At 57.6% G+C, this 56,985-nt stretch carries 53 protein-coding genes and 1 pseudogene (1 of these 54 only partly in view); 21 read left to right on the top strand and 33 right to left on the bottom strand.

All coding sequences use genetic code 11. The features are described 5' to 3' along the window. Positions 1-458: the 5' portion of a branched-chain amino acid ABC transporter permease gene (locus tag FHW77_RS22365; RefSeq protein WP_044459010.1), read on the bottom strand. Its footprint begins 415 nt before the window's first position; 458 of the gene's 873 nt are visible here — the first part of the coding sequence; it begins with the start codon at positions 456-458; its stop codon lies beyond the left edge, outside the window. Positions 459-528: 70 nt separating this feature from the next. Beyond that, the gene (locus FHW77_RS22360; RefSeq protein WP_112416831.1) at positions 529-1,743 is read right to left on the bottom strand and encodes an amino acid ABC transporter substrate-binding protein; all 1,215 of its coding nucleotides are present in this window, start codon (positions 1,741-1,743) and stop codon (positions 529-531) included. A gap of 132 nt (positions 1,744-1,875) precedes the next feature. Here FHW77_RS22360 and FHW77_RS22355 point away from each other — a divergent pair, with 132 nt between their 5' ends. Then, positions 1,876-2,748, top strand: coding sequence for a helix-turn-helix transcriptional regulator (locus FHW77_RS22355; RefSeq protein WP_112416830.1), 873 nt, complete (start codon positions 1,876-1,878; stop codon positions 2,746-2,748). A 19-nt stretch (positions 2,749-2,767) separates the two neighbouring features. On the opposite strand, the gene FHW77_RS22350 is transcribed toward FHW77_RS22355, so the two are convergent. The 6 genes from FHW77_RS22350 to FHW77_RS22325 form a co-directional block, all read right to left on the bottom strand. Beyond that, positions 2,768-3,067: a HigA family addiction module antitoxin gene (locus tag FHW77_RS22350; protein ID WP_004444714.1), complete on the bottom strand. Its 300-nt coding sequence runs from the start codon at positions 3,065-3,067 to the stop codon at positions 2,768-2,770. Between the two features lie 55 nt (positions 3,068-3,122). Beyond that, on the bottom strand, positions 3,123-3,404 hold the full coding sequence (locus FHW77_RS22345; RefSeq protein ID WP_004444715.1) for a type II toxin-antitoxin system RelE/ParE family toxin: 282 nt from the start codon (positions 3,402-3,404) through the stop codon (positions 3,123-3,125). 77 nt (positions 3,405-3,481) lie between these two features. Further along, positions 3,482-4,288, bottom strand: coding sequence for an ABC transporter ATP-binding protein (locus FHW77_RS22340; protein WP_112416829.1), 807 nt, complete (start codon positions 4,286-4,288; stop codon positions 3,482-3,484). Continuing rightward, on the bottom strand, positions 4,285-5,319 hold the full coding sequence (locus FHW77_RS22335; protein ID WP_112416828.1) for a FecCD family ABC transporter permease: 1,035 nt from the start codon (positions 5,317-5,319) through the stop codon (positions 4,285-4,287). The genes FHW77_RS22340 and FHW77_RS22335 overlap by 4 nt, the downstream gene beginning before the upstream one ends. Before the next feature lie 2 nt (positions 5,320-5,321). Further along, positions 5,322-6,359, bottom strand: a complete 1,038-nt coding sequence (locus tag FHW77_RS22330; RefSeq protein WP_210274074.1) for a FecCD family ABC transporter permease — start codon at positions 6,357-6,359, stop codon at positions 5,322-5,324. A gap of 2 nt (positions 6,360-6,361) precedes the next feature. After that, positions 6,362-7,369 (bottom strand): iron-siderophore ABC transporter substrate-binding protein, encoded by a 1,008-nt coding sequence (locus FHW77_RS22325; protein ID WP_100911487.1) that lies wholly within the window; start codon positions 7,367-7,369, stop codon positions 6,362-6,364. 221 nt (positions 7,370-7,590) lie between these two features. Here FHW77_RS22325 and FHW77_RS22320 point away from each other — a divergent pair, with 221 nt between their 5' ends. Further along, positions 7,591-9,711, top strand: a complete 2,121-nt coding sequence (locus FHW77_RS22320) for a TonB-dependent siderophore receptor (RefSeq protein ID WP_182590714.1) — start codon at positions 7,591-7,593, stop codon at positions 9,709-9,711. A 133-nt stretch (positions 9,712-9,844) separates the two neighbouring features. Here the strand turns inward: FHW77_RS22320 and FHW77_RS22315 are convergent, their stop codons facing one another. Beyond that, positions 9,845-10,738, bottom strand: a complete 894-nt coding sequence (locus FHW77_RS22315) for a helix-turn-helix domain-containing protein (protein WP_200892985.1) — start codon at positions 10,736-10,738, stop codon at positions 9,845-9,847. 224 nt (positions 10,739-10,962) lie between these two features. On the opposite strand from FHW77_RS22315, the gene FHW77_RS22310 reads away from it, so the two are divergent. Further along, entirely contained in the window at positions 10,963-11,139 is a 177-nt protein-coding gene (locus FHW77_RS22310; protein WP_004444725.1) for a hypothetical protein, read from the top strand. A 126-nt stretch (positions 11,140-11,265) separates the two neighbouring features. Here FHW77_RS22310 and katG read toward each other — a convergent pair whose 3' ends face one another. Further along, complete coding sequence (gene katG, locus FHW77_RS22305; protein ID WP_182590713.1) at positions 11,266-13,437, bottom strand: catalase/peroxidase HPI; 2,172 nt, start codon at positions 13,435-13,437, stop codon at positions 11,266-11,268. 205 nt (positions 13,438-13,642) lie between these two features. Between katG and FHW77_RS22300 the strand changes: the two genes are divergently transcribed. Further along, positions 13,643-14,551: a hydrogen peroxide-inducible genes activator gene (locus tag FHW77_RS22300; RefSeq protein ID WP_182590712.1), complete on the top strand. Its 909-nt coding sequence runs from the start codon at positions 13,643-13,645 to the stop codon at positions 14,549-14,551. Positions 14,552-14,588: 37 nt separating this feature from the next. On the opposite strand, the gene FHW77_RS22295 is transcribed toward FHW77_RS22300, so the two are convergent. Then, the gene (locus FHW77_RS22295; RefSeq protein ID WP_100911482.1) at positions 14,589-15,131 is read right to left on the bottom strand and encodes an NUDIX hydrolase; all 543 of its coding nucleotides are present in this window, start codon (positions 15,129-15,131) and stop codon (positions 14,589-14,591) included. Between the two features lie 113 nt (positions 15,132-15,244). Here FHW77_RS22295 and FHW77_RS22290 point away from each other — a divergent pair, with 113 nt between their 5' ends. The 3 genes from FHW77_RS22290 to ku (FHW77_RS22280) all read left to right on the top strand — a co-directional run bounded on the left by FHW77_RS22290 (position 15,245) and on the right by ku (FHW77_RS22280) (position 17,771). Next, positions 15,245-15,889 carry a DUF47 domain-containing protein gene (locus FHW77_RS22290; protein ID WP_182590711.1) on the top strand — a complete coding sequence of 215 codons (645 nt, stop codon included), beginning with the start codon at positions 15,245-15,247 and terminating at the stop codon, positions 15,887-15,889. Continuing rightward, positions 15,889-16,893 carry an inorganic phosphate transporter gene (locus tag FHW77_RS22285; protein ID WP_004444749.1) on the top strand — a complete coding sequence of 335 codons (1,005 nt, stop codon included), beginning with the start codon at positions 15,889-15,891 and terminating at the stop codon, positions 16,891-16,893. The genes FHW77_RS22290 and FHW77_RS22285 overlap by 1 nt, the downstream gene beginning before the upstream one ends. Positions 16,894-16,979: 86 nt before the next feature. Continuing rightward, complete coding sequence (gene ku / locus FHW77_RS22280) at positions 16,980-17,771, top strand: non-homologous end joining protein Ku (RefSeq protein WP_182590710.1); 792 nt, start codon at positions 16,980-16,982, stop codon at positions 17,769-17,771. Between the two features lie 18 nt (positions 17,772-17,789). On the opposite strand, the pseudogene ligD reads toward ku (FHW77_RS22280), so the two are convergent. From ligD to FHW77_RS22235, 9 genes and pseudogenes are all read right to left on the bottom strand, one after another. After that, positions 17,790-18,725: pseudogene (gene ligD, locus FHW77_RS22275) on the bottom strand (non-homologous end-joining DNA ligase); the annotation flags it as partial. A gap of 58 nt (positions 18,726-18,783) precedes the next feature. Continuing rightward, the gene (gene ku, locus FHW77_RS22270) at positions 18,784-19,611 is read right to left on the bottom strand and encodes a non-homologous end joining protein Ku (protein WP_111814137.1); all 828 of its coding nucleotides are present in this window, start codon (positions 19,609-19,611) and stop codon (positions 18,784-18,786) included. Then, positions 19,608-19,895 (bottom strand): hypothetical protein, encoded by a 288-nt coding sequence (locus FHW77_RS22265; protein ID WP_004444758.1) that lies wholly within the window; start codon positions 19,893-19,895, stop codon positions 19,608-19,610. Before FHW77_RS22265 ends, ku (FHW77_RS22270) begins: the two co-directional genes overlap by 4 nt. A gap of 41 nt (positions 19,896-19,936) precedes the next feature. Continuing rightward, the gene (locus FHW77_RS22260; RefSeq protein WP_112416249.1) at positions 19,937-20,830 is read right to left on the bottom strand and encodes an SDR family oxidoreductase; all 894 of its coding nucleotides are present in this window, start codon (positions 20,828-20,830) and stop codon (positions 19,937-19,939) included. A 244-nt stretch (positions 20,831-21,074) separates the two neighbouring features. Then, complete coding sequence (locus FHW77_RS22255; protein ID WP_100911476.1) at positions 21,075-23,414, bottom strand: bifunctional diguanylate cyclase/phosphodiesterase; 2,340 nt, start codon at positions 23,412-23,414, stop codon at positions 21,075-21,077. Between the two features lie 185 nt (positions 23,415-23,599). Next, complete coding sequence (locus FHW77_RS22250) at positions 23,600-24,703, bottom strand: hypothetical protein (RefSeq protein WP_112416247.1); 1,104 nt, start codon at positions 24,701-24,703, stop codon at positions 23,600-23,602. Between the two features lie 262 nt (positions 24,704-24,965). Next, positions 24,966-26,504 carry an ABC transporter substrate-binding protein gene (locus FHW77_RS22245; RefSeq protein ID WP_223216048.1) on the bottom strand — a complete coding sequence of 513 codons (1,539 nt, stop codon included), beginning with the start codon at positions 26,502-26,504 and terminating at the stop codon, positions 24,966-24,968. Between the two features lie 124 nt (positions 26,505-26,628). Further along, positions 26,629-27,609, bottom strand: coding sequence for a mannonate dehydratase (locus FHW77_RS22240; RefSeq protein WP_112416246.1), 981 nt, complete (start codon positions 27,607-27,609; stop codon positions 26,629-26,631). Between the two features lie 67 nt (positions 27,610-27,676). Then, a complete protein-coding gene (locus FHW77_RS22235; protein WP_004444769.1) occupies positions 27,677-28,390 on the bottom strand; it encodes a FadR/GntR family transcriptional regulator in 714 nt (237 codons plus the stop codon). A 206-nt stretch (positions 28,391-28,596) separates the two neighbouring features. Here FHW77_RS22235 and FHW77_RS22230 point away from each other — a divergent pair, with 206 nt between their 5' ends. From FHW77_RS22230 to FHW77_RS22215, 4 genes are read left to right on the top strand one after another with little or no spacing between them, the layout of a single operon-like run. Further along, positions 28,597-29,625 (top strand): ABC transporter permease, encoded by a 1,029-nt coding sequence (locus tag FHW77_RS22230; RefSeq protein WP_022563795.1) that lies wholly within the window; start codon positions 28,597-28,599, stop codon positions 29,623-29,625. Continuing rightward, entirely contained in the window at positions 29,622-30,521 is a 900-nt protein-coding gene (locus tag FHW77_RS22225) for an ABC transporter permease (protein ID WP_034497999.1), read from the top strand. The genes FHW77_RS22230 and FHW77_RS22225 overlap by 4 nt, the downstream gene beginning before the upstream one ends. Further along, entirely contained in the window at positions 30,508-31,353 is an 846-nt protein-coding gene (locus FHW77_RS22220) for an ABC transporter ATP-binding protein (RefSeq protein ID WP_044458967.1), read from the top strand. Before FHW77_RS22225 ends, FHW77_RS22220 begins: the two co-directional genes overlap by 14 nt. Continuing rightward, entirely contained in the window at positions 31,350-32,087 is a 738-nt protein-coding gene (locus tag FHW77_RS22215; RefSeq protein ID WP_034498002.1) for an ABC transporter ATP-binding protein, read from the top strand. Before FHW77_RS22220 ends, FHW77_RS22215 begins: the two co-directional genes overlap by 4 nt. 60 nt (positions 32,088-32,147) lie before the next feature. Here FHW77_RS22215 and FHW77_RS22210 read toward each other — a convergent pair whose 3' ends face one another. The 7 genes from FHW77_RS22210 to FHW77_RS22180 all read right to left on the bottom strand — a co-directional run bounded on the left by FHW77_RS22210 (position 32,148) and on the right by FHW77_RS22180 (position 39,827). After that, positions 32,148-33,200 (bottom strand): ABC transporter ATP-binding protein, encoded by a 1,053-nt coding sequence (locus FHW77_RS22210; RefSeq protein WP_182590709.1) that lies wholly within the window; start codon positions 33,198-33,200, stop codon positions 32,148-32,150. A gap of 17 nt (positions 33,201-33,217) precedes the next feature. Next, positions 33,218-34,060 carry a carbohydrate ABC transporter permease gene (locus FHW77_RS22205; protein WP_064264113.1) on the bottom strand — a complete coding sequence of 281 codons (843 nt, stop codon included), beginning with the start codon at positions 34,058-34,060 and terminating at the stop codon, positions 33,218-33,220. Continuing rightward, positions 34,050-34,982: a carbohydrate ABC transporter permease gene (locus FHW77_RS22200; protein ID WP_080823170.1), complete on the bottom strand. Its 933-nt coding sequence runs from the start codon at positions 34,980-34,982 to the stop codon at positions 34,050-34,052. Before FHW77_RS22200 ends, FHW77_RS22205 begins: the two co-directional genes overlap by 11 nt. A 10-nt stretch (positions 34,983-34,992) precedes the next feature. Next, complete coding sequence (locus tag FHW77_RS22195; protein WP_112557097.1) at positions 34,993-36,264, bottom strand: ABC transporter substrate-binding protein; 1,272 nt, start codon at positions 36,262-36,264, stop codon at positions 34,993-34,995. Positions 36,265-36,313: 49 nt separating this feature from the next. Continuing rightward, on the bottom strand, positions 36,314-37,915 hold the full coding sequence (locus tag FHW77_RS22190) for an FAD-dependent oxidoreductase (RefSeq protein ID WP_182590760.1): 1,602 nt from the start codon (positions 37,913-37,915) through the stop codon (positions 36,314-36,316). Between the two features lie 5 nt (positions 37,916-37,920). After that, positions 37,921-38,991 (bottom strand): LacI family DNA-binding transcriptional regulator, encoded by a 1,071-nt coding sequence (locus tag FHW77_RS22185; protein ID WP_182590708.1) that lies wholly within the window; start codon positions 38,989-38,991, stop codon positions 37,921-37,923. 419 nt (positions 38,992-39,410) lie between these two features. Continuing rightward, complete coding sequence (locus tag FHW77_RS22180) at positions 39,411-39,827, bottom strand: hypothetical protein (RefSeq protein WP_182590707.1); 417 nt, start codon at positions 39,825-39,827, stop codon at positions 39,411-39,413. A 47-nt stretch (positions 39,828-39,874) separates the two neighbouring features. On the opposite strand from FHW77_RS22180, the gene FHW77_RS22175 reads away from it, so the two are divergent. Beyond that, positions 39,875-40,396, top strand: coding sequence for a hypothetical protein (locus FHW77_RS22175; RefSeq protein WP_182590706.1), 522 nt, complete (start codon positions 39,875-39,877; stop codon positions 40,394-40,396). Between the two features lie 107 nt (positions 40,397-40,503). Here FHW77_RS22175 and FHW77_RS22170 read toward each other — a convergent pair whose 3' ends face one another. After that, positions 40,504-41,232 carry a hypothetical protein gene (locus FHW77_RS22170; RefSeq protein ID WP_182590705.1) on the bottom strand — a complete coding sequence of 243 codons (729 nt, stop codon included), beginning with the start codon at positions 41,230-41,232 and terminating at the stop codon, positions 40,504-40,506. A gap of 241 nt (positions 41,233-41,473) precedes the next feature. Between FHW77_RS22170 and FHW77_RS22165 the strand changes: the two genes are divergently transcribed. Next, entirely contained in the window at positions 41,474-41,758 is a 285-nt protein-coding gene (locus FHW77_RS22165) for a hypothetical protein (protein WP_286086117.1), read from the top strand. 575 nt (positions 41,759-42,333) lie between these two features. On the opposite strand, the gene FHW77_RS22160 is transcribed toward FHW77_RS22165, so the two are convergent. From FHW77_RS22160 to FHW77_RS22145, 4 genes are all read right to left on the bottom strand, one after another. After that, the gene (locus tag FHW77_RS22160; RefSeq protein WP_182590704.1) at positions 42,334-42,561 is read right to left on the bottom strand and encodes a hypothetical protein; all 228 of its coding nucleotides are present in this window, start codon (positions 42,559-42,561) and stop codon (positions 42,334-42,336) included. Positions 42,562-42,606: 45 nt separating this feature from the next. Next, positions 42,607-42,966 carry a DUF6693 family protein gene (locus tag FHW77_RS22155; RefSeq protein ID WP_210277051.1) on the bottom strand — a complete coding sequence of 120 codons (360 nt, stop codon included), beginning with the start codon at positions 42,964-42,966 and terminating at the stop codon, positions 42,607-42,609. Beyond that, positions 42,963-43,340, bottom strand: coding sequence for a hypothetical protein (locus FHW77_RS22150; protein WP_182590703.1), 378 nt, complete (start codon positions 43,338-43,340; stop codon positions 42,963-42,965). Before FHW77_RS22150 ends, FHW77_RS22155 begins: the two co-directional genes overlap by 4 nt. Before the next feature lie 486 nt (positions 43,341-43,826). Then, positions 43,827-44,564: a carboxylesterase family protein gene (locus tag FHW77_RS22145; protein ID WP_182590702.1), complete on the bottom strand. Its 738-nt coding sequence runs from the start codon at positions 44,562-44,564 to the stop codon at positions 43,827-43,829. A gap of 413 nt (positions 44,565-44,977) precedes the next feature. Here FHW77_RS22145 and FHW77_RS22140 point away from each other — a divergent pair, with 413 nt between their 5' ends. The 7 genes from FHW77_RS22140 to FHW77_RS22110 all read left to right on the top strand — a co-directional run bounded on the left by FHW77_RS22140 (position 44,978) and on the right by FHW77_RS22110 (position 54,176). Next, positions 44,978-47,044 (top strand): ATP-dependent helicase, encoded by a 2,067-nt coding sequence (locus tag FHW77_RS22140; RefSeq protein ID WP_182590701.1) that lies wholly within the window; start codon positions 44,978-44,980, stop codon positions 47,042-47,044. Positions 47,045-47,317: 273 nt separating this feature from the next. Beyond that, the gene (gene rfbC, locus FHW77_RS22135) at positions 47,318-47,887 is read left to right on the top strand and encodes a dTDP-4-dehydrorhamnose 3,5-epimerase (protein ID WP_182590700.1); all 570 of its coding nucleotides are present in this window, start codon (positions 47,318-47,320) and stop codon (positions 47,885-47,887) included. A 2-nt stretch (positions 47,888-47,889) separates the two neighbouring features. After that, positions 47,890-48,945 (top strand): dTDP-glucose 4,6-dehydratase, encoded by a 1,056-nt coding sequence (gene rfbB, locus FHW77_RS22130; protein WP_182590699.1) that lies wholly within the window; start codon positions 47,890-47,892, stop codon positions 48,943-48,945. Between the two features lie 4 nt (positions 48,946-48,949). Beyond that, positions 48,950-49,843, top strand: a complete 894-nt coding sequence (gene rfbD, locus FHW77_RS22125; protein ID WP_182590698.1) for a dTDP-4-dehydrorhamnose reductase — start codon at positions 48,950-48,952, stop codon at positions 49,841-49,843. After that, positions 49,840-50,706 carry a glucose-1-phosphate thymidylyltransferase RfbA gene (rfbA, locus tag FHW77_RS22120; protein ID WP_182590697.1) on the top strand — a complete coding sequence of 289 codons (867 nt, stop codon included), beginning with the start codon at positions 49,840-49,842 and terminating at the stop codon, positions 50,704-50,706. Before rfbD ends, rfbA begins: the two co-directional genes overlap by 4 nt. A gap of 84 nt (positions 50,707-50,790) precedes the next feature. Further along, entirely contained in the window at positions 50,791-51,672 is an 882-nt protein-coding gene (locus tag FHW77_RS22115; RefSeq protein WP_182590696.1) for a glycosyltransferase family 2 protein, read from the top strand. 155 nt (positions 51,673-51,827) lie between these two features. Further along, positions 51,828-54,176 (top strand): glycosyltransferase, encoded by a 2,349-nt coding sequence (locus tag FHW77_RS22110; RefSeq protein WP_182590695.1) that lies wholly within the window; start codon positions 51,828-51,830, stop codon positions 54,174-54,176. Positions 54,177-54,422: 246 nt separating this feature from the next. Here FHW77_RS22110 and FHW77_RS22105 read toward each other — a convergent pair whose 3' ends face one another. Then, positions 54,423-55,304, bottom strand: coding sequence for an FkbM family methyltransferase (locus FHW77_RS22105; protein WP_182590694.1), 882 nt, complete (start codon positions 55,302-55,304; stop codon positions 54,423-54,425). A 120-nt stretch (positions 55,305-55,424) separates the two neighbouring features. Here FHW77_RS22105 and FHW77_RS22100 point away from each other — a divergent pair, with 120 nt between their 5' ends. Beyond that, entirely contained in the window at positions 55,425-56,894 is a 1,470-nt protein-coding gene (locus FHW77_RS22100) for a GT99 family glycosyltransferase N-terminal domain-containing protein (protein ID WP_182590693.1), read from the top strand. The last annotated feature ends 91 nt before the right edge of the window (positions 56,895-56,985 follow it).

The following is a 56,985-nucleotide window of genomic DNA, read 5'->3' as shown; positions in this document are numbered from 1 at the left end:
ATCAGGACGGACAAGCCGAAAGACAGAAGCCGGTTCATTGCCACCGTCGTGCCGAAGATATCGACTCCATCGGCGAGATAGGAATAGGAATGGTAGTTGCCGCCGAACGCCACGAGCATGATGCCCTGGATAACGAAAAGCAGTCCGAAGGTTGCCAGAATGGAATCGACTTCCAGACGGCCGGAGCCGCCCGAACGGCGCACCAGCGGCCGCATCATGACGCGGTAGATCGCGAAAGAAAGGCCGTAACCGAGCGGTACGATGATGAAAAGCGACCAGAGCGGCGAAAGCCCGTAGCCGGAAAACAGAACGAAGGTGATGAAGGCAGCCGCGATCAGCACTTCGCCATAAGCGAGGTTCATGATGCGGGCGATGCCATATTGCAGCGAAAGTCCAAGCGCGATCAGCGCATAGGTCCCTCCCAGCATCAAGCCGAAGATGAGGGTGGATAAGAACAAGGAAATGTCTCCAGTCTGGAACATGGCCGAAGCCTTCCGGCCGGGTTCACAGGTCCCGGCCGGAAAGGGCTTACCATTGCGGCTTCGGGACAAGTGGCTTGGCCGCACCGGGACGTTCCGCGGGCGCAATCGCGACGAAACGCTCGCCCTGCCATTGCCCCGCCCACCACAGCTGACGAAGCTGGTTGTCTTCAAGTTTGACCGGGCCGATAACGGTGTCGAAGCTTCCAGTCGAAAGCTCACCTGCCACCGCCGCCTTGTCGAGACCGACGCGCTGGATTGACTGGGCCAGCATTTCGAGGCTCGCATAGGTGATGGCGCTTGCCCAGCTGTCCGGCTTGGTGCCGATGAAGGCTTCGTGACGCTTGAAATAATCCTCGATCCTGTCGCTGCTTCCATCGACGCCGCCGATGCTGATGACACCTTCCTGCTTGCCATCGGAAACCTTCGGGAAAATCGGGAAAGCACCGCCGACACCGACGTAGAACACCTTCGGATTATATCGTGCAGTCTGCGCCTGCTTCGTTACCGCGAAACTGTCCGGCGGGTAGGAGAAGGCGATGAAACTGTCCGCACCGCTTGCCGCGGCCTCGTTCACAAGCGCGGCAAAATCGGAGGTGCCGACCGGATAGGTCTTGTCATAAGCAAGCGTAAAACCTGCTTCCTTCAGCGCGGGTCGCGCAGCCTTGATGAGATCGATGCCGAAACCGTCCGCGACAGATATCACAGCCACCTTGTCATTGATCTGGCCTGCTTCGCGGGCGGCTTTCAAAACATCGGCCAGTGCATTGACATAGTCGTGCCCCCCGCCCAGCATCCAGAAGCTCTTCTTCCAGCGCGCGGCGAAATCGGGCGCCTTGTCGGTGACGCCGGTGACCGCGAGCTGCGGATAACCGAAACGGTCATAGAGCGGCGCAACCGCCAGATTAAATCCCGTGCCCCAGGGCGGCAGGATGAAATCCACCTTGTCCTGGCTGGCCAGCCGCTCGGTGAACCGTACCGCGTCCTCGGCCGAGGAACGGTCGTCATATTCGACCACGTCAACTGGCAAGCGCTTACCATCGGGCAGCGTGAGGCCGCCGGCATCGTTGACCTCCTTCACCCATAATTTGTAGTTCGGAATGGTCGTGATACCCGCGCCGGTGGCATTGGCGCCGCTTTTTGACACAGCATAGCCAATCTTTACGGAAGTGCGGTCCTGCGCAGTGGCATGACTGAAAGACACTGCAGACAGGGCAGCACCGGAGAGCAGGCAGAACAGCGTTCTGCGCTTCAAATTGTTCATGATGTTCCTCCCAAAGCGCTCGATCGGGCAGCCCTTCTCCTCAAGACTCCCCACGCGCTGATCGAAGTTTAGCAATGACAGTTGCATATAAAATGCACTAGTGTAGTGCATTATTGCACTTTTGGAGGTTGAATGCCGCTGCACAGCCAGTTTGCCGCCAATCGCGTGGAGATTACGGCACGTACCTTCGCCTCCTCGCTGCGCGTATCCGAATTCCGGCTGGAAGCAGACAGCGCCCACCTGCTTTTGCTTTCTGTCGGGGAAGCGGAGATCACGCAGGGCGATAAGAGGCTGGATGTCCCTTCGCCGGGGCTCATCTGGCTGCCCATAGGCCCGGCAGGCCGCGTGAGACTGAGCGCCGGAAGCCGCGGATCGCTGTTGACGACCACCGAAATCGGACTGGCTCACGCGATGCCGACGGGCACGAGCGCAAACGCCGTACGCGCGATACTGCAGCGTATTCTGGTACAGTCGCCCGAAGAGCAGGACCAAAAGGAACTGGAGGCTTATCTCCAGACAATCGCGAGCGAAAATGTCCGCGCAGCGACCGGTTCCGACACGATCATCGCCAGCCTGCTCTGCGTCACCCTTGTCCGGGTCTGTCAGCACGCCATCGCCGATGTTGCTGCCGCCGTCTCCACCCCGGGCGGCCTCACCGAACGTTTCGTCCTTCTGGTGAGCCAGCACAAGCACGATCAATGGGCCGTCGAAGATTATGCACACCATCTCGGCGTTACCCGCGAGCGACTGGGATTCGCGGTCCGCAAGGCCACGGGGCTTTCGCCACAGGCCTATATCCACCGGGAACTCCTGTCAGAGGCGCGCGACCTTCTCCTGAACTCTTCGCTGCAAGTCGCTGAAATCGCGTTTCGACTGGGGTTTCAGGACCCCGGCTACTTCAATCGCTTCTTCACCCGCAACGAGGGGACCTCTCCTGGCCGTTTCAGAAGAACGGCAAGGCAGAAGCAGAACATGCCGCCGCCATCCTATGCGGCTTGGCCGTGATGGGACAGGAGGCTGACAACTACGCGGCTTCCAGTTCCTTGATATTCGCAAGGTCCGTTTCCAGCCTCGCTGCAGCCGCCTTAATGTCAAAAGCGTTCTGCAAGTTCAGCCAATATTCCGGGGTGGTCTTGAAAAACTTTGCCAGACGCAAGGCGGTGTCCGCGGTGATACCAAGTTTCTCTCCCGCAATCCGTTCTATGCGGGTGCGCGGAACATTGAGGTGCCTTGCGAGCGCGTATGCCGACATCCCCAGCGGCTCAAGATAGAGTTCCCGCAGGATTTCGCCCGGATGGATCGGAGGCGATTTACTGATTGTCATGCTCGCTGGCCCTCCTTGGCCGATTTGTCATGAGCCTCTCCACGAGAATAACCGACTAGTGATAGTCGGTTATTTCCACGCTTTCCGGCCCTGCTTGCGTCCAGACGAAACAGATGCGCCACTGCTTGTTGATCCGGATCGAATATTGGCCCTCACGGTCGCCGGAAAGCTTTTCCAAACGATTACCGGGCGGTGACCGAAGGTCTTCAACCGTGTTTGCCGCATCCAAGATTGTGAGCAGTTGCTGGGCGCGGCGTAGCATATCGGAGGGAAATCCCTTCTTCACAGATCCGTCGTCAATCGAAGCAGTCAGCTTGTTTTTGAAAGAACGGATCATTGCCTGCCTCTTGATGTTCGTATCATAAACAGATACGCGCAGAAGTCAACAGAACCGTATCTTAAAGAGATACGTTATTATTTCCCCTGGACGGTCCGATGCCGCCCGATCGGCAGCATCATCGGCTTGCCCGATGTCGGATCCGTGATGACACGGCTTTCAATACCAAAAACGTGGCGGACATTCTCTTCCGTCAAAACGCCTTCCGGCGTGCCGAAGACATGCAGCTTTCCGTCCCTCATGGCGACGAGATGATCGGCATAACGGGCTGCGAGATTAAGATCGTGCAAGACCATGACGATGGTGGTCTCACGCGACTGGTTGAGGTCTGTGAGAAGGTCCAGCACCTCGACCTGATGGCTGATATCGAGGAAGGTGGTCGGCTCATCCAAGAGCAATATGTCGGTCTGCTGGGCAAGCGCCATGGCGATCCACACGCGTTGCCGCTGACCGCCCGATAATTCATCCACCGGCCGTTCGGCAAGCTCGACCGTGTCGGTGGCGACGAGTGCTGCGGCAACCGCTTCGTCATCCTCACGTGTCCAGCGTGCGAACAGGCCGTGATGCGGATGTCGCCCACGGCTGACGAGATCCGCAACCACGATACCTTCAGGCGCTATCGGCGATTGCGGCAGGAGACCCATCCGCTGAGCCAGTTCCCGGGAAGGCAGACGATGGATCGACTTGCCGTCAAGCAGGACCTGACCGGCGCGCGGTGTGATGAGCCGCGACATGCTGCGTAGCAGAGTGGACTTGCCGCAGGCATTCGCGCCGACGATAACCGTGATCTTCCCGCGCGGGACGGTGAGGTCCAGCTCTTCTATGATGAGGCTGTCGCCATAGCCGGCCGAGAGGCCGCTTAGGGAAAGAGAGTGGCCGGTCATAACGAGCCTCCGCTGCGGTTGACCCGCACGATCAGATAAATCAGATAGGGCGCACCGAGCGCACCGGTGACGACGCCGACCGGGTAACGGCCGGGCAGCAGGAACTGGCCGCAATAGTCACCCGCCAGCACCAGCACCGCCCCGACCAGTGCGGCGGGAAGGAGCAGCGATCCATTGCTGCCGACGATACGCGCTGCAATTGGTCCGGACAGGAACGCAACGAAGGCGATCGGCCCCGAGACGGCCGTAGCAAAGGCGATCATGCCAACGGCTGCGACGATGACGACGATGCGTGTTGCCCCGACCCGAACGCCGAGTGCCGCGGCGGCATCATCACCGAGCCTGAGCGTCTCGAGATCCCGTGCACGGCTGAGAAGCAGGCCGCCGAAGAAAACCAGCGCGATGGCAAGCGGCAGTGTCTGGGCAAGTTTGGCGCCATTGACGCTGCCGGTCAGCCAGCGCATCGCCTCCTGCAGTGTCCAGGCCGGCGCGACGGAGAGAATATAGGCGATGATGCTTTCCAGCATGGCGGAAACGCCGATGCCGACAAGGATCAGACGCGTTCCGGCCACGCCGTTGCGGAAGGAGAGGAGATAGACCAGTAGGGCGATGCCAAGGCCGGCGACGACGGCGACAACCGAAACCAGCGGTCCGTTCATCTGCAATACGACGATGGCAAAGACGGCGGCGGCGCTGGCGCCGGAGCTGATGCCGATAATGTCGGGGCTGGCGAGCGGGTTGCGTAGCATGATCTGAAAGGCGACGCCGCCAAGGCCGAAGCTCAGCCCCACCAGCACCGACAGCAGCGCGCGTGGCAGGCGCAATTGTCCGACGGTGAAGCTGACGCCGGCGATGTCCTCGCCAAGCAGCACGCGGATCACCTGACCGGGCGGGGTGAATGATTGGCCGAGCGTCAGCGTGAGCCCAAAAGCTGCGATGAGAAGCGTCAGCAGGCAAAAGATGACGAGACGGCGCCGGCCCTGCCGAAGATGGCGGTTGAAACCCAGCGTTTCGACGACTGACGGAAACATGCTCACAGCTCACGCACCCTCTGCCGTCTGACGATCCAGATGAAAAAGGGCGCGCCGACCAGCGCCGTGACGATACCGACATCGAGTTCGGAGGGCCGCGCGACGATGCGGCCGACAATATCGGCGGCCAGCAGCAGGCAGGCGCCTCCAAGTGCAGAAAACGGGAGGAGCCAGCGATTGTCCACCCCGACCAGCGAGCGGCAGAGGTGAGGCACCACCAGACCGACAAAACCGAGCGGGCCGCAAATGGCGGTGGCAGCGCCGCACAGAAGAATGGCACCGAAGGATGCCATGGCTCTGGCGAGGGCAACGTTTTCTCCAAGGCCGGCGGCCAGCTCGTCGCCAAGCGCCAGTGAATTCAACTTCCGCGCCGAAAGCAGGCTTACGACGAAACCGGCAGCCAGAAAGGGCAATACGGTCTCGATACGTTCGAAGGTCGCCCCGCCGACACCACCGATCTGCCAGGCGCGGACGCCGCCGGCGATATCGCTGCGCGGCAACACCACGGCGATGACGAGCGACGAGAAGGCGACGGAGGTGGCGGCACCCGCAAGTGCGAGTTTCAGCGGCGTGGCCCCGCCTCGCCCGAGCGAACCGACAACATAAACGAAGATCGCGGATGCCCCCGCCCCGGCAATTGCCGTGACGATGAAGGCCTGAGCCGAGGCGATGCCGAACCAGACGATGCCGATGACAACGGCAAGCGACGCCCCCATGTTCACGCCGAGAATACCGGGATCAGCAAGCGGATTGCGTGTGACCCCCTGCATGATCGCGCCGGCCAGCCCCAGCGCGGCACCCGCTATAAGCGCAAGCACGGTGCGCGGCAGGCGCACAGCAACTGCCGCTTCTGCAACCGTTTCGACACGGCCACTCACCCCACCAAGAATATCCGCAAATGAGACCTCACGCGTGCCGATGGCAACCGACAACGCACATAGCAGCCCGAGAAGCGCCAGCACCGCGCCAAGCCACGCCATCCGCACGCGGTTCGAGCGCCCGGCCAAAAGCACGGCAGCCGCTTTGCCGGATCCGGACATTGTCACTGTGATTTCCCGGACTTACCGGCGGCCCTTGCCAGAAGATCGGCATAGTCCTTCAACACCCATGAAATCGACAGAGGCGTTGGATTAGAAGCCGTGCCGAGCGGATCGCGCCCCAGCATAACGACAGCATCGTTTGAGACGGCAGGCATCCGGGCGAGAAGCGGATCAGCGCGCATGGCATTCAGCAGCGGCTCGCTACCATAGGTCACGATGATATCGACATCGTCGAAGGCATCGACGCGCTCGGCGCTGATACCGGCAGCGAATTGCCCAGGCCTCGTTGCCTCCGCGACGCTTTTGGGGGACGCAAGGCCAAGATCTTTGAAGAACTTCACTCTGGTATCATTGGCCGTATAGAAATTGACGACGCTGAGATTTGTGGCGTCGAGATGGGTGACAAACATGGCCGACTTGCCCTTCAGTTGCGGGTGGCCGGCAACGACCTCGGCTATTTCACCCTCGATGCGCTTGATGAGCGCCTCCCCTTCTGCGGCCATTCCAAGACCGGCGCTATTCAGCCGGATCATGTCGCGCCAGTCCGTCGCCCATGGCGAGACAGGATAAGCGACCACCGGCGCGATCTGGCTGAGCGTGTCGTAGTCGGACTGGCTGAGGCCGGAATAGGCCGCGAGGATGACATCCGGCTGCGTTGCCGCCACAGCCTCGAAATCGATGCCGTCACCCTCGTCGAACAGCACAGGCTTTGGCGCGTCGAGCTCGGATAGCCGCTTCGCCACCCAGGGCAGCAGCCCGTCACCGTCATCATCGCCGAAGTTGGCGGCGGCAAAGCCGACGGGCACGATGCCGAGCGCCAGCGGCACCTCATGGTTGGCCCAGGCGACAGTGGCGACCCGCTCGGGCTTCTTCGCAATCGTCGTCGTACCGAAAGCATGTTTGATGGTGACGGGATAGGGTGCCGTCTCCTCCGCCACAGCTGTATTCTGTGCGATCACGGACAGAAAAAACACGAAGACCGGTAGAAGACCACAAAACAGGCGGGGCATGAGCGAGGCTTTCAAAGTTCAAAAGTGGACTTGAATTCTCAGCTTCAATTGCCCCCGTCAAGTCCGGTGAGGAAATGCTTCCGCAACAGCGGTGAAATTTCCGGGGTTTTGTACAAAACCGCAAAAATCTACAATACCGGACAAACTTTCTCAAGTTATTGGGCGCATCGAGAGTGGTCCGTGAAAACGGCGATCGGGGCATTAATTTCTGGAACCTACCAATGAATATCGAAATCCAAGGCAGAAACCGCAAAACCGCGCGACGTCTCCACGGGAAAGCGGCCCTGCTGGCCTGCACGGCGCTTGCCGTATCCATGCCCGGCCTTCTCGTGGCGCAGGAGGCTGCCAACACGGGCGGCAGCACGGTTCTGGAGACCATCACCATCGACAGCGGTGACAATGATCAGAAATCGATCGTCGCCACCCGCACGACGAGCGGCAGCAAGATGGCGACCGATATTCTCGACACACCTGCCTCTGTCTCTGTCATCACCGCCAAGGAAATGCAGCAGCGCGGCGTGCAGACGGTGGAAGAAGCACTGCAATATACCGCCGGCGTCACCACGGATTTTTACGGCTCCGACGACCGTTTCGACTATTTCAAGATTCGCGGTTTCGACGCTTACATGTACCGCGATGGCTTGACGCTCGGCCGCCCCTTCGGCGCGCTGCGCGAAGAAACCTATGCCTATGAGCGCGTCGAAGTCATAAAGGGCGGCAATTCTACCACCTTCGGCGTTTCGGACCCCGGCGGTTCGGTAAATTACGCCACGAAAGTGCCGAAACATGCGCGCTTCGGCGAAGCCTATGTGACCGGCGGTTCTTATGGCCGCGCCGAGACCGGCTTCGATTTCGGCGACAACGTCACCGGCGACGACACTCTGTCCTATCGTCTGACCGGCAAGCTTCGCAACACCGATGCGGAATATGACTATTCCCGCGACGACGAGAAATTCTTCATGGGCGGTCTTACCTGGCGTCCAACCGACGCCACCAGCCTCACTGTCGTTTACGACCATCTTAACAAGGATGGCGTTCCCGGTGGCGGCGGCCACCCCGTCGGCTCGCATTTCGACCGGAGCCGCTTCTTCGGAGAACCCGACTACAACTATCGCGGCACGAACCGCAACTCGCTGAGCGTGATGTTCGATCACGATTTTGGATCCGGCCTGACCCTGAGTTCCAACGCCCGCTACAGCAAGGCGAATACGGACTTCGGTTATGCCTATATATCGTCGACGCCGACCAACGGTTCGACCATCGCCAATCGTTCTTATTTCGGCAACGACACCGAGACCGAAAACTTCCTGATCGACACGCGCCTGCAATATGACACGCGGTTCGACAACGTCGAAAGCCGCAGCCTGGTCGGTGTTTTCTACAATGACTACACCTCCGGCAGCAAAAGCTACTTTGGCGCTGCACCGAGCATCAACTGGATGAACCCGATCTATACCGGCGCGCCCTCTTCCGTGCCGCTCTATGCGGACTCCCTGACGGACCAGAAGACAAGAGCGCTCTATCTGCAGCAGGACCTGACCTTCTTCGACAGGCTCACCATCAGCGCCGGCCTTAGAAACGACTGGATCGACACCGACCAGACAAACCGGCTGAACCGCACGACGGCGAGCGGCGACATCAGCGAACTCACGAAGCGCATTGGCGTGTCCTACAAGATAACCAACGAGATCGCGCCTTATATCAGCTATGCTGAATCGGTAGTGCCCGCGTCCGGTCTCACCGTCGAGCCGGAGCGCGGCGAACAGATCGAACTCGGCGTGAAGTACCGGCCGGACGCTTTCCCGGCTCTCTTCACTGCCTCGATCTACGATCTGAAAAAGAACAACATCACCGTCACAAGCCCGATCACCAGCCTGCCCACAACGATCGGCGAGGTGCGTGTGCGTGGTCTTGACCTCGAGGCCAAGGCTGAGGTCACAGACAGTCTCAGCCTGACGGCAGCCTATTCCTATCTCGATGCGGAAATCACCGAAAACGGCACTGGCGGCAATGTCGGCAACAGGCCGCAATTTGTGCCCGAACATCAGGCCTCGCTATGGGTCACCTATACGCTTGCGGGCAACGACCATTTCGGTGACATGACGTTCGGTCTCGGCGGCCGCTATACCGGCGCCTATTATTTCGACAACGCCAACAAGGTCGAAACCGGAAGCAGTGCGACCGTGGATGCGGCATTCAGCTACAAGATCCAGGAAACCGCCTCGCTGGATGTCAATGTCTCCAACCTTTTCAACGAAAAACACGTTTCTTATGGCGGGTTCGGAGCAGACTTCTACAATCCAGGCAGGGCGTTTTCGGTTACCCTGCGCAAGACATGGTGATGAAAGATATCCACAATATTTCAATATATTGTGGATATTTCCTGATGCACGATGTCATGCTCTGACTTGCCCTGAGATTCAAACCGGCGGTCGCCCGCCACGGCCTACGCATCAGGACGCAAATCCCGCCTTTTCAAAGCAGCCTGTGCAAACGTCGCCAGGCAGCAGGCGTGTTACCCACGGACTGACGGAAAGCCTTGGTGAGATGAGCCTGATCGGAAAAACCGAGCTGGGCAGCAATATCGGCCACCGTCAGATCGCCTTCCAGCAGAAGTTTCTGTGCGGCATCGATACGCCGCTCAAGTTGCCATTGCAGAGGCGTTTTGCCGGTTGTCTGGCGAAACACCGTGGCGAACCAGCTTTCCGATAGCCCGACAATATCGGCCATCTCGGCGACCGTCATGCGGTCATCACCGCGCTTTTCCACGCGGGCGAGTAACCGGTTCATCTGCGCCTGCGTCAGCCTGCCATTGGCCTGCTCGGGCGTTGGTCCGGGAATATCCAGCAAGCCGGCAACAATACTGCCGACGAGGCTTTCGGCATAAAGCGGATGTTTCTGCGGCTCGGCCAGTTCATCCACCAGCAGGCCCGCCAGTGTTTCCACTCCGCCGATATCCTGGATCTCGACGGGACGGCGTAACGCGGTCATGGCCGCCGAACCGCCAACCGCCGGGGACAGAAAGCGGAGAAGCCGGTCCTTGTGGATATGCAGGTTGAGATGGGAAAAACGATGCGTGGCGTTGCTGCCCGTCCACATGGGCACGCCTGCCGGCACGTAAACCGCCCGCGTCATCGGCCGCGAATGTTGCGAAAGCTCGCCGTCGCGATTTGATATGCGGATCCGTGACGAGACGTCGTTGAAGAAAATCATGATTCGCGGATCGGCGGCGAGATAATACCCTTTCGCCCCCACTTGGCTCTCCGCCTCCCAGAAAGCGCTGACCAGCCCGTCGAACTGGCGCCACTTGACCGGCGCGGTGACGCTGATCCCTTCCGTGTACCAGGTCATGGAATGCCAGAAACCCAATGCAATTACCGTCCGGTTGTCGAGCCGAAGCCGAGGCGTGGAAACAAACGTGGCACAGGGCAATCGTGGCAATCACCCTGCACGCCGCCATAACATGACTTATCTATTCATGTTAATAGCAAAGATCATTATGAATAGAAACATTCTCCCCCGCGAAAAGGCTGGAACCTCTGCCCGGGACGACCGTTGAATTCCTCACAGGAACCAAATGAGGGAGATTATTCATGGACCGCAACAAGGAACCCGGCGACTTCGCAGAGAAGAAGCGCGAGGAACAGGGCCGCGGCGTCATCGTCGCCGGACCGGATGCCCACGAGAATGAAAAGAGCGGCAGAACCCCGTCGCAAGGGGCGGAGAAATCATCCCCGGAGCGACCGGTACCGTCTTCCGACCGTCGGTGAGCCGCCGCCGCGTCCAGCACATTTGCGCGACGTGTGTGAGAGCGCCAAGCCGATCTACGAGAAGCCGAAAACAAAAGTGCCTCCCCGATCGCTCAGGGAGGCGCTTTTTAATGGCAAACAGGCTCGTTACAGAAGATCGAAACGGTCGGCGTTCATCACCTTCGTCCAGGCGGCGATGAAGTCGCGGACGAATTTTTCCCTGTTGTCGTCCTGTGCGTAGACTTCCGCATAGGCACGCAGGATCGAGTTCGAGCCGATCACGAGATCGACACGCGTGGCGGTGTATCGTGCCACGCCAGTCCTGCGGTCACGAATCTCATAGAGATTGCTGCCGGTCGGGACCCAGGAATAGGCCATATCCGTCAGCGTCGTGAAGAAGTCGGTCGTCAGGGCGCCGGGCTTGTCAGTGAACACGCCATGTGCCGCACCGCCATAATTGGCGCCGATGACGCGCAGACCGCCGATAAGTACTGTCAGTTCCGGCGCAGTCAGGCCGAGAAGCTGGGCGCGGTCCAGCAGCAGTTCTTCGGGGCTGACAACATAGTCCTTCTTGATCCAGTTGCGGAAACCATCCGCCAACGGCTCGAGCGGAGCGAAGCTGTCAGCATCCGTCTGCTCGGCGGAAGCGTCGCCGCGGCCCGGTGCAAACGGCACGGCGATATCGAAGCCGGCCGCTTTTGCCGCCTGTTCCACGCCGTAATTGCCGGCCAGAACGATGACATCCGCGATGCTCGCACCGGTTTCACGAGCAATCGGCTCGAGAACCGAAAGCACATGGGAAAGACGGGCGGGCTCGTTGCCTTCCCAGTCCTTCTGCGGAGCAAGGCGGATACGCGCGCCATTGGCACCGCCGCGCTTGTCCGAACCGCGGAAGGTGCGGGCGCTGTCCCAGGCGGTCGCAACCAGATCTGCGACCGGAAGGCCGGAAGCGGCGATCTTGGCCTGTACGGCAGCCAAATTGTAGCTCGTGGAGCCTTCGGGCACCGGGTCCTGCCAGATCAGGTCTTCTGCGGGAACGTCCGGTCCGAAATAACGGGATTTCGGCCCCATGTCACGGTGCGTCAGCTTGAACCAGGCGCGGGCGAAGACTTCGGAGAAATGATCCTGATCGTCCTTGAACTTCAGCGAAATCTCACGGTAGATCGGATCGACCTTCAGTGCCATGTCCGCATCCGTCATCATCGGGATGGTGCGGATCGAGGCATCCTCGACGTCAACAGGCTTGTCTTCTTCGGCAATGGAGATCGGCGCCCATTGCGATGCACCGGCGGGGCTATGCGTCAACGTCCACTCATGCTTGAACAGCATGTCGAAGAAGCCATTGTCCCACTTGGTCGGATGGCTCGTCCACGCGCCTTCAATACCCGAGACGACCGTATCACGACCGATGCCGCGGCCCTTGGTGTTGATCCAGCCAAGGCCCTGATATTCCGGGCCTGCGGCTTCGGGATCAGGGCTGAGATTGGCCGCGCTGCCATTGCCGTGCGACTTGCCGATCGTGTGGCCGCCGGCGGTGAGCGCCACGGTTTCCTCGTCGTTCATGCCCATGCGCGCGAAGGTCTCGCGCATCTGCGCCGCCGTCGCCAGCGGGTCGGATTTGCCGTTCACACCTTCCGGATTGACGTAAATGAGACCCATCTGCACGGCGGCAAGCGGGTTTTCCAGCGTTTCCGGCTTCGTCACGTCGCCGTAACGACCGTCGCTCGGCGCCAGCCATTCCTTTTCATCACCCCAATAGGTGTCCTTTTCCGGAGCCCATATGTCTTCACGGCCGAAGGCGAAGCCGAAGGTCTTCAGGCCCGCAACGTCATAGGCAATTGTGCCGGCGAGCGCGATCAGGTCTGCCCAGGAAATCTTGTTGCCGTATTTCTTCTTGATCGGCCACAGCAGGCGGCGGCCCTTGTCGGTGTTGACATTATCAGGCCAGGAATTCAGCGGTGCAAAACGCTGGTTGCCGGTGTTGGCGCCGCCGCGGCCGTCCGTTACGCGATAAGAGCCGGCGGCATGCCAGGTGACGCGGGCCATCATACCCACATAGCTGCCCCAGTCAGCCGGCCACCAGTCCTGGCTGTCGGTCATCAGGGCCCGAAGATCGGCCTTGAGGGCCTCGACATCAAGCGTCTTCAGCGCTTCGCGATAGTTGAAGGAGGTGCCAAGCGGATTGGTCTTGGTGTCGTGCTGATGAAGAATATCGAGGTTCAGCGCGTTCGGCCACCAGTCGGTCACCGATTTGCCGGAAGCCGTATTGCCTCCGTGCATGACGGGACATTTGCCAGCCGGTTTTGAAGTTGCGTCCATTTCGCCCTCCGATGGGTTTAGCAATTAAACAAAATAAGTTCGACACGGGCAGCGGTATGAATCAGCGTTCGCAACGGGTTACTGCCACCCGCAGCGATACTGACGGCCTTTCACAGCTACAGCCTCTTTCTGTCATGATGATGACTAACAGGCGGGTTCCATAATTTCCAATTGTATCTTCTAAAGGCTGCGATATGCTGAGCTTATGATTGCGCTATCCATGAAACATCTCCGCTATTTTGACGCTCTGGCGAAGATCGGCCATTTCGGGCGTGCTGCCGAGGCCTGCGCCATTTCGCAGCCCGCCCTTTCGCTTCAGATTCGTGAACTGGAAGAACTGATCGGTGCGCCGCTGGTCGAAAGAGGCAGCCGGCAGATCAGGTTGACCGCTCTTGGCGAGGAGTTTGCCGAGCGCACCCGCGCGATCCTTCAATCGGTCGATGAGCTGCAGGATCTGGCGCGGGCTCGGCAGGGGCCGCTCAGCGGCCGCCTGCGCATCGGCGTCATTCCGACCGTCGCTCCCTATCTTCTGCCGCAGGTCATCAAGACGCTTACGAGACATTACCCCGGGCTGGAAGCACGTCCGCGAGAGGCGGTGACGCAAAAACTGATCGAGGACCTTCTGGAGGCCCGGCTGGACATGGCCATCGTCGCCCTCCCCGTCTCGGAACCGTCGCTGGAGGAAATCCCGCTATTTTCCGAGGAATTCATCCTGGTGCGGCCGATGGAGGATGCGGGCATGCCGGTGCCGAGCGCCGACAAGCTCGGCGAAATGCGCCTGCTGCTTCTGGAGGAAGGCCACTGTTTCCGCAATCAGGCGCTATCCTTCTGCAGCACCACAAATGCGCCACCCCGCGTGCTGATGGAGGGGAGTTCACTATCCACCCTGGTGCAAATGGTCGGCGCCGGGATCGGCGTCACGCTCATTCCACAAATGGCCGTCGACATGGAGACAAGGCAGTCCACGGTCTCGGTCTTCCGTCTGGCGGAACCGCGACCGTCCCGCACCATCGGAATTGTGTGGCGGAAGAGTAACCCGCTTTCGGCGCAGTTCGCTCATATTTCGGAGATCGTCCGAGACTGTGGTTCTCAGAAGCTTGGCCTCAAATCCTGACGGTTACGGTCTCAGGATCGCGCTGGTTCTGCGATCTTCATGCGCTTCGCCCTTGCGGATCCTTCCGTTTGCCCTTTGGCCTGAAATCGACCAGCAGCGATTTCAGCTCGATATCCCTGACCCTTCTTGCCGCCTCGTCCGGGCGAACCCATTCCACCAAGCGCTCGCCGCGCTCCTTAAATTTGGTTTCCGCGCCCGTCACTTCGATCTGAAACACGTCCACGACGCAGGGCACGACTTCGCCATCATCAAGCATCTTGAGATAGGTATAGCGGCCGACCGCTTCCTTTCTGACGCGGCCACGAACACCGGCCTCTTCCCAAGCCTCGATTGCCGCGGCCTCATGAGGCTTCTTGCGCTTCATCGGCCAGCCGCGCGGAATGATCCAGCGGCCGCTGGTGCGTGACGTGACAAGCAGGATTTCGACATCGTCATCGCCCCCGCCATATCGAAAACACAGCGCGGCATATTGCTGCCGGAAAGCGCCTGTGAAGAGCTTTTCCGGAACCGCAGCAAGCTGCTGAAGCAATGTCAGGGGGCGGGCCGGGCGGGATTTCCGGCTTTTTTTCGTCGATTTCATATCCGTTGATAGTGCTGATTTTCCGGGTTGCATCAATGCCCCGCGTGCATTTATGACAGTTTTATGACAATTACCCCCCACAACATGAAAAGCGCCACTGAGGGCCAATTCGCATGATGAGCATTTTCCGCAAACTGATGCCGCGCGAGGATCGTTTCTTCGACCTGTTCAGCAAACATTCCGAAACCGTCATCAAAGCGGCCGAAGCCCTGGATAGCCTGTTGAGCGGCGTCGATGTCGAAAAGAACTGCGACCTCATCGTTGCCCTCGAACATCAGGCGGACGACATCACCCGTGACGTGTTGCTTGCGGTGCGACGCAGTTTCATTACGCCTTTCGACCGCGGCGATATCAAGGACCTGATCCAGTCCATGGATGACGCCATCGACATGATGCACAAAACGGTCAAGACCATCCGCCTCTTCGAGCAGACCGAATTCGACCCGCTGATGAAGGAGATGGGCCATGAGATCGTGCGCGCGGCGAGCCTGATCGCAGAGGCCATTCCGCTTCTCGAAAAGGTCGGCACCAATGCCCAGCGCCTGTCATCGATCGCCGAAGAGATCACCCGCGTCGAGGGGCGCTCCGACGACCTGCACGACCAGGGACTGAAAGACCTGTTCCGCCGCCATGGCGCCGCCGGCAATGCCATGGCCTACATGATCGGCAGCGAGATCTACGGCGAACTCGAAAAGGTGGTTGACCGCTTCGAGGATGTGGCCAACGAGATCAGCGGCATCGTTATCGAGAACGTCTAATGGATGTCGCACTTGCACTGCCGCTGCTTGTCGGCCTCATCGCCATTGCGCTGTTCTTCGATTTTCTGAACGGTCTTCACGACGCCGCAAATTCCATTGCCACGATCGTTTCCACCCGGGTGTTGCGGCCGCAATATGCCGTTGCGTGGGCTGCCTTCTTCAATTTCATAGCCTTCCTCTTCTTCGGCCTGCATGTGGCGGAAACGCTCGGCACCGGCATCATCGACCCGGCCATCGTATCTCCGCAGGTGATTTTCGCGGCGCTGATAGGCGCGATCGTCTGGAACATCGTCACCTGGATTTTCGGCATCCCCTCCAGTTCGTCGCACGCCTTGATCGGCGGCCTCGTTGGCGCAGGTCTGGCAAAGGTCGGCTTCAATTCCATCGTCTGGTCGGGGCTGCTGAAGACAGTCGGCGCCATCTTCATGTCACCGGCAATCGGCTTTTTCCTCGCGCTGCTTCTGGTGCTTGCGGTATCGTGGCTTTTCGTGCGGCAGACGCCCTTTGCAGTCGATCGCACCTTCCGCGTCATGCAGTTCATCTCCGCCTCGCTATATTCGCTGGGCCATGGCGGCAATGACGCGCAGAAGACCATGGGCATCATCGCCGTGCTGCTGTTCAGCCAGGGACATCTCGGGGAGAGTTTCTATGTGCCCTTCTGGGTGGTGATTTCCTGCCAGTCTGCCATGGCGCTCGGCACCTTGTTCGGCGGCTGGCGCATCGTGCATACGATGGGTTCAAAGATCACGCGGCTCAACCCGATGCAGGGTTTCTGCGCTGAAACCGGCGGCGCATTGACGCTGTTCGGCGCCACCTGGCTCGGCATCCCGGTCTCCACCACGCACACCATCACCGGCGCCATCGTCGGCGTCGGGGCCGCACGCCGCGTCTCCGCGGTGCGTTGGGGACTGGCCGGCAACATCGTCATCGCCTGGATCGTGACCATGCCGGCGGCGGCACTGATTTCCGCTTCCGTTTACTGGCTGACATCGCTGTTCGGCTAACTCCCTGCCCCATCAACCCTCCCGGAACAAAAACCACACCGTGGCTGTTTGACCCGGGAGATCAACGGGCAAGCGGATCGCGGGAAATGGCACGTCAGGTTTTCTGGAAGGGTTATCTGAAGCTGTCGCTGGTGACGGCCTCCGTATCGCTGACACCTGCAACGACAGAAGGCAACAAATACCGCTTCCACGTTCTCAATCGCAAGACCGGCAATCGCGTCGAAAGCCGATATGTCGACAGCGTCACGCACCGCCCCGTTGCGGCGAAAGACCAGGTGAAGGGTTTTCCCCGAGGCGAGGTGGATTATGTGCTGCTCGAGGATGACGAGATCGATGCGGTGGCGCTCGAAAGTACCCGCACCATAGATATCAAGACCTTCGTGCCAAAAGGCTCCATAGACTGGATCTGGTACGACCGACCGCACTTTCTTCGCCCGGAAGACCAGATCGGCGCCGAAGCCTTCAGCGTCATTCGCGAAGCCATGACGGCAAACGGCGTTATCGGCATTGCCCGGCTTGTGCTCTACCGGCGGGAACGGGCCGTGCTGCTGGAACCTTCCGGTAAGGGCATCATCCTGTGGACATTGCACTACGGCGAGGAGGTGCGCGAAAGCATCGACGCTCTCGATCCGAAGATGAAACTTGAAAAGCCGCTGCTGCAGGCCATGGAAAAACGCATTTCCAGCCAGATGACGGAGTGGAAACCGACGTTGGTTCAGGACCCGATCCAGAAAAAGATTAGGTCGCTGCTCAAGAGCAAAGGCAATGAAGCGCCCGCCTCGAACAAGAAGGCCGGCACCAAGGCCCGAACCGGCGGCAACGTCATCAACATCATGGACGCTTTGAAGAAAAGCATCGCGGCCGAAAAGAAGCGCTGAGGCGCGGTCTTAGCGTGCCTATTTCGGCAAAACCTCCGCGGCGGCAAAAAAGCCCTCCCAGGGATCTTTCTTCAGTGCGGAAAGACGTGCCCCGATATTGTTGACCGTGAAGTGGGAAGGACCGATATCAGCCGTGAGTTCGAACCATTCGAGGGGGGCGGAGACCGCCGCACCCGGCCGCGCCCGGGTCGAATAAGGCGCCACCGCGGTATTGCCGCGACCGTTGCGCAGATAGTCGATGAAAATGCGGCCTTTCCGTTTTGCCTTGGTTGCGACCGAGAGGTACCTGTCCGGCTCGGCCTTCGACATGTCTACGGCCATGGCTTTGGCAAATGCCTTGACTGCCGTCCAGCCCGCCTGCGGCTTCAGCGGGGCAACGACATGAAGCCCCTTGCCGCCTGATGTCTTGACGAAAGCTGCCAGACCCGCAGCTTCAAAACGCCGCTTCAGTTCGAGCGCCGCCCCTATCACATCCTCCCAGGAGACATCCTCGGCGGGATCGATATCCATGGTGATCATATCCGGCTTTTCCCAGCTGGCGGTGGTCGCTCCCCACGGGTGGATTTCAAGGGCCGCAGACTGCACGAGCGCCATCATGCCGTCAAAATCGGTTATACGGATCAGTGGTTCGCCGGCCTTGTCCTTGGGATCCCTGACCTGTTCGATGGCCTTGTTGATGCCGCGCCAGGCGTGTTTCTGGAAAAACCGCTGCCCTTCGATACCCTCCGGGCAGCGCAGCAGCGCCAGCGGCCGGTCGACCACGAAGCGCGCCATCTGCTTCCAGACCTGTGTATAATAATCAGCAAGACCTTCCTTCGTCACGCCGTCATCCGGCCAGTACAGGCGGTCCGGGTGTGTGAATTGGATGGCAGAATGCGGCGGCCTTGTGTCGTTCACGGCCTTCTCCTCCCGTTCCGTTTGTCGAGCAGGCTTATCCTCCGGCCTTCGTCCCTTTGGGCTCAGGGGTCTTGTCGAAGCTGCGTTTTGCATTCAAGGTCTGCAATCCCATGGATCAGCTCGCTTTCCGTGACGTCTTGCGGCCTGGCGGCTTCGCTTTTTTTCCGGCGTCTTCCCTTGCGCTGCGACGAAGCGCCTCCTTGAGATCAATCACATTGTCATGTTTCTGCGGCGCCCGCTTGCGGATTTCCCGGCCTTCAATCTTGGCTTTCACCAACTCCGCAAGGGCATCGTTGTAACGGTCGCTATAATCGGAGGGATCGAAGGTGCCGGCCCGCGTTTCGATGATATGACCGGCAAGTTCCAGCATTTCGTCATCGAACTCGATGTCCGGGATGGATTTGAAGACGGTATTCTCTGCCCGCACCTCGTAACCGAAGTTCAGCGTAGTTGCGACGAGCGCCCGGCCGCTCGGGCGGATGAGGACCACGCGGTTGCGACGGAACATCACGGCCTCTCCAAGAGCAGCAACATTTTCGTCTTCCATCGCTCTGGCAAGAAGCGTCAGCGCCTCCTCGCCACCTTCCTGTGTGGGCGCTAGATAATAGGATTTGTCGAAATAAAGCTTGTCTATGTCGTCGCACTGGAGGAAGTGCCGGATACGGATAACCTTGTCATTTTCCGGCATCAGCTTTGAGATTTCGTCACCCTCGATGACGATGTAATCACCATTATCGCGTTCGTAGCCCTTGACCTGCTCGTCCCGTTCGACCGCCTCGCCGGTATCACTATCCACATATTGCCGCTCTACGCGGTGACCCGTCTTGCGGTTGACGATGTTGAACGAGATTTTCTCCGACGAGGTCAGCGCGGAATAAAGGCCGATTTCACAATTCAAATCACCAAAGACCAGATGGCCTTTCCAGCTCGCCCTCCTGTTCATGACGCCCGCCCGTGATTGTCGTTACGCGACGAGCGGCCCCCATTCCGGTCTGCGGCAAGAATGCGCTCGATGGCCGGAACGTCCGCTTCCGCAAGAACCGGCACAGGGTCGGAGGCCATGGCTTCCAGCACTTCAGGGGAAAGGCCGCCATTGCGAATGACCCATTCCATGGCCTCTCTCGTCTGCCTTTCCGCCTTCAGCTGCGCGTAAAGGGCCAATATCAGCCGGTCGCGTACATCGAAGGGTTTTGCGTCCGTTTGTGAACGTCGTTCGTGCCTTTTCATGTCTGCTCCTCGACCAGCCAGCTGCCGACAAAGTCATTGCCTCAGGCAATACCCTTGCCGCCGGTCACGCCGTAAACCTCGCCATTGATAAAACTGCCGTCCTGCGATGCGAGCAGGACATAGACCGGCGCAAGCTCCACCGGTTGGCCGGGGCGGCCAAAATCGCTATCCTTGCCAAAATTGCGCACCTTTTCGGTGGGCTGGCCGCCGCTCGGTTGCAGCGCCGTCCAGAACGGGCCCGGTGCGACAGCGTTGGCGCGCACACCCTTGTCTATCAGCTGCTTCGCGAGCGCTTTGGTGTAGGCAACGATGCCCGCTTTTGTGGTCGCATAATCCAAGAGGATTGCGGAAGGCTCGTAGGCCTGTATCGAGGCCGTGGTTATAACGGAAGCGCCTGGCTTGAGATGCGGAACGGCGGCCTGCGCAATCCAGTGAAGAGCATAAAGATTGGTCTTCATCGTGCGGTCGAAATCTTCAGTCGACAGCTCCTCGATATTCTCGCGATATTGCTGTCTTGCGGCATTGATTACCAGAATATCCAGGCCGTTGAGATCGCCAGCCGCTTTTTCGACCAGCTCGCGACACCACCCTTCATCGGTAATGTCGCCGGGTAACGCCACCGCCAGACGGCCTTCCGCCTCGATGAGCGCGACCACCTCCTCGGCGTCGGATTCCTCTTCAGCAAGGTAGGAGATCGCGACATCCGCTCCTTCTCGTGCGAAAGCGATTGCCACCGCACGCCCGATGCCGGAATCGCCGCCCGTTATCAGCGCCTTGCGCCCGGCAAGCTTTCCCGAGCCCCTGTAGGTCTTCTCCCCATGATCCGGCAGGGGCGTCATGTTGGTCACGAGACCCGGCATCTCCTGCTCCGGCGTCGAAAAAGGCGGGCGCGGATACTGGCTGCGCGGATCCTGGGGCTCGAGGCGGTCTGTCATTGCGGGCTCTCCCAATAAAAGGTGTCCATTCGTCGCGCGGCCCGGGAAAAGCTGATCCGACAGCTTTGTCCGAGCGGTTGTCCGGCGCCAGAAGTGGCACGGACAACACGGCGCGCCACACGCAATCCTAACGATCTGCGCAGGCTCTCGTTCCATGAAATCAGGCTGGGAGGATGAATGGCCGAGCGTGGATGGCCGACATGGAGATGGTCGGCAGCGCGCCCCGCGCGCTGCCGCGCCTTCTTCAAACGGTATATTTTTTCCGGGTGGTTGTGCCCGCGGCCTGTGCCGGCGCCACATCCGGCTTGCCAAAGAGATAGCCCTGGGCCTGCGCGCATCCTTCATCGACGACCATGCGATATTGCGCATCGGTTTCGATTCCTTCCGCCGTTACCGGCAGATCGAGGCTGCGGCCAAGGCCGATTACCGCGCGCACGATGGCGCGGGCATTGTCGTCATCGCTCATGGCGGCGATGAAGCTGCGGTCGATCTTGATCTTGTCGAAAGGGAAGCTCTGCAGGTTGCTGAGCGAAGAATAACCCGTACCGAAATCATCCATGACAATGGCAACGCCAAGCGCTTTGAGCTGGGTCAGAATTGTCAGCGTCGCCTTGCGGTCTTTCAGCAGGGCAGCTTCGGTGATCTCCAGTTCCAGCCGGTTGGGCGAAAGGCCGGTCTGCATCAGGATGGTGCAGACGACATGGCCCAGATTGGCCAGTGAAAATTGCAGCGGCGACACATTGACCGCGATTTTCAGATGCGGCGCCCAGGTGTTCGCCTGACGGCAGGCCTCGCGCAGCACCCATTCGCCGAGCGAGATGATGATACCACTTTCCTCGGCGATCGGGATGAACACGTCCGGCGGCACCACGCCTCTTGTGGGATGCTGCCAGCGTACCAGCGCCTCATAACCGACGACCTCACCGCATTCGACGGAAAGGACCGGCTGGTAATTCAGCACGAGTTCATCACGATTGATTGCCAGCCTCAGATCAGTCTCGAGCTGGCGACGCTCGCGCGCCTCCTGATCCATCAGTGGGTCATAAAAGGCCAATATGCCACGGCCGCCCATCTTGGCCCGATAAAGCGCGAGATCGGCGGCATGCAGGATGCTTTCGTCATCTTTTCCGTCGCGTGGAAAGACGGCAATACCGATGCTGACACCGACGGCGGTCGGATCATTGGCGGCATTCATTTTCAGGGCGAACATGGCGAGGATCGTCTCGGCAAGCAGGCGCGCTTCTTCCGCCTTGGTATGCCGCGCGGTCAGAATGACGAACTCATCACCACCGAGCCGGGCGACCACATCGCCAGATCTCGCGCATTCATCGAGAATCGCCGCGACTTTCTTGAGTACCCTGTCGCCTTCGGCATGGCCGAATATATCGTTGACCGCCTTGAAGCGGTCGAGATCGAGCGCCAGCAGCGCAAATTCGTCGCCCTCGCCGCAATGTTCGATCAGCTGGCGCAGCCGCGTCTGGAACATGGTGCGATTGGAAAGGCCGGTCAGCACATCGTGGCGGGCAAGATATTCGATCTCCCGCTGCGCCTCACGCTTCTCCGTCAGGTCGCGAATGGCCATGACCTCGCAGGGACGACCTCGATATTCGATGGTGCGCACGGCGAGTTCGAACACCTGCGCGCGGTCGGCGCGCTCACGTATGGCCTCTACGGGCGCATTACGGGGTACATAGACGGGTTGCCCATCCGTGGCCCGGAAAAGTTCATCGGGATTCTTTCCGACCAGCGACGTCTCATCGCGCCCCAGCAGGCCTGCGAAACGCGTATTCAGCTCGACGATGCGGCCATCGCGCACGACCGCAAGACCGTCCAGTGTCGCGTCGACGAGACCCTTGAGATCAACGAGATACCGGTCCACGAGCGCCGCGGTCGCGGTTGCGGAAAGGATCAGGAATGTCACGCCGGAAACCGCGCCGATCATGATCAGCCGGCCGAGATTGTCGGGGTCTGGTCCGGAAATGGACGGGTCGGGCGAAAGAACGGTGGCCGACACGGCAGTGAAATGCAGCGCACAGATTGCAAGGATCGACGCAGCGGCGGGAAAAACGATACGCTTCCAGGAGCCGAGGCGGTGAAACAGCCAGGAGGACAGAAGAAAAAACGCCCAGGCGACGGCAAATCCGCCAAGAACAGCCCCCCACTCGTAGCTGACCGTGGCGGCGACATCTATTCCCGCCATTCCGACGAAATGCATGACGGCAACGGAGAGCGTCACCAGGGTGGCGGCGATGACCGGGCCGAAAATTGCCTGCGTGCGAGCGGTAAGCGCCAGCCAGAAGCCGAGCACGGCAAGAGCCGCCGAAAGCGCGGTGAAGTAAAAATCGAAGCCGATGGGAACAGTGCCCTTATAGGCAAGCATGGCGACAAAATGGGTGGCCCAGACGCTGAGCCCCGCCGCGAAGGCGGCAACCAGGACCCAATAGGGCTTTCGGCTGGAGGGACTTTCCTCAGCGCGCAATAAGAGGTGAAAAAAGGCGAGCATTCCCAGCAGACAGATCAATGCCGCAAGAAGCACGATCTCCCGATCGTGTTGGACGGCAACGCATTCCAGCACCGTGAACATGATGCACTCTCCCAGCCTCTGAAGAACCGCTCACGATGGCACTATGAAAGTGGTTTATTTATAAATCTCTAATGCAACTACTGATAACGACCTCTTCTCGTCCAGAATCCTGAGTAGAGTCCGGGCCGGTGTGCCAGGCTGTAACGCTTTTGGCAAACCGACCCGACGGTAAAAAGGAAAACCCTTTATTTCCAGCTTTGATAATCCGCAGCGGCGCAGCCAAACGGAGCCCGGCCGTCAGAGAAGCGTTCTTGCAGGCGGGCGCAGCCCCACTCGTTGAGTGCCGCCGGCAGCATGTTGTTGATGTCCATGCCGGGGGAGTTGAATTGCGACGGAGCGCTTGTGACATACCACAGCCAGTAGCCCATGACCGCCACGATGATGACGGCGAGAATGGCGACGAAAGTCCCGAGCCTGCGCAGGAGGCCGGGCCCCTTGTTCATCGACGCGGCCTGGGCGGCGGCAGCCTCCTGTGTCTCGTGCGCGACCATCGGGGCAAGCGATGCGAGAGCTTCCGCGCGCTCCTGTTCCGTCAGGTCGATCCGCTCCAGCTGATCGTCAAGCAGGACAGGCAAGGCGCCGTCACCATGCAGGACTGCAAGCGCCACATCCTGTTTGCCGGTATTGCCTATGACAACGGGAATGCGACCCCGTTCCAGATGCGTGAAGGATTGCCGCTTGGTTTTATCGTCTCTGACCGTATCGGCATAGGTCACGAAAAGACGGCTGCGTTTTTCTGCAACGGCCGTAAGCGCCACCGGAATAACGGTCAAGGGCGCCGGCTTGCGTAGCTGCAGGCGGACCCGCAGCATGCGGACAAGTGTGAACAGCATGGCGAGACTGCCGAAACCAAGCAGAAAGACAAACACGCCGAGTGTGATGATACGGTTCCAGAGCATGTCCAGACCCAGCGAGATCGTGGCGAGTTCCGGGTTCTTCGCGGAGATGACGAGCCCGGTTTCGTAATCGCCGGAATGGAGATCGACGAACATGACCTCGACATCCTTCTTGTAGCTCACGCCCGCATGTTCGTAGGAAAGATCGGCCTTGCAGGTCGTGAAGATCGCCTTGCGTGTCTTGCAGCTGCCGCTGATATCGCCGTTTTCAATCTCCAGCGGATCCTGGCTGATCTTGTAGTCACGCACGACACCCGGGCCTTCGGCTACCAGCATGACAATCGTGATTACGAGAAGCACGGGAACGGAGAAATAATAGGCTGCCGGCACCGAAATGACGCCGCGTTTGAGGCTGAGTGGCCGAGACGGAAGTTTTATCTGTGCAAGGTTCATAGTCGTCAACGCATTCTTCGGGAGGTAGGTGAGCGGAGTTCGCGACTCTCGCCCGACGGAAGGAAAAGTTGCCGCACGGTCTAAACCGATGAAGTCCTTGAGAAAACCCCCTGAAATTACGGGATGGCGCACGACTATCTCCCGTCCCGGCGCTGTATTCCTGGTCAATGTGCGGGAGAAGACTCTGGCGCATTGGCCCAGTCACGCACAAAAACGGGCGGTAAAACCGCCCGTCACCTGTTTCGCAAACTATGCTTTGCCGTCAGTCCTTCGTGACCTTTTCAAGCCGGGTCGTCTGGCTGGGATGGCCCACATAATCCTTGACGCGTGCATTCAGCACGATCGGCTCGAATCTCTCGAACATCGGCAGCACCGCAGGCTTCTGCGCGACGAACATTTCCTGCATCTGGGTGTAGATTTCCCCGCGCTTCTTGGCATCAGGCTCGAGCGACGCCTTTGCCGTGAGCGCGGTCAGTTCCGGAATATCCCAGGCCGAGCGCCAGACGAAATTGCCGGCGTTATTGGCGGCAAGCGAGTTGTCCGGGTTGCTGGAGAACTGCTCCATCGAGCCCAGAACATTCGGCATGTAGGCTCCGGTCTGCGGGATGAGCAGATCAAAATCCCGCGCGCGGTGCGCGGCAATCACGTCCGAGCCGTTACCCTGCTGGATATTGACCTTGATACCAATCTGGCTGAGCGTGGCCTGGATCGCGGTGGCGAGGTCGATGCGCGGCGTCTGCGCGATCGTCTTCAGATTGAGCGTGAAACCGTTCTCGTAGCCGGCCTCCTTGAGGAGCGCTTTTCCCTTCTCCACGTCGAGCTTCCAATCCGGGCTCGGAATGGCATATTCGAAGTTTTCCGGCACGGGGACCGTGCGCGCCCGGCCGTAGGGACCCATGATGGTTTTTTCCATGCCCTTGTAGTCGATGCCGTAGGCGATCGCTTCGCGGACCTTGGGGTTGGACAGGGGCTCCTTGCCGGCATTCATGGACAGGACGTAAAAACCGCCCGTTGGCACACGCTGGATCTGGAAACCGTCCTTGTTGTTGAAGGTCGCGAGATCCGCAGCCGTCAGCGCGCTGGCGATGTCGATATCGCCGCGCTCCAGCATCAGACGCTCAACCTGGCTTTCCGGCACATGCCGCACGATGACGCGGCGCATTTTGGGGCTGCCGGCCACATAGTCCTTATTCGCCTCCAGAATGATGATCTCATTCGGCGACCAGCGGTTGAGGGTGAACGGGCCGGAGCCGGCCGAATTCGTTCTCAGCCATGCATTCCCCCAGTCATCATTGACCTCGTGGGACTTCAGTTCCTTGCTGTCGACCACGCTGGCAATGACCATGGCGAGGCGATAGAGCAGCAATTCAGAAGTCGTTTCACCTGAAAGATCGACGCGAACCGTTTTTTCATCAGGAGCACTGACCAGCTTGTCGATATTATCGGCATTGTAGCCCACGCGCTTGAGGTTCGCTGCGGCCGCCTGGTTCATCTTCAGAAGGCGGCTGAGCGAATAAACCACATCGGCCGAGGTCACCGGGTTACCGGAGGCGAAATTCGCCTCGCGAAGATGAAAGGTGATGCCTTTCTCATCCGTTTCCCAGCGCTCGGCGAGCTGCGGCGAAACCTTGCCGGAACCGTCCACCGAGATCAGGCGATCATAAAGATTGGCCATGATTTCGTTGGCTTTTGCCTCGGTGGCCTGATGGGGGTCGAGTGACAGCACCTGGGCCAGCGACGTGCCGATAACCAGCTGGTCGTTGGGGGTTTTGGCCGCGACGGGCGATCCCTGCACGAGCATAGCGCCAAGAACGGTGGTGAATGCGAGACGGATCAATGTTTTTTTCATACCTGCTCCTCCTACAGATCGGTAATTGATGTTCGGGAAAAGCCGCGACGCAGCGGGGCGTCGCGGGCCAAAACGGTCAAAGATGTTTGTTATCAAGTGCTTCGATCAAGGCTGCGATGTAGCCGTAGCAGAAGGCGAAAGCGACGCCGACGGGATCGCGTCCGGCAATCGTCGGCACATGGTCCGGCATGATCATGTAGCGATAACCGAGTTCGTGATAGAGTTTCAGCGAGCGCACCATGTCCATGTCCCCCTCATCGGGGAAAGTCTCCATGAAGGACAATTTCCCGCCGCTGATGTTGCGGAAGTGGACGTTGAAAATCTTGTCGCGGCTGCCGAACCAGCGGATGATGTCGTCGATCTCCTCGCGCGGATCATCAAGCATCTCGCCGATTGACCCCTGGCAGAAATTCAGGCCGTGATAGGGGCTCTCGCGCATCTGCACGAACTTCTTCAGCCCATCGACTGTGCCGAGCACACGGGTGACGCCCCTGTAGCCTGGCGGTGTATAGGGATCATGGGGGTGGCAGGCGAGACGCACGCTGTTGCTTTCGGCAACCGGCACGACGTGCTCGAGGAAGTAGTCGATGCGTTCCCAGTTCTCGTCTTCGGACAGAACGCCGGCGAGGCCCGGTGCGGCATCATGGTCCGCCTTGTCCCAGCGCCATGCCTCGTTGAGCGAACCGCCACGGCCGCGCTCCATCTCCGTGCGCGGAATGCCAATGAGGTTGAGATTGTATTTCGCGGCAGGAATTCCGGCCCTCGCGATATTTTCGATCATCGCGCAGACGGCATCGATCTGCCGGTCGCGGTCCGGGCCGGCAAGCAGGATATCGGGATATGACGCCTGCTCGATCGGCCGGGACGGCAACGGCAGTTGCACCATATCGAGGACAAGGCCAAAGCTTTCGACCTTGTCACGGTGGCGCTCGAAATCCTCGAAAGTCCAGCTTGCGGGTGCTCCGGGCGGATCCGCGCTGATGTTTTTGACGCCGAGCTGCGCCCAGACCTTGTAATCCTCGTCATCGCGCGCAGCAACCTGGGTGCCGACATACATCGATTCTCTCCTCTCTCCATGCAAGTCATCATATGACATCGCATGAAATAAGATGAGTGTCGAGATGCTATTGCGCCTCCGAGAGCAGCCTGTATCGCCGCTGGCTTGCCAGCATGTGTTCACGCATGGCTTTTCGGGCCGCATCGGGATCCTGCTCGACGATGGCGCGCAGGATTGCCTCGTGCTCGGCCTGGACTTTGCGAAGATAATTCGCGTCGCCGGTTTCAGGCAGCGTTGGGAACTGCCCACGCGGTATCGAGCGTGAACCGAACTGGCGCAATGCCTCCAGATAGAAGCGGTTATTGGTTGCGGTCGCGATGGCCGAATGGAATTCGTAATCCGCATCGACGGTCGATTCGCCAGCGTCGATGGCACGGGCCATTTTCCGGTGCGCCGCCGAGATTGCCGCTTCCTGCTGGGCCGTCCGGCGATAGGCTGCGATCGCCGCCGCCTCCCCTTCCGTTGCCAGGCGGAACTCCAGCATTTCCAGCGTCTCGGCAATGGTGCCAACTTCAGACTGCGTCAGTTTCACGCCGGCCCATTCACTGTCGCTACTGACAAAAACCCCCTTGCCCTGGATAGGGACGACGTAACCGGCAGAACGCAAATCGGCAATCGCTTCGCGGACCACGGTCCGGCTCACGCCATAAGCGCGTTCCAGTTGCGGCTCCGTGGGAAGCTGGTCGCCATTTTTCAGTTTTCCACTGCGAATTTCTGCGCTGAGATTATCGATGATCTGTTGCGCCCGCCTCTCCCGCGGCCTCGCTTTGTCGCCAATCATGCCAGTCTTCCCTCTTGCAGAATACGAATCCCTTCGTTACTCATATGATGACGTGGCGGCACGTCATATGTTTTCATGTTAACTCAGGGAGGGGTTGGGATGAAGTACCATCAAGAGTTTTTACAAAAGAGAATTGCGCGTCTGCGGCGAGCAGCGGGCAAAGGGCCGGCCCCTGACGGATTTCTCTCAAGGAAGTGCGGCCAGCAATGACGGAGATTTCACTGCGCGGGCTTGGGCATCGTTTTCTGCAACTGATCGTCAGCCTCTTCATCCTGCTCTGCATCACCTTCATCATAGGCCGTGTGATGCCGACCGATCCGGTCGGAGCAATCGTCGGCGAGCTTGCCGATCCAAAAGCCTATGAGGCCATGAGGGCGCGGCTTGGCCTTGATCTGCCACTTTATCAGCAGTTCTTCATTTACTTGCGTGGTCTGCTGCATGGGGATTTCGGTATCGCGATCCTGACAGGCAATCCAGTGACGCGCGATCTGGCGCAGGCCTTCCCCGCAACCTTCGAACTCGCGACCCTGGCGATCATCATCTCGACGATCATCGGCGTTCCCCTCGGTCTTGCAGCAGCCCTGTTTCGCGATACGTTCATCGACAAGTTCGCGCGTGTCTTTGCGCTGGTTGGACATTCGATACCTGTCTTCTGGTTCGGCATTGTCGGGCTCGTCATTTTTTATGCCAGTCTCAATCTGGTCGGAGGGCCTGGCCGGGTGGACGTGTTCTACGAGGGTCTTGTGGAACCCAGAACCGGCCTGATGCTGGTCGACAGCCTGCTTGCGGGCGAGACGGAAATCTTCTGGAACGCGCTCGGACATATCATCCTGCCGGCCGTAATCCTTGCCTATATGGCCATGGCCTATATCACCCGCATGACGAGGGCCTTCACCCTCGAACAGCTGAGCCAGGACTATGTCATCGCGGCGCGGGCCAAAGGTGTCAGCCCCGCACGCACCATAACCCGCCATGTATTGCCCAATATCGCCGTGCAGCTCATCACCGTTCTGGCAATTTCCTACGGCAATCTGCTGGAAGGCGCCGTGGTGACCGAGATCGTCTTTTCCTGGCCGGGCATCGGCCAATATATGACCAATGCGCTGCTCATCGGCGACATGAATGCAATCCTCGCCGCCACGATCGTCATCGGCTTCATATTCATGTTGCTCAACTTCCTCGCCGATCTGGCCTACACCACGCTTGATCCCCGTACACGGGAGGCCGCACGATGACCGATATCGCGCAAAACAATACCGTCGATCGCCCCGGCGTCCTGTCGCGCCTGTCGACCACAACTGTGCGGACACTTAGGAAACTCGCAGACGAGCCACTTGGGATGTTCGGCTTCGCCATTCTGGCGGTCCTGGTTCTGGTCGCCATTTTCGCTCCGCTCATTGCGCCTTACGATCCTGCCCGCCAGGCGCTCGAAAACGCGCTTCAGCCGCCAAGCTGGGCGCATCTGGCCGGAACCGACGAATTCGGCCGCGATATTTTCAGCCGGCTCGTCTACGGCACCCGCATCACCATCCAGACCGTCCTGTCGGTCTCGGTCATCGTCGGTCCGATCGGCCTTGCGATTGGCGTCATGGCGGGTTTCTTCGGCGGGCGCACCGATGCCATCTTAATGCGCGCTACCGATATCGTCCTCTCCTTCCCCTCGCTCGTGCTCGCACTTGCCTTTGCGGCAGCGATGGGAGCCGGTCTCGGAACAGCGATCATCGCGATCTCGCTGACGGCGTGGCCACCGATTGCGCGTCTCGCCCGCGCGGAAGCACTGGTGGTGCGAAACACCGATTATGTAGCCGCCGCCCGCCTCTACGGTGCCTCGCCACTGCGCATCCTGTTTCTCTATATCGCGCCGATGTGCATTCCCTCGGTCATCGTTCGCCTCACGCTGAACATGGCGGGCATCATCCTGACGGCTGCTTCGCTCGGCTTTCTCGGCCTTGGGGCGCAGCCGCCGCTGCCTGAATGGGGTGCGATGATCTCCAGCGGCCGCAAATTCATGCTCGATTACTGGTGGGTCGCCGTCATGCCCGGCATAGCCATCCTGCTGACGAGCCTTGCCTTCAACATCGCCGGCGATACGCTGCGCGACCTTCTGGATCCGCGTCATGCCCGTTCCTGACAGCACTCCCATACTCTCGGTACGCGACCTCAATGTCCGTTTTGGGCGCAATGCCATTTCCGCCGTTTCCAACGTCAATTTCGACGTCGGCCGCGAAAGGGTCGGTATCGTCGGTGAATCCGGTTCCGGCAAATCCACCACCGGCCGGGCCGCCATGCGCCTCTTGCCAAAGAGCGCGACGGTGACGGCGGAGAGAATGGATTTTCTTGGCGAACCGCTGCTCACAAAAACCGAACGGCAGATGGGCGCGATCCGCGGCAGCGAGATGGCGCTGATCATGCAGGACCCGCGTTATTCGCTGAACCCGGTGCTGCCCATCGGCAAACAGGTGGCGGAAGCCGCCGAACTGCATCTGGCGCTTACCGGCCAGGCGGCAAGGGCTGCTGCGCGCGACATGCTGCTGCGTGTGCGTATCAACGATCCCGACCGCGTCATGGCGCTTTATCCGCACCAGATATCGGGCGGCATGGGGCAGCGGGTGATGATCGCCATGATGCTGCTCGCCAAGCCGAAGCTTGTCATCGCCGACGAACCGACCTCGGCCCTCGATGTCAGCGTGCGCAAGGATGTACTTCTGCTTCTGGATGAGATGGTGCGCGAGAACAATTCGGGCCTGATCCTCATCAGCCACGACATCCGCATGGTGGCGGCCTTCTGCGAACGCGTGCTGGTCATGTATGGCGGGCGCGTGGTGGAAACGCTGACGAAGCTTGAAGATGCGCAGCATCCCTATACGCGCGGCCTGATCGCGGCCATGCCCGATCCCCGCAATCCGGTCAGGCGCCTCAAGGTGTTGGATCGTCAGGCAATCGATGCGGAGGTGATGCGATGATCACGGTAGACAAGCTCGACGTCGTCTACGGCGCCAAGGAAAAACGTAACCACGTCGTACGCGGCGTCAGCCTTACGGTCAATAAAGGCGAAACCCTCGGAATTGTCGGCGAAAGCGGCTGCGGCAAATCGACCTTGCTGCGCTCGCTGGCAGGTCTGGAGGGTGGCTGGACCGGCTCGATAAGCTTTAATGGAAAACCGGTCGGCAAGACCCGCAGCCGCGACGAACTGAAACTGGCCCAGATGGTGTTTCAGGATCCCTACGGCTCACTGCATCCTCGCCACCGCATCGGCCGGGCACTGGCCGAGCCCATCCGCGCCATGGGGCTTGGCGACGGCTGGTCGAAGGTTCCCGCCGCCCTGCAACAGGTTGGCCTGCCTGCGCATTTTGCCGAGCGGTTCCCGCATGAACTTTCCGGCGGTCAGCGCCAGCGCGTGGCAATCGCCCGCGCGCTGATCCTCGAACCACCGATCCTGCTGCTCGACGAGCCGACATCCGCGCTCGACGTTTCCATCCAGGCCGAAATCCTCAACCTTCTTGCCGACCAGCGCGAAGAACGCGATCTGACCTTTGTTCTCGTCAGCCATGATCTGGCTGTCATCGCCCATATGTGCGATCGCGTGCTGGTGATGCAGAACGGCGTTTTTGTGGATGAGCTGACCAAGGCCGACCTTGAAGCAGGCGTTACCCATGCCGCCTATTCAGGCGAGCTGTTCGAAAGCAGCTTTCTTTGAGATGACCGGTCGCGGAGATGGCAACGCCGCGGCCGGACCTGTCTGAACGCGCGCCGGGGCTCAGTTCAGCCGACCGCCGTTCTCGTCCGAAAACAGATGAATGCCGTCCAAAGCCGGGGATATCCTTATCTCCTCGCCGACCGCCTGGCCTATGCGTTCGCGGAAAACGCCGAGCACCCGCGAACCACCCAGTGTCATGGTGACCTGCGTTTCCGATCCCAGCGGTTCGACGAGCAGGATCTCGGCCGGTACGCCGGAGGGATCAAGGGCGAGGTGCTCGGGCCGGATGCCATAAGTCGCCCCTTTTCCCGCAAGAGCGGCGGCAGCGGCCGGCAATGGCAAGACCGCACCGCCGGTTTCAAAACCGGCTTGCGAAATCACGCCGGGCAGAAAATTCATGGAAGGTGAGCCTATGAAGCCGGCAACGAACTGGTTTGCCGGACGGTCATAAAGTTCGAGCGGCGTGCCGACCTGTTCGACACGGCCGCCGTTCAGCACGACGACCCTGTCAGCCATCGTCATCGCCTCCACCTGGTCATGCGTCACATAGATCGTGGTGGTCCTGACTTTCTGATGCAAAGCCTTGATCTCGCCACGCATCACGACGCGCAGTTTGGCATCAAGGTTTGAGAGGGGTTCGTCGAACAGGAACACCTGCGGATTGCGAACGATTGCGCGACCCATTGCAACGCGCTGGCGCTGACCGCCGGAGAGCTGGCGAGGATAACGGTCGAGCAATGCGGTAAGACCAAGGATCTCCGCCGCCCAGTTCACCTTCTCGGCGATTTCCTGTTTGCTTGAGCCGCGATGCTCCAGCGAAAAGCCCATATTGGTTGCGACCGTCATATGCGGATAAAGAGCGTATGACTGGAACACCATGGCGATGTCGCGGTCCTTGGGATCGAGATCGTTGACGATGCGCTCGCCGATCTTGAGTTCACCACCCGTGATCGTTTCGAGACCGGCGACCATCCGCAGCAGGGTCGACTTGCCGCAGCCGGAGGGTCCGACGAGGACGACAAATTCGCCATCTCTGATATCGAGATCGACGCCGTGAATGGTTTTTACCGCGCCATAGCTTTTGCGGATGTCGGACAGGGTTACGTTAGCCATCGATTAAATCCGGTTCTTCAGCCCTTGAGGCCGGTATGGGCGAGGCCTTCGACGAACTGCTTCTGGGCAATCACGAAGACGATGAGCACGGGCAGCGCCGTCAGCGTCGCTGCGGCAAGCTGGATATTCCACATCGGTCCGCCATAGGCGTCGGTATATTGGGTCAGCGCCTGCGGCAGCGTGAACATCTCTGCGCTGGAGAGAAAGACGATGGGCTCAAGGAACAGGTTCCAGGAGTGCAGGAAGGTGAAGATCGCAACCGAGGCCAGCGCTGGTTTTGCCAGCGGCAGCGCGATCTTGCGGAATATCTTGAAGCGCCCGAGACCATCGACACGCGCCGCCTCTTCGAGCTCGGCGGGCAGCGTCACGAAGAACTGCCGCATGACGAAAGTGGCAAAAACACTGGGCGCACCGAAGATCGGCACAAGAATGAGCGGCCAGTGTGTGTTGACCATGCCCGCCTTCAGAAACATCTGAAACAGCGGCACGATCGTGACTTCCGACGGAATGAGCAGGCCAAGCAGCACGACCATGAAAATGAGATTTGCGCCCGGAAACCGGATCCGCGCAAAAGCATAGCCTGCCATGGACGATATGATCATCGTTCCTGCCGTCACCACAGCGGCAATATAGGCGGAGTTCCAGTATTGCCGCACGAAAGGCTGCAACTCGAAGACCTTGGAATAGCTCGTCCAGTCCTGGTTTTGCGGGAAGAATTGCGGCGGGAAGGCGAAGATATCGCTGATCGGCTTGATCGATGACGTCACCATCCACCATGTCGGAAAGACGAACGGGATCAGGAGCACGCACAACAACCCGTAAAGAGCGACCTGCATGCGTGGGGAAAGGTCAGCTTTCATAAAAGACGATCCTCTTGCGCATCTGCCACTGGGCGAAGGTCAGTACGGCGACGATCACAAACAGCAGGATGGACAGCGTCGAGCCGTAGCCAAAGAAATGAAACTGGAAGGCCTGCTGATAGAGGTAATAGACCAGCACCGTGGTCGAGAGACCCGGCCCCCCCTGGGTCAGAACTGCGATCTGCGCAAAAACCTGCAGCGAGCCAACAATCGTAATGATCGAGGTTAACAGGATCGTCGGACTGATCAGCGGCAGGGTAATGCGACGAAACTGCTTGAAGGCGGGCGCGCCGTCGATGCGGGCCGCCTCGTAGAGTTCCTTCGGCACACCCTGAAGTGCCGCCAGAAACAGGATCATGTTAAGCCCGACATTCTTGAAGACCTGCACGACGATGACTGAGATCATCGCGGTCGTTTCCTCGCGCAGCCAGTTGGGGCCTTCGATGCCGACCATCAGCAACATGCCGTTGATGCCGCCATTTTTCTGCAACAGGAACCCCCAGACGATCGTCCAGGCAACCAGCGAGACGACGACCGGCGAGAAGAACAGCGTCCTGAATATCGCGATGCCAGCCAGTTTCTGGTTCAGCAATACGGCCAGAAGCAACGCCAGTGACAGGTTGAACACGACGAGCCCGGCCGAAAAAATCGCCGTCGCGCCAAGGACGTCGCGAAGATTGCTGTCCTCGACCAACATCCGGTAGTTCTGCGCACCCGTATAGGTGAAGGTGTTGGCGAGCACATTCCATTCATGCAGCGAATACCAGAACACCAGCCCGAGCGGGATCAGAACGAAGATGACGATGCCGATCAGCTGCGGGGCGATGAACAGGAATCCCGCAAGGCTGTCGCGCCGCGCGATGGTCCAGAACGCCGGGGCCGGACGATCCTGAGTACGGGCAATATCCTGCGCGACAGCCATGGTTTTCTCCTCAGCGCTTCAAGAGCGGCCCGATCTGGCCGCAGATTTTTTGAAGCGCACCGGCCACATCGGCCTGCGGCCGCCAGACGGCGTCGAGGTTCGAACGCACGATCTGCTGGATCTGGGCAAAACCGGTATGGCCGGGCATGACCTTGCCGGTCGAGATGCCGGAGATGACAACCTTTTCGATCTGCTCCTCGCTGAGAAGCGGGTTCGTCTTTTTCAGCACCTGCGCATTCAGCAAAGACTTGCGCGCTGAAGGGAAGAACTGGCTGAGTTTGGCGGAATTTTCCGGATTGGTCATGTAAGCCACGAATTGCGCCGCGGTCTCGGCATTCTTGCCTGATTGCATGACGCCGATACCCGCCTGGCCGATCAGCGCATAATCGCCGGCAGGGCCCTTCGGAAGAGGCACGAGGTCCCAGCCAAATGGCTTGTCCTTCGGCAAAAGCGAGGCGCGGCTGATCTGCGTAATCGTCATCGCCGCATTGCCAGCGAAGAAATCGACCGTCTCGCCGGGGCCTGGAATGGCCTTCTTGTCGAAGATGGCGTCGTGGATGAACGAAATGGCATCCGCCATCGGCTTTTCCGCCATGGTGCAGGTGGCGCCGTCAGCACTCCAGGGTGAAGCCCCCCAGCCATTCCAGACGGAGGTGAGGTATTGCCAGCTCTGGTAATTGAAATCGCGGACGACAAGCCCGCCCTTTCCGGTCTTGGCGACAGCCGACGCGGTTGCGATGGCGTTGTCCCACGTCCATTCGCCGGCAGCGATCATGTCGGCAGGGGTCTTGGCACCGGCAGCCTTGATAAGATCGTTATTGACGAAGACGGCGAAGGGCGAGGTCGAAAACGGATAGGCGTAAAGCGTACCGTCCTGCGACCAGCGTTCCGTGGCGCCGGCACCCACCTCCTCAAGATTATATCCCGGCGCAGCCTTCAGTGTGTCCGTCAGCGGGTAGAGCGCCCCGGACTTGACGAAATCATAAGCCGACGTCTCGAAAATCCAGGCCATGTCAGGTGCGTTGCCGCCCGCGATCTGTGTGGTGAGTGCAGTCGTGTAGGTATCGAAAGGCAGGGACTCATAAGTCACGCTGACATTTGGATGATCCTTCTTGAAACCGGCTGCGATCTCGTTGAAGAGCTTGAGATGCGCCTCGTTGGCGCTCCAGATCGTCATGCGCAGATTAACCGCATCCTGCGCAATCGCTCCGCCCGCAAACGCAAGCGAGCCAATCAGGGCAAGCGCACAGGCCGTGGATTTCAGTTTAAAATGATTGTTCATTCCCGGTCCTCCTCCAAAGATGGGTTCGATGAGACGGCAAACCGCCGTCCTAATAGGCCGCGATATCAGGCCAGCGTATTTCGATGCCCTGACGGGTCAGCTGCGTCTGGAAGGCTTCCAGGCGGTCATCGTCTTCCTGCACCTGATGTGGCGTGAGGCCATTTTCCAGGCAGTGCGCCGCAAGCATCCCGGCCACTTCGCCGATGTTCCATTCGACCGGATGCAGGCGGTAGCAACCATTGGTAATATGCGTCGTGCCGATGTTCTTGCCGGCCGGGATCAGGTTTCTCACCCGCTGCGGGATCAGCGCACCGAGCGGTATTTCAAACGGGCAGGATGGCACGTCGATATAGTTGTCGCCGCCGGTGGATGGATGCAGGTCGATGCGGTACATGCCGATACCGATGCTGTCGCGATAGCGGACCGCGCCTCTTTCGCCGCGAACCGTATAGGAAAGATCCTGCTCGACGATGCGCGTCACCGGCTTGATACGGCGGCTTTCGCGAATGTAGGGTGCCATGGCAAGCCCATGTTCGGTGCCGGTGATATCGCCACGCAGCCGAAGCCCGCGAAACCCCTGCCCGCCATCAAGGCGCGGCGCTTCCGTCTGCAGCCAGTAAAAGACCGAATAAGAAAGATCTGCCGCCGCCTTCAGGTGGCGCGCCTTTTTTTCCTCGGTCACATCGATGATCGTGCCATCCATGTAATCGATCATCGGCCAATTCACGAGGCAGATATCCGATTGGTAGAAGCCGGGCGCAAAGTTTTTCCGTGCCGCGATGCGCCGGAAGATCCAGAGATTCTCATCACCGCCGCCCTTGCGCTGATCGGCATCGACCAGCAGCGGATTATCATCGGGATTTGGCGTGAAGGAGCGGGTGGTATGCTCCAGCGTGCGCGGATGGGGCGCGGTGAAGCCGAGGAGCGGCCCGCCCCAGAAATGCGGCTGATAAGAGCGCCAATAGTCGTAGTTCTCAGGCTTGTCGATCGTCTGGTCGCCATCGACATGGTCAATGGCAAAGCAGATTGAGACAGCCTGCACATTGTCCGGTTGAGCGTGCTCAGGCGCGCTCGGTTCTCCCGTGTCAGACTGCGCCTCAAAACCCTTGGCATATTCCGTGCCGGTCATCGGCAGCAGATCGCCAAGTTCGGTGGCGTCGAGTACGTAATCGGCGGATATGACGATTTCAGCGCCGCTATCGCGATGGCGGAGGGTCACGGAGCGAACCAAGTCCCCGTCCACATCGGCCCCGACGGGACGCCAGGGCTTGAGTATCGTCAGGCGACCTGCGCCAATATAGGGCATCAGCATGCTTTCCATGACCGCGAGGCTGACACGCGGCTCGGCGCAGATGCGGCTCACCCATCCGCCGCCCGGATTAAGGTCGCCCCACGCGCGCGCGCCTTCCGTCAGCGGATAATGGTCTCGATAATATTGCCGCACACCGTTGCGCAGCGCCCGGTAGGACCGGGTGATGCCGAACTGTTCAACCCATGTATGCTCGTCCGAGGGAACGGCCTGACTGGTCAATTGGCCGCCGATCCAGTCGTATTCTTCGGTCATGATCACGCGTTTGCCCGCTCGTGCGGCAGCCAGTGCCGCCGCTACGCCGCCAAGGCCGCCACCGACCACGAGAATATCTGCTTTCATGTCTTTCACGACGTCACATCCGTTTTGTTGACTGAGGACTTGTTTGCCGAGCCGGCCGGGGCCGGCCCCAACGTCTCTCCCTTGACGGGTTCACATTTGAGAAGGATCTGCCCACCGGCGCTGCCGGTCTCGATGCGGTTGACCAGCATGGCGGTTGCCTGCCGCCCCATCTCCTCGCGCGGAATTTCATAGGAGGTGAAGCGCACGGGACTGCGAGCGGCCCTGATATGACTGCCAAGCACGATCATCGAAAATGCGTCCGGCACGACAAGCCCCCTCGCCCGCGCCAGCGCCTCGACGCGCACGGCATCGGCCAATTCTATGAAGAACGCGACTGTGGCCCCGCTCTCAATGATGGCATCAAGTATTTTCTCGGCCGGGCGGTTGACCGCCTTGATATGCAGGGCAATCGTGGCCGCATCTGCGAGCGCCGCGCTGAAACCTTGCCAGCGATCGGCAATCGATTCTGCCGGACCCTGAGGGCCGATATAGGCGAGCCTGGTGTGTCCCAGCGCGATGGCGTCTTCGACAAGCTGACGCGTTCCCGCGGCGTAGTCACCGCCGACATAGGGAACCGGCCCACCGGCATCTTCACGCCGGCCGATCGCGACGAAGGGATAGTCTTCCGAAACCAGCCGGGCGAGTTCCTTGCGATCGAACTCGCGGCCGAGAACCAGACAGCCGTCCGCAATCCGAAGCCTGTTGCCTTCCGAGAAAATCTTTCGGTTATCGCCGACACCGGCGCTCGTCAGCAGCAGAAGATCATAAGCCTGCTGCTGCGCCTCTTCTTCGATACCCAGCAGGAAGGGCGTGAAGAAGTCAGCCTGAGCACTGGGGAACGCTGGCTCATAGGTGAAAACGCCGAGGATCCGGTTCAGCCCCTTGGCCATGCGCCGCGCAATCGGATCGGCAACATAACCGGTCTGGCGAATGACGGCCTGCACCCTTTCCCGGGTTTCGTCCGGGATGCGCGCGACCGCTGCCGGCGCGCCGTTCACAACAAGAGACACCGTTGCCTGGCTGACGCCGGCAAGCTTGGCGATATCGTTCTGCGTGAGACGTCTGTGACTGGACACGCCATGCCCTCCTCCGGCATTCGCTCCGTGCTAATACGTATTAGCAGCTAATGCGTATTAGCACCATCTCCGCGTACGGAGTCAAGCGATAAAGTGCGTTCGCTGAAGGGGTCGCAGATTATCGCAAGCCTGCGCTGCAATGGCTGGCATTGAATTGAAGTCTAAGCCTCTGAGGATGACTTAGATGAGAAGTCTCGTGTCGCGGCTAGAGTAACTTGAGAACGACAGGACAGGCGGGGCTCGCCTTATCCCAGTCCGGACCGGCGCAGGCCATACAAGAGCTAAGGGGTCCAAGATGCTGGAAGTGAAAGGAATCATCGAAACGCCGACAGCACTAAGTCCTCCAGCTCGCTCACTGCTTCTTGGCTGCGTACCGTTTCATCGAATCTGTGACGTAAATATAAGCCAGTGCGTGTCCGCTACAAAAGTCGATCATAACCTATTTCCCGCAGTGATTTCGGAAATCCCTCATCAACCTGTTCCCAAAGGCGAGTTCGCCGGCACTCATTGATATGAAACGCTTCGGATGCGATAACGACATCGTCTTTGATGTAGGCGCAGAATGCACTCCACTCCCAACCCATGGGGATACCGTAGAAGTAATCGGTAACGGTTTGAGGCGGCCCGCATTTTACGTATCGCAAATCTTCGTCCGTTAATTTCTTTGTGGTGATTAGCCTATTCAGATACGCGCGCTTTGCAGCATCAAAAACCTGCGTCTCATCGATGCGGCTTATGCAGCCATAGACCATTACCGCCCCAGTCGACATCACAGCGGCCACATATACTGCGAAGGCAACAACGATGTTCCGAATCCATCTGGCGATTAATGCCACTGTCGATTTCCTTATGTCGCTGAAGCTGGGATTTTTGGCGACGTAGAATGTGCCACACATTTCCTAACTCGGAGCCTGCCGCAACTCAATCGGAGCTAGATTTTCTCATTGCTTTACACGCCGAATATGCCAATCTCGTGCAAACAGTAGGGGTGCTGGGTGAAATGGGCGTGCTCAAGGCAATAGCCAAGATCTATCTAGGCTACACAATGTCAGCAGTGGTGGCGGGTGTCCTGAGCGTCGTTGGGTTGGGCTTTTTCTCTAGTGAGGCCGGGGCGAGCTTCGGAGAGCTCGTGTACGTGATGTTGATGACTGCAGCTATAATTCTTTTCTTTGCATTGCCCGTAGCGGTACCGAGCGTGGTTCTCTTGATGGCGCTGAGAGCAAAAAGCTATCTGGTGTATGCGGCCGTTGGTGGGGTATGCCCGGTCCTCACCATGGCACTGTACAGCGGAAGTCTGCCGGCCTCCGCAATCTTCTCGTTTGTCGCACTTGCCGTATTCTCTATCGGGGCGATTTCAGCCTATCCTCTGTGGGCGATTTGCACCGATCGCTGGCGGATATTATAACCCTCTAACGCGGAGGGTTTAGTTGCGCAGCCCTTAGAGGCTGCAGGAGTAACGGACTGGAGGGAAGACCATCCATTTACCCGCAGCGCCCCTCGGTTCCGAAAGAGTCAGTCTCCTAGTTCCTTCCGGACACAGACCTCGAAATCGGCGGTATCAATCGAAAGTCGGCACTTCTCTCTAATCTGAAATGCTTTTAGTTGCGCTTCATCTATTGGCTTGCCTGAAAGGGCTTGATGGTAGAGGGGGTTCGCAGCAACGAAGAACGCCAGAGAAAAATGAAAGCCGAAAAGCCTCACAAAAGATTCGAGGAGGCATTCTCGTGTATCACCGCCCATGCTTGGGTCGATCAAAATTGATCCTTCACGAAAAATACCGTCAGAATCATTTTCACTTATCGCGCCGACATAACAGTAGTCTTTACGACTATCTACAACGTTGAAGCTAGATCCGAAACCTGTGATCTTGCCGGATTCTGCATCTTTTAAAACGTTTTTGCCAATGAGTATCGCAATATTTTTATCGTTTTCTTGCTGCGTGAAAGAGAGGAATTCTGCATAAAATTTGTACCACTCAGATATATATTCGAATAGTGGCTCACTGCCAGTTCCCGCTCTTATGTTGATAGAAGTTGGGGATCTATAGTCAAAAGAACCTTTTTTCGCCGCACGCAGAACGTACGACTCGAGGACTGCGTTGATTGAGGCATCCTTGCTGGAGTCAGATGCATATGTGGGCGTGCTTATGAGGCAGCACCAAATTACGCTGATAAACCAGAAATAGAATATCTTTACCCCACCCGAGAGGCCGCAAAAGCATAACCGCTTCCACAAATGCATGCGCGCCTCCGATGAATTTGTTTCTGCACCTGTCTCTACCCGCCGAAGCCTCCCATTTACGACAGCCCGGATGCTCGCACCAGTGGTTCTCGTGAATGCCGTGGCCGGCTTTATTGGTCTGGTCGCTCATGCTCACTCGGCATCTTGGCTATGGCGACTCTTGGAATGTCCTTCAAGCATCCTTCGAGACGAAAGATTCCAGAGATGGCAGTTGGTGTCTATAGTGAGATGGGAATTCCAGATGACTGTAGAGCAAGAAGCGCAATCCGTTCCAAAGCGGAAACGCAGGATCTGGCCATGGCTGCTGATCAGCGCACTGGTCTTGCTCATCGTCGCTGGTATCTACGCGTATCTGGAAATCATTGCGATGATCGAGGTTCTGGGTCGGCTCTGGGATGACCTGGTGCAGTTGTTCTGGCTGATCGTACCGGGTGAGCAACCCAATTACACCCAAACCGGGGTAACGCGCCGCCCTTTCACCGACGGTTTCATTTTACTCGTGCGAACCCCTGATCTACGAAATTGATGCTCCCGACAGAAGTATTTTCCCCAATGGTTCTGAGCGCATTGAGAAACGACGATTTGCCATCTCTAAGCCGTAAGTCTGACAGGTGAGCGTAATTCATGACGACAAGCTCGACTTCTCCCGGGTAGCCTGATCCCCACCTTCGATCGCATCCCAAAAGCGTCGAGATTTCTGCCGAAATCGGCGGAATCGCGAGGCTCTACGACGTCGACATAGCGCTGCCAAAACTCCTCAGTTGAACTTATGTTAGAACAATCAATGTGGATCAGTCGCAAATTCCCAATTTCATTCACTGCTTCTTAACCTAGTCCCGTTTTATTTCGGCATCGCTGCCATTTATGATCCTCAATGTCCCATCGGCGGCCTTAATGGCTTCCTCGGCCGCTGCGTTCGCCCTAGCTTCAGCCTCGGCTTGCCGGCGTCCGTGGCGGGTAATCACCTTGCGCTCGCTCCCCGATGGTAAACCACTGATCTACCGTCAGTAGGCCAATAAAAATCACGATGGCGACAACCGCAAAAAGGCTGCAGATGAGGCGTGCTATGCTCATCATTGACCGCAGCCCCTCACAGAGCTTCTAGCGTTTTTTTACGCCCAGTTGTCGAGCCTGAACCTCTTCCCAGAACTTGTTAAACTTACCCATGTGGCGCTGGTAACAAGCCTCATAGAGAGGTGTGCCTTTCTTGTCGCGACAGGCTCGTTCGGAACTCTGTTCGAACGATTTTCGCAGTTGCCATTCCATCGGTGTTTCCGTTTGGCAGGCCGTCAGTGCAAACGCTGAAATAGCGAGAAATAAGTATTTCATGAAATTCCTCTGTGGCGCTTGCTATTATTTTCCGCATGACGGTTGTCAGTAATATTCGATCCGCGTCTCATTCAGTACGACGCGCACCACCCGATACACGTATACGAAGCCTGCAAGACCGAGCGTTATGATGATCAGTACGGCCCAGATAATTACGTGACCAATGGAATGGCCGATACTGAACGTGCAGTTCAGGCGCCCGATCGTTTTGCCGGACGCGTCAAGAATTTCCGTTTTGTTGAGCACGGCTTTATTAAGGTAATATGGGAACACCACAAGCGCCACGCCGAGCGTGAAGACGGTGAGAACGAACCATAGAACGACTGTACCGATCGCTTCGGTCGTGCTGAAGGAGCAATTTAACCGAGCGCTGCGCATCTGCGTGATTGACGTTATGTCGTTCATCTGGAAGCTCCCTTCGCTCCGGCGGCTTTTGCTACAGTTGGAGTATTGCAGCCCTTTGCCTTCATGTTCGCCTCGACCGCGTGGACCTTGCCTTTGGCAACAGCGACCTGGCCTTCCTTGTCGCCACCAAACGTGCTCGACATTGGTACGCCGACGAGGAAGACGCCGACGGCATCGCCAGTCGCGGCGTCATGCTGCTGCTTAGAAATCGCAGTGAGCGACGACTGCTCATTCAAATATTCCCGGGCGAGCGCTGGGCAGTCGAGATTACTGTAAGCTGCCATCGGCACGTACACCGGGACGATTGCATCTGGCCTCTTTGCGCACGAAGAAACGGCCAGCCCGCAGGCCAGCAAAGGTAAAATATATCTCATGTAGTCCCCAAAATCCCCTGACGACGCAATACATCGCCGGGGTGAAGCTTCACTACAACCCGAAATGAGAGTCAATAACTCCCGGCAACTTGTAATGAATATTTGTGCGTTTGACTGGGACAGGCCGAAAAGCTCGCGCATTGGAGAAAAGCCCACGACGGTAGGGTTCACGCCGTACCGCCTTTACAGCGCTGCAAGCAGGAATGGACGAGAAGGAATGTTTCATCAGTGGGCCTAATACCTCGTGCGAGGCGGCCACCTCGAAGCTCCTTCGGATGAGTAGCGCGAAGACCAGTTATTGCTACCTGTCTGTCTCGCCGTGAACGCCGCACATCAATGCGTAAAAGGTGGACAGAAAGATGGATTGAAAATTATCCACGCGATCCAGCCAATTGGATTATTTATGCTTTTCATAAATAGTGGTGCGATGGCAAAACGCGGCAGAAACGGCAATGTCAGCTGTAAAAAACAGCGGTCGGCCCGGATTTACGGATTAGCGGATGCTTTTTCGCCCGCGAGCTTCTGCTCAAGCAACCAAGTCCACATCTCCTCGTCGTTCAGCACCTTTCCCTCGACCGCCTGATGGTCCGTGTCCTCAAACACGGTAAGCCGGACATTGCGTTTCAGCTCCTTAAGACGTTGCACGAGAACCACTGTATCGGACAGCGGGATCACCTCGTCATTTGCACCATGAAAGGCCCAGAAAGCCGCCTTCTCGTTCGTTCGATTGAGGTAGTGCCGAATGCCGCCGCCGGCAATCGGAACCACTGCGGCGAAAGTTTGAGGAAACTGCTCTGCCATGGACCATGCGCCGAACCCTCCCCGGCTATAGCCGATCAGATAGATCCGTTCCCGGTCGACCCGATGGTTGGCCACCACCGCCTCAAGAACGCTTGCGACACGCTCGATTGGATAAAGTAGTTCCTCGCTCGGATTTTGGGGTGAAAACACCAGGAAGGGAAACTCACGTCCCTCCTCAATCACTTTCGGCAAGCCGCTCGACCGTAGCTTTTCGACGTCGCTGCCGCCCTGATCGCCGCCATGCAGCCAGACGACAAGAGGATAGGTCTTGTTCGAGCCGGAGTAATCCTTGGGCGTATAAAGCAGGTAGTTGATGTCAGAAGCGATGGTGACATCGGATTTCATCGCTTTCTGCTCGGCCTGTGCAAATGTCGAGGCAGCGATTGCGGCAAGAGCGATCAGGTAGAATTTAAGTCGTCTCATGATTTTTTCCTCCCAGTGTATAAGCCTCTTCCGGGGTAATGACCGTTAAACCCGATAGGGTTCAACGCTCTCGGAAAAAGCAGAAAAAGCGCCTCGGAATACATGAAATATCCCTTTATTTCAAACCAATGAGACAACTGCCTCATCCGATTTCCGGCGAATGCGATGACAGCATATCCGCTTTCGCTCCTGAGGCAACATTCGCAGAAGAGACTTCGGAAACCGAACTATCAGGTAACGGCGCCAACCGGACTTGTGCAGCAAGGCCTTTACGTTCAGCATTTGTTCTGGCTTGCTGTTTGAGTCTTTGCTAATCATTGCGGTACGAACGCGAAACGGCGGCGCAGGCTCAGTCGCCCGCCGTTTTCGGGCAGGCAACTTCGCCTAGGGCAAATATCGAGGATTAGTGCAGGATGGCGGTTGCCTATCTGGAAAAACTGAACGAGCAACAACGCAAGGCCGTGGAACATGGGGTTGGACTGGTGGATGGACATGTCGCCGGTCCGCTTCTGATCATCGCCGGCGCCGGCTCGGGAAAGACCAATACGCTGGCTCACCGTGTTGCGCATCTGATCGTGAATGGCGCCGATCCCCGCCGCATCCTGCTGATGACGTTCTCACGGCGCGCAGCTTCCGAGATGGCGCGCCGTGTCGAACGGATATGCAAGCAGGTCCTCGGGGCAAATTCGGCAATCATGACAGATGCATTGGCGTGGTCCGGCACGTTTCACGGCATTGGTGCACGGCTGTTGCGCATCTATGCCGAGCAGATCGGCCTCAACATCGATTTCACCATCCACGACCGCGAAGACAGCGCCGACCTGATGAATCTTGCCCGGCACGAGCTGGGTTTTTCCAAAACGGAAAGCCGCTTTCCGACAAAGGGCACCTGTCTTGCGATCTATTCGCGTGTCGTGAATTCCCAGACACCACTCAAGGACATCTTGCGCCAGCATTATCCCTGGGTTGCCAACTGGGAAAACGAACTCAGGGAATTGTTCGCGGCCTATGTCGAGGCCAAACAGGTCCAGAACGTGCTCGATTACGACGATCTTCTGCTCTACTGGGCCCAGATGGTCAGCGACCCCGTTCTGGCTGACGATATAGGCAACCGCTTCGACCATGTGATGGTCGATGAATATCAAGATACCAACCGGTTGCAGGCATCGGTGCTGATGGCGCTGAAGCCCGGTGGCCGCGGCTTGACCGTGGTGGGTGACGATGCGCAGTCGATTTATTCTTTCCGTGCGGCGACGGTGCGAAACATCCTCGATTTTCCGGCTTCCTTCAGCCCGGCGGCCGATATCATCACGCTGGACCGCAACTATCGCTCGACGCAGCCGATCCTTGCCGCCGCCAACGGCGTCATCGATCTCGCGCGCGAGCGCTTCACCAAAAACCTCTGGACCGAACGGGTATCGCTTGAGCGCCCAAAGCTCGTAACGGTAAAGGATGAAACCGAGCAGGCGAATTTCATCATCGACCAGATCCTCGCCAATCGCGAGAGCGGCATGACGCTGAAACAGCAGGCCGTGCTGTTTCGAACCTCCAGCCATAGTGGCCCGCTCGAGGTGGAACTGACCCGCCGCAACATCCCCTTCGTCAAATTCGGCGGCCTGAAATTCCTGGACAGCGCCCATGCGAAGGACATGCTGGCCGTGCTGCGTTTCGCACAGAACCCGCGCGACCGCGTCGCCGGTTTCCGGCTGCTGCAGATGCTGCCAGGCATCGGACCGAAGAAGGCTGGCAATATTCTCGATGCGATTGCGACAGACCCAGAGCCGCTGCTTGCCCTCGCCGAAATTCCGTCGCCGCCGAAGACCGGCGATGACTGGGCAGCCTTTACACAAATGCTTGTGAGCCTGCGGCAGGCGCCGAATGACTGGCCGGGCCAGATCGGGCAGGCTCGGATGTGGTATGAGCCGCATCTGGAACGCCTGCATGAGGATGCGGACACCCGCAAGGCCGATCTGCTGCAGCTAGAGCAGATCGCCGGCGGCTACCCTTCACGCGAACGCTTCCTGACTGAACTGACGCTCGACCCGCCCGACGCCACCAGCGATCAGGCCGGCGTGCCGTTGCTCGACGAGGATTATCTCAGCCTCTCGACCATCCATTCGGCAAAAGGCCAGGAGTGGCGCTCCGTCTTCATCCTCAATGTGGTCGACGGCTGCATACCCTCCGACCTCGGCGTCGGCACCACCCAGGAACTGGAGGAGGAACGCCGGCTGCTTTATGTCGCCATGACGCGCGCCAAGGACAGCCTGTCGCTGATCACGCCGCAACGTTTCTTCACTGGTGGGCAGAGTTCTCAGGGCGACCGGCATGTCTACGCCGCCAGAACCCGTTTCATACCGGCGACCTTGCTTCAGTTTTTTGAGACACTGACCTGGCCCCTGGTTTCAGCCGCCGCTTCCGAGCGCAGCGCTCAGCAGATCCGAATTGATGTGGGTGCGCGAATGCGGGCGATGTGGAAATGAGCGCAATCGGACATGCGAGACTGAAGCCGCTCAACCAAGCCGGACCAGATCTTGATCGAGATTGTAGTTCGCGCCTGACGTGTAGCGTAATGGCCGAATACTCCCCGAAGCTCTACCAATATCATTGCAAAAAAACACCAGTGGGTCGCGAAGCCTCCAGATGCCGGTTCGGCGCGCGAGCCATTGCACTTGTGCGGGATCAATAAAGCGTTATTGACTGTCTCTTACGATCAAGCCATATCACCGTCGAGAGAGACCAGACAGGACCGCGAAATGCAACTAGAAGCATTCCCTATATCGGGCGTGAAAAAGATAACCCCAGCCCGCTTCGGCGATAGCAGAGGTTACTTCAGCGAGGTTTTCAAGCGGGAGTGGTTTCGCGAGAACGTCGCGGACGTTGAGTTCGTGCAGGATAACGAATCTCTGTCTGCCCAGGCAGGAACCGTGCGTGGGCTTCATTTTCAAACGGAACCCTTCGCACAGGGCAAGCTCGTTCGTTGCATCCGAGGGCGGCTGCTCGACGTCGCGGTCGATATTCGGACGGGGTCACCGACTTTTGGACAATGGATCGGCGCTGAGCTATCGCCAGAGAATGGCGACCAACTCTGGGTGCCAGCGGGATTTGCGCATGGTTTCATGACGCTCGTTGACGACACTGTCATCTCATACAAAGTGACGGCTCCCTACAGTGCCGCCAATGACCGCGGTGTAAAATGGGACGACTCCGCCATCGGCATAAATTGGCCTGAACTGGACGGCATCGTCCTTTCAGATAAAGACGCAAAGCAACCGCTTCTGTCCGATCTGCCTGAATATTTCACTTACGAAAAAACTGGAAACTGATGATGCGCGTTCTAGTTACCGGCGGTGCCGGCTTTATCGGCTCCGCCCTTGTACGCTACTTGGTGAGCGAGATTGGCGCCGATGTTCTCACCGTTGACAAGCTCACATATGCGGGAAACCTTGCGTCACTGAAGCCGATCGAGAATGCGCCCAATCACGGCTTCCTTCAGGCCGACATCTGTGACCGGATAGCGATAAACGACGCGTTTGCGACGTTCCAGCCGGATTATGTGATGCATCTGGCAGCCGAGAGCCACGTCGATCGCTCCATCACTGGAGCCGCTGATTTTATTCAGACCAACATCAACGGCACCTTTTCGATGCTGGAGGCGGCGCGGCAATATTGGAGTGGTCTTGAGGGCGACGCCAAGGCGAATTTCCGGATGCTGCACGTGTCGACAGACGAGGTGTACGGCTCACTCGGTCACCACGGTCTTTTCGAAGAAACAACGCCTTACGACCCTTCATCGCCCTACTCTGCTTCAAAAGCTGCAAGCGACCATCTGGCCACCGCCTGGCAGCGGACGTATGGCCTTCCGGTTGTCATTTCCAACTGCTCCAACAATTACGGCCCGTTCCATTTCCCGGAAAAGCTCATTCCGCTGATCATTCTGAACGCGCTGGAGGGCAAGCCGCTGCCGGTCTACGGCAACGGCGCGAACATTCGCGACTGGCTTTACGTGGAGGACCACGCCCGCGCACTCTGGCTCATCGTTCAAAAGGGCCTTGTCGGGGAGAAGTACAATGTTGGCGGCAGAAACGAGCAGAAGAATATCGACGTCGTGAACTGCATCTGCTCCATTCTGGATGAGCTCCGCCCGCAATCGAAGCCTTATGCGCAGCTTATCAAATACGTCACCGACCGTCCCGGTCACGATGCTCGTTACGCTATCGATGCGACCAAGCTCGAAACAGAACTCGGCTGGAAAGCGCAGGAAAATTTTGCGACCGGCATTCGCAAGACCGTACAATGGTATCTCGACAATGCCTGGTGGTGGCAGCCCCTGCGCGAAGAAGTGTACTCTGGAGAGCGCCTCGGCGTTCTGACGAAAGGCTGATTGCATGCGGCTTGCGGTGACCGGAAAAAATGGGCAGGTCGTGAGCGCCCTACAGGCGTTGGCAAATGACGAACTGGAGATCGTCTCTCTGGGGCGACCGGAACTCGACCTTGCGCAGCCTGAGACTGTCTTGAAGGCCCTACGAGATGCAAAACCCGATGTGGTGGTATCGGCAGCGGCCTATACCACCGTCGACAAGGCGGAAAGCGAGCCGGAGGTTGCTTTTGCCGTCAACCGGGATGGCGCAAAGGCGGTCGCGCAGGCGGCAAAAGAACTTGGTGTTCCCATTATTCACCTTTCCACAGATTATGTTTTTGACGGCACCAAGGCCACGGCTTACGTAGAAAGTGATCCGACAGGCCCCTCCTCCGTCTACGGTCACTCCAAGCTCGAAGGCGAAAACGCTGTTGCCGAGGGTAACTCTGATCATGCCATCCTGCGCACAGCGTGGGTTTATTCGGAATACGGCAACAACTTCGTGAAAACTATGCTTAGGCTCGGTGAAACGCGCGATGAGATCAACGTCGTTGCAGACCAATTAGGGTGCCCGAGCTCGGCAAACGATATCGCAACCGCAATCGTCGAGATTGGAAAAAAGCTCTCCACTGACACTTCCGCTCGTCTTCGCGGCGTGTTTCACTTGTCCGGAACGGGCGAAACGAACTGGGCGGATTTCGCCAAACAGATATTCGCATTTTCTGCGGAGAATGGTGGCAAGTCGGTTGTCGTCAATGACATCACGACGGCGCAATATCCAACCCCCGCCCGGCGCCCGGCAAACTCGCGGCTTAACTGCAGCAAGCTTGAGGAGATTTACGGCATAAGGCTGCCGAACTGGCAGTCATCAACGCGCGCGGTGGTCACCGCCCTTGCGCGAAGCAAAAAGGAAACGCCATGAAGGGCATCATTCTGGCCGGCGGCAGCGGTACGCGCCTGCACCCCATGACATTGGCAGTCTCTAAGCAGATCTTGCCAGTCTACGATAAGCCGATGATCTACTATCCGCTGACGACGCTGATGCTCGCAGGCATCCGCGAAATCCTGATCATCTCGACGCCCCACGACATGCCGCTATTCCGAAATCTTTTGGGTGATGGTTCGAAATGGGGCCTTTCGATCGGATACGCCGTTCAGCCAAGCCCGGACGGGCTCGCGCAGGCATATATGATCGGTGCGGATTTCGTGGCCGGTTCGCCATCCTGCCTTATCCTTGGTGACAACATCTATTACGGCCACGGCCTGCCCGACTTGCTTGACAGTGGGACGAGCGTGATCGACGGCGCGACAGTGTTTGCCTATCACGTGAATGACCCCGAACGATATGGCGTGGTCGACTTCGACAGCGAAATGCGTGCGCTTTCCATCGAAGAAAAGCCGCTCAAACCGAAATCAAACTGGGCAGTTACCGGTCTCTATTTCTACGACGCAGACGTCGTCGACATCGCAGCCAATCTCAAACCGTCGCCGCGTGGCGAATACGAGATTACGGATGTTAATCGTGTGTATCTCGAACGCGGTAAACTAAAGGTATCGATCATGGGCCGCGGCTATGCTTGGCTCGATACGGGCACCCCTGACAGTCTTCTCGAAGCTGGCGAGTTCGTCCGCACGCTTGAAAAGCGACAAGGGTTCAAGATCGCTTGCCCGGAAGAGATTGCGCTCACTAAAGGTTTCATTACACAGGAGGAATTTGCGCTACTCGCAGAAAATGCGGGTAAAGGCGATTATGGCGTTTACTTGAGAAGGCTCGCGGCATCGTAAGGATGCTTCGTCGTTCGGTCTCTGCAATGAGCCGCCATTTGCCTTCGATAGACAGACCTCAACAGCAGATGCTATTGGTGTGAAATGACAGCGTTGCCACTCTCCGCCGTTACAGTGGTTTCGGTTTGTTATAAAAGCGATAGGCTTATCCGGGATTTGGTTACAGCAATCCCGGAGCAAACTCCGATCGTGTTGGTCGATAATGGGCGCACCAATACTTTTGCCGATCTCCCTGCCGACAGGAACGTGAAAATTGTAAGACTCGATAACAATCTCGGATTCGGCAGGGGGTGTAATGCTGGAGCTGACGCTGCGGAAACTCCCTGGATTTTGTTTTTAAACCCCGACGCCTCGCCCTATCCGGGCGCAATTGAAGCTCTCCTTGAGGCGGCTACTCAGTATCCCTCAGCCGTTGCTTTCAATCCAAGGATCTGCAACGAAGACGGAAGCCCATATTTCAAGCGACGATCATGGCTTTTGCCTCGCCAACTCTACATGAAAAAAGGATGGCCAAGCGAAGACGCTGTCGTCCCGATTCTTAGCGGTGCAGCGCTTTTCGTGTCGAAGAAAAGTTTTGATTTTGTCGGCGGCTTCGACCCCAACATCTTCATGTACCATGAAGACGATGACTTATCTCTTCGCTTAGGGGCTCTTGGCGAACTGAGATTTGTGCGAGACTCTAGGATAGCTCACTCTGCTGGTCACTCATCCGGGCGATCTCCAGAGATTGCCAGGTTCAAGGCATATCACATGGCTCGGTCGAGGGTTTATGCGGGGCAAAAGCATCATAGACCGTTTCCTAAAACTTCAACCTTGTTGCAGGCCTGCCTTCTCCTTCTTTCACCGTACGTGTTATTTTCGGCTCGTCGCAGGGCGAAAGCTATTGGATTTCTTCAGGGCGCTCTTGCGAACATCTGGTCCGACTTCTTAGACGCAGGAACGCTCGGGTCTCGGAAAAAACCTTAAATGGAACGGTCGGGTATTCGTTGACACAACAGCAACATTTCCGATGAGTCGCGGATACCGATAAGATCAAGCGCTCGACTTGCAAACCGTAATGCGGTATCGCGATCCAAATTCGAAGCATGTCGCCGGAAACTTTGCAGAGTTAGGAACAAGATTTGGCCGCACGCCGTGAAGACGAAAGCACACAGATGGAAAATCTCCTCGCGGATATCGATTTCATATCCGGAGAAGTGGATTCGCTTCAACGTGCAAATTGGTCAAGCAAAGTGTCGCTGGTACGACTGCTCAAGAACCTGCTTTACTCACGTATGCTCTACAGAATGTCGAAAATCGAGCGGTTCAGCCCGCGTCGACGCGCGCGTTTTTTCAGATCGGCAGAGAAACGTGATCCAATGTTGCTGGTGCAAAAAGTCGACCAATTTTGCATGAAATATTATCGGCGCGTCAATCAAAATGAGGCGCTAGCAAAACGTAGTGCGGAGTTAGGCAATAGTAATGGGCTAACGGTTACCGCTATTGTTCCAAACTACAATCACGCGAAATACCTCCCTCAGCGCATTGAAAGTATTCTCAACCAGACCTATCCACTTATTGACATCATAATTCTGGACGACTGTTCGAGCGACAACAGTCGCGAGGTCATAGAGGCCTACGTTCACAAGTATCCTGGACGGGTAAAGTCGATATTCGCGACGAAGAATTCAGGCAACGTGTTTCGACAGTGGCAGAATGGTCATTCGCATGCCACAGGGGATATCGTGTGGATTTGCGAGAGCGATGATTTCTGCGAACCAACCTTCGTGGAACGTGCAATTCGAGCCTTCAGAGACCCGAGCGTGATGCTTTCGTTCGGAAGCGTGCAATACGCTAATACCGCTGGCGAATTTGTGGAGGGATTGGATGACTACCGCGAAGAGTGCGAGCCGGGCATATGGGATCGCGCAATTGTCCGACCTGCGTCAGAATGGTTTTGCAACGGCTTTGGAGTCAAGAATGCCATTCCTAATGTTGGCGGCTCACTATGGCGTCGTTTCCCTATTTCGGATACAGTTTGGGTTGAGGCCTCTAAATTTAAGATTATGGGCGATTGGTTCCTGTACTCCATAATTGCGGGAGGAGGCCAAATCGCCTACGAACCGACCGCCATAAGTTATTTTCGAATTCATTCAAACAATACATCGGGTAAAAAAGCTCAGGGTGCCGCGTCGTACTACGACGAGTACTTTCGCATCATGAAAATCCTGAAAGCAAAATGGCCGATCCCAGACGAAACGCTGAACAGATTTGTCGCTGAGGCGCATAAGAACTTCCGGCGATCACGCGTAAGCGGCGCGAAGTTCGAAACCCTTATTAATATCGACGAGTTGAGAGAGGCTTCCCGGATTCAACCCCACGTCTTGATTGGACTGCTCGGCTTTACCTTCGGCGGCGGTGAAATATTTCCAATTCATTTGGCAAACGCCCTTCACGAATTGGGAATATCGGTATCGCTTTTACAGGTGCACACATCCGATGATCAGCAAAGGGTGAAGCAATTACTAAATCCTGCGATACCGATCTATAATGCGAACCAAGTCAGAGAGGCAGGTGTGGTAAGTTTTCTGGAGCGCGCAGGGGTATCGCTTGTCCATTCTCATGTCGCGAATGTCGACAAGCTCTTTCTCGAGAACGGCGACTTACCATGTGCATATTTCTCCACGTTGCATGGTTCGTACGAAGCCATGAAAATTTCGAAGCCCAGGATCAGTCGATGGAGTAAAAAAGTCGATCGTTATGCGTATTTGGCCGAACGCAACCGTGTACCCTTCGAAGGCTTAAACGTTCCAGAAAACAAATTCCTTAAAGTACGAAACGCCATCCCAGTGGATGACAGGCCGTTTCCCAAAACCCGCACGGACTTGGGCATATCGCAGGACGCAATCGTCTTTTCCCTAGCCGCAAGGGGCGTTGAAGGCAAGGGGTGGACGGAGGCCGTCAGAGCTTACCTGAAACTGAGAGAACGCCGTCCGGAATTCCCCTTGGCATTACTTATGGCAGGAGAAGGACCAAGCGTCGAAGATGCTAAAATGATCGCGGCGAATGACCCTACGGTCCATTTTCTTGGCTTTATCAGTGAAGTTCATGGACTGTACCGCCTTAGCGACGTCGCTCTGCTTCCAAGCAGATATCCAGGCGAGTCGTTTCCGCTAAGTCTTATCCAGGCGTTTCAGGTCGGAGTTCCGTGTATCGCAACCGATGTCGGCGAAATCAAACGGATGACGACGATCGACTCGAGGCAAGCTGGCATCATCTTTAAACCTGTAGATGATACGGAAATGTTCGTAGATGAGCTTACACGAAAAATGGAGCAGATTCTCGACGAAACTCAAAGAGAAGAATTTCGCGAGGCAGCAAATGCTCTAGGAAAGACTTTTGACATCAGTCATCTGGCATCAGAATATCTCGAAGAATACATTTCTCTAATTGACAAGCGCAAGGCAATTCATAGCAGCACAGGAGCCTAATAACATCGAAGCCTTTTGAGTCAGCGAGACGATCTCGCTACCGAAAACGATTACTTACTGTCCATTGAATATATACTTAGTAAGAAAAGCTAAAAAATGCATCACACCGCACTGGCTAAGCATGCATCGTCGAAGGAAAGTAAGGTTTGACTTCGGGTTCAGTATAGTTAACTCCGCAAATCAAGAGACTCCCGGCTCCATACGGCACACCCAAAATTTTCGTCATCTTGGTGACCACTTCAGAAGTTAATTTGTGAAAAGGTATGTGGGCGACGTAAAATGATACAGATCGTCGTCGTGCGGCGTTGAGCAATCTGCCAAATGAAGTGAATAGTCGGATTTCAAGATGAAACAACGATGGCATTTTCTAAAATATTTGTCCGCTTCCATTTTTGCCTCATCAAAAAACCGATCAAACAACTCCATCGACATCGCTCGGGGCGGATGACTTGCAAGCGCTTTAGCGGCACCGCGTATAAACGCTGCTTCAGCTCCCTCAACGTCAACTTTCATAAAGTCGAAACCAACGCCTGGACAAGCGTCGTCCAGTCGCTTTAACGGCACCTCTTGCGATACCGGCTTGTCACCGAATATTGGCGCAAAGTGCTCTACCATTCTTGGCTCGATCGTGCTGCCTTGGTTATGGGTCTGCGACACCCATATCGATATAGTCCCCTCTCCATCTCCCAAGGCACAAGGATAGACCGTAAATCGTGGATCCTTTATAGCCACAACCCTCTCATACAACGAGGGCACGGCCTCAAATGCATGGACGTGAGAACACCCGGCTTCCAACAGCTCCCCTATCGTCATCCCGATATTGCAACCCGCATCAAGAGTGACATCCCCGGGCTTAACAAATGCCTTGAAAATGAGCCGGTCAACATCAGCTTGGGGATGTGGAACACGCAAATAGTGACGAATGAAATAGTCCCGCTCATGCCTATTGCCGAGATCGAGAGGAATCGTCATTCCTGCGATTTCGACAGCGGCACCGCGGGCCGCGGGATCGACCAAGCTGGATTTCGCCATCAGTTCGGAGGCGACTACAGATGACGGAATAGGAGGCTCCGTCCGCACTGACTCTGGCACTACCGAAACGGTTTTCTTACGCCACAAGCGCAACATCGGAAACTCTTCGTTTGAATTTATGTTTCAGCACGGATAACTGAATATCATAATAAGCTCAAGCACAGGATTGCCATCAGGCGACACCTGAGAGACCGCAGCGTAACGGGGAAAAATCACATGCATTTCGTCCTAGTCATTCCGCCTCTCTCCGCAACGGGTGACGAAACATACTATTTCTGGGTCTTCCAAAAATGGCTACACGAAACGAAAGAATACAAAACATCAATTATTACACCTTCCCAATATATATCTGCTCTCGAGGATATGTCCAGATGGGAATTTTCTGAAAGAAGCTTCCACTTCAACCAGTATTTACCGTCTAGGAGCATTGGGAGTCATGTCGAAATCGTTATTCAGCCGCAATCTTTAGAAGAACGAATAGATAATTCTCCGCCGACATCCACATTTGTTGATCTGATAACGCGACAGCAGGCAGCGCTTACCAATTTCTATGTGGACGCGCTCCGAGAGGCCAAAACTCGGATCCGTGACGACATCGCCGTGGTAACTTGGCTAAACAATGCATCGCTGAGGGCGGCAGCGAACGAGCTGCATTGTCCTTTGATATTCAACGAGTTCGGCCCTTTCCGGAAGCCCTATTATCGGCCGACTGCATATTGGGATCGCAGTGGCGTCAACGGCGAGACCGAAGTGAGCAATAGGTGGCAAACTGAGAAACCGGATTTCGTGTCCTGGAAGACTACGGCATATCCTAATGGTGGCGCACTCCATGCTCTGCGAGCGCTTTTAGCGGAGCCTGCAAGTCACTTAGTAATGAAGGAAGGCGGACAGCGTGCCAAGGTCGGCGTGGCATTACAGGTGGAAACCGACTCCAATGCGTTGGCCTACGGCGGGGGCTGGACCAATCTTTCACTAGTGAACCACGTCAGCCGCTCTGAGATTGCAAACGACTCGCTACTTCGTCTTCATCCCTTGGGATGTGCTGTCTATCCAGGACTAATCGATTTGTCCCCGTCTCCTCTGGAATTTTTAGCTGACATCGAGGAGATATGGACCGTTAACTCGAGCCTAGGAATAGAGGCGCTATTTTGGGGCAAGAAAGCGCAGATATTTGGTGACAGCCCGGTCAAGCTGATCGCCCAAATGGCAGACGACGAAAGCGAGAGCTTTCTGGAATGGTTCATTCTATGCTATCTTGTGCCATTCGACCTCCTTTTCGATCTGGACTACTACGTGTGGCGTCTGGGAAATCCATCAGTGCAGGAAATTGCGTTGCGGCATCTCTCTGCCTACGAGACGCGTTCGAAACATCAATGGGAAAACATTCCACTCCCACCTCGCGCCGACGGTGAAAAACTCACAGTTGATTTTCCCAGTCCGCAACAAGTGCCTGCCATACTCGCTCAGCAAAAGCTCGACCTCGCGAAGCAACAACGAAGAATCGAAGAACTTGAATCCCACGTTACGCAGCTAGAGAATTTGATTGAGAGGCAATCAACTCAGCTGGACGAGAGAGAGGCCTCGTTAATCGACCGCCAGAGAGCGCTGCTAGCAGAAACGGAAGCCTCGCGAATCGAGCAAGAAGCGTTGGCCACTGAAAGCAGGAAATTACGCGATGAACTGTAAGCGGCAACCTGAGACCGTTCAGCGCGTGTAATTCCAGGGCATGAGTGCATCGAGATCGCTGCTGGGCCAACCATTGGCTATGCGCTCGAGT

Source organism: Agrobacterium sp. RC10-4-1 (assembly GCF_014138475.1).
Taxonomy (GTDB): Bacteria; Pseudomonadota; Alphaproteobacteria; order Rhizobiales; family Rhizobiaceae; genus Agrobacterium; species Agrobacterium pusense.
This window is presented reverse-complemented; position numbering and strand designations above follow the sequence as displayed.

Excerpts from the sequence above, each read along its gene's own strand:
- FHW77_RS22290 (WP_182590711.1), top strand. The coding sequence starts at position 15,245 with ATGATGAGCATTTTCCGCAAACTGATGCCGCGCGAGGATCGTTTCTTC.
- rfbC (WP_182590700.1), top strand. The coding sequence starts at position 47,318 with ATGCAACTAGAAGCATTCCCTATATCGGGCGTGAAAAAGATAACCCCA.
- FHW77_RS22145 (WP_182590702.1), bottom strand. The coding sequence starts at position 44,564 with ATGAGACGACTTAAATTCTACCTGATCGCTCTTGCCGCAATCGCTGCC.
- FHW77_RS22140 (WP_182590701.1), top strand. The coding sequence starts at position 44,978 with ATGGCGGTTGCCTATCTGGAAAAACTGAACGAGCAACAACGCAAGGCC.
- FHW77_RS22210 (WP_182590709.1), bottom strand. The coding sequence starts at position 33,200 with ATGGCTAACGTAACCCTGTCCGACATCCGCAAAAGCTATGGCGCGGTA.
- FHW77_RS22245 (WP_223216048.1), bottom strand. The coding sequence starts at position 26,504 with ATGCTCGTGCAGGGATCGCCCGTCGCGGCCAAAACCCCCAACGACCAG.
- rfbA (WP_182590697.1), top strand. The coding sequence starts at position 49,840 with ATGAAGGGCATCATTCTGGCCGGCGGCAGCGGTACGCGCCTGCACCCC.
- FHW77_RS22335 (WP_112416828.1), bottom strand. The coding sequence starts at position 5,319 with ATGTTTCCGTCAGTCGTCGAAACGCTGGGTTTCAACCGCCATCTTCGG.
- FHW77_RS22115 (WP_182590696.1), top strand. The coding sequence starts at position 50,791 with ATGACAGCGTTGCCACTCTCCGCCGTTACAGTGGTTTCGGTTTGTTAT.
- FHW77_RS22100 (WP_182590693.1), top strand. The coding sequence starts at position 55,425 with ATGCATTTCGTCCTAGTCATTCCGCCTCTCTCCGCAACGGGTGACGAA.
- FHW77_RS22330 (WP_210274074.1), bottom strand. The coding sequence starts at position 6,359 with ATGTCCGGATCCGGCAAAGCGGCTGCCGTGCTTTTGGCCGGGCGCTCG.
- FHW77_RS22200 (WP_080823170.1), bottom strand. The coding sequence starts at position 34,982 with ATGGCTGTCGCGCAGGATATTGCCCGTACTCAGGATCGTCCGGCCCCG.
- FHW77_RS22205 (WP_064264113.1), bottom strand. The coding sequence starts at position 34,060 with ATGAAAGCTGACCTTTCCCCACGCATGCAGGTCGCTCTTTACGGGTTG.
- rfbD (WP_182590698.1), top strand. The coding sequence starts at position 48,950 with ATGCGGCTTGCGGTGACCGGAAAAAATGGGCAGGTCGTGAGCGCCCTA.
- FHW77_RS22345 (WP_004444715.1), bottom strand. The coding sequence starts at position 3,404 with ATGATCCGTTCTTTCAAAAACAAGCTGACTGCTTCGATTGACGACGGA.
- rfbB (WP_182590699.1), top strand. The coding sequence starts at position 47,890 with ATGCGCGTTCTAGTTACCGGCGGTGCCGGCTTTATCGGCTCCGCCCTT.
- ku (WP_111814137.1), bottom strand. The coding sequence starts at position 19,611 with ATGAACAGGAGGGCGAGCTGGAAAGGCCATCTGGTCTTTGGTGATTTG.
- FHW77_RS22295 (WP_100911482.1), bottom strand. The coding sequence starts at position 15,131 with ATGAAATCGACGAAAAAAAGCCGGAAATCCCGCCCGGCCCGCCCCCTG.
- FHW77_RS22255 (WP_100911476.1), bottom strand. The coding sequence starts at position 23,414 with ATGTTCACGGTGCTGGAATGCGTTGCCGTCCAACACGATCGGGAGATC.
- FHW77_RS22225 (WP_034497999.1), top strand. The coding sequence starts at position 29,622 with ATGACCGATATCGCGCAAAACAATACCGTCGATCGCCCCGGCGTCCTG.
- FHW77_RS22195 (WP_112557097.1), bottom strand. The coding sequence starts at position 36,264 with ATGAACAATCATTTTAAACTGAAATCCACGGCCTGTGCGCTTGCCCTG.
- ku (WP_182590710.1), top strand. The coding sequence starts at position 16,980 with ATGGCACGTCAGGTTTTCTGGAAGGGTTATCTGAAGCTGTCGCTGGTG.
- FHW77_RS22175 (WP_182590706.1), top strand. The coding sequence starts at position 39,875 with ATGTGCCACACATTTCCTAACTCGGAGCCTGCCGCAACTCAATCGGAG.
- FHW77_RS22105 (WP_182590694.1), bottom strand. The coding sequence starts at position 55,304 with ATGTTGCGCTTGTGGCGTAAGAAAACCGTTTCGGTAGTGCCAGAGTCA.
- FHW77_RS22165 (WP_286086117.1), top strand. The coding sequence starts at position 41,474 with ATGACTGTAGAGCAAGAAGCGCAATCCGTTCCAAAGCGGAAACGCAGG.
- FHW77_RS22170 (WP_182590705.1), bottom strand. The coding sequence starts at position 41,232 with ATGCATTTGTGGAAGCGGTTATGCTTTTGCGGCCTCTCGGGTGGGGTA.
- FHW77_RS22285 (WP_004444749.1), top strand. The coding sequence starts at position 15,889 with ATGGATGTCGCACTTGCACTGCCGCTGCTTGTCGGCCTCATCGCCATT.
- FHW77_RS22235 (WP_004444769.1), bottom strand. The coding sequence starts at position 28,390 with ATGATTGGCGACAAAGCGAGGCCGCGGGAGAGGCGGGCGCAACAGATC.
- FHW77_RS22230 (WP_022563795.1), top strand. The coding sequence starts at position 28,597 with ATGACGGAGATTTCACTGCGCGGGCTTGGGCATCGTTTTCTGCAACTG.
- FHW77_RS22340 (WP_112416829.1), bottom strand. The coding sequence starts at position 4,288 with ATGACCGGCCACTCTCTTTCCCTAAGCGGCCTCTCGGCCGGCTATGGC.
- FHW77_RS22250 (WP_112416247.1), bottom strand. The coding sequence starts at position 24,703 with ATGAACCTTGCACAGATAAAACTTCCGTCTCGGCCACTCAGCCTCAAA.
- FHW77_RS22360 (WP_112416831.1), bottom strand. The coding sequence starts at position 1,743 with ATGAACAATTTGAAGCGCAGAACGCTGTTCTGCCTGCTCTCCGGTGCT.
- FHW77_RS22320 (WP_182590714.1), top strand. The coding sequence starts at position 7,591 with ATGAATATCGAAATCCAAGGCAGAAACCGCAAAACCGCGCGACGTCTC.
- FHW77_RS22265 (WP_004444758.1), bottom strand. The coding sequence starts at position 19,895 with ATGAAAAGGCACGAACGACGTTCACAAACGGACGCAAAACCCTTCGAT.
- FHW77_RS22150 (WP_182590703.1), bottom strand. The coding sequence starts at position 43,340 with ATGAGATATATTTTACCTTTGCTGGCCTGCGGGCTGGCCGTTTCTTCG.
- FHW77_RS22350 (WP_004444714.1), bottom strand. The coding sequence starts at position 3,067 with ATGACAATCAGTAAATCGCCTCCGATCCATCCGGGCGAAATCCTGCGG.
- FHW77_RS22355 (WP_112416830.1), top strand. The coding sequence starts at position 1,876 with ATGCCGCTGCACAGCCAGTTTGCCGCCAATCGCGTGGAGATTACGGCA.
- FHW77_RS22260 (WP_112416249.1), bottom strand. The coding sequence starts at position 20,830 with ATGACAGACCGCCTCGAGCCCCAGGATCCGCGCAGCCAGTATCCGCGC.
- FHW77_RS22215 (WP_034498002.1), top strand. The coding sequence starts at position 31,350 with ATGATCACGGTAGACAAGCTCGACGTCGTCTACGGCGCCAAGGAAAAA.
- FHW77_RS22220 (WP_044458967.1), top strand. The coding sequence starts at position 30,508 with ATGCCCGTTCCTGACAGCACTCCCATACTCTCGGTACGCGACCTCAAT.
- FHW77_RS22310 (WP_004444725.1), top strand. The coding sequence starts at position 10,963 with ATGGACCGCAACAAGGAACCCGGCGACTTCGCAGAGAAGAAGCGCGAG.
- FHW77_RS22240 (WP_112416246.1), bottom strand. The coding sequence starts at position 27,609 with ATGTATGTCGGCACCCAGGTTGCTGCGCGCGATGACGAGGATTACAAG.
- FHW77_RS22325 (WP_100911487.1), bottom strand. The coding sequence starts at position 7,369 with ATGCCCCGCCTGTTTTGTGGTCTTCTACCGGTCTTCGTGTTTTTTCTG.
- FHW77_RS22160 (WP_182590704.1), bottom strand. The coding sequence starts at position 42,561 with ATGAAATACTTATTTCTCGCTATTTCAGCGTTTGCACTGACGGCCTGC.
- FHW77_RS22300 (WP_182590712.1), top strand. The coding sequence starts at position 13,643 with ATGATTGCGCTATCCATGAAACATCTCCGCTATTTTGACGCTCTGGCG.
- katG (WP_182590713.1), bottom strand. The coding sequence starts at position 13,437 with ATGGACGCAACTTCAAAACCGGCTGGCAAATGTCCCGTCATGCACGGA.
- FHW77_RS22155 (WP_210277051.1), bottom strand. The coding sequence starts at position 42,966 with ATGAACGACATAACGTCAATCACGCAGATGCGCAGCGCTCGGTTAAAT.
- FHW77_RS22190 (WP_182590760.1), bottom strand. The coding sequence starts at position 37,915 with ATGAAAGCAGATATTCTCGTGGTCGGTGGCGGCCTTGGCGGCGTAGCG.